General features: G+C 44.1%; 50 protein-coding genes (2 of these 50 cut by a window edge). 36 read left to right on the top strand and 14 right to left on the bottom strand.

Translation table 11 applies throughout. The features are described from left to right. The 3 genes in view from LX24_RS00545 to LX24_RS00535 are tightly spaced (at most 35 nt apart) and all read right to left on the bottom strand, a layout consistent with a single transcriptional unit that may run on beyond the window. A protein-coding gene (locus tag LX24_RS00545) for an acyl-CoA dehydratase activase (protein WP_166510189.1) crosses the window boundary here: on the bottom strand, nucleotides 1-604 show its 5' portion. 377 nt of this gene lie to the left of the window's left edge; the window shows 604 of its 981 coding nt (coding positions 1-604); it begins with the start codon at nucleotides 602-604; its stop codon lies beyond the left edge, outside the window. A gap of 35 nt (nucleotides 605-639) precedes the next feature. Continuing rightward, nucleotides 640-1,758, bottom strand: coding sequence for an acyl-CoA dehydratase activase-related protein (locus LX24_RS00540; RefSeq protein WP_166510188.1), 1,119 nt, complete (start codon nucleotides 1,756-1,758; stop codon nucleotides 640-642). Then, the gene (locus LX24_RS00535) at nucleotides 1,758-2,735 is read right to left on the bottom strand and encodes an acyl-CoA dehydratase activase-related protein (RefSeq protein ID WP_166510187.1); all 978 of its coding nucleotides are present in this window, start codon (nucleotides 2,733-2,735) and stop codon (nucleotides 1,758-1,760) included. The genes LX24_RS00540 and LX24_RS00535 overlap by 1 nt, the downstream gene beginning before the upstream one ends. Nucleotides 2,736-2,966: 231 nt before the next feature. Between LX24_RS00535 and LX24_RS00530 the strand changes: the two genes are divergently transcribed. Continuing rightward, entirely contained in the window at nucleotides 2,967-3,593 is a 627-nt protein-coding gene (locus tag LX24_RS00530) for a DUF3786 domain-containing protein (RefSeq protein WP_166510186.1), read from the top strand. Nucleotides 3,594-3,608: 15 nt separating this feature from the next. Beyond that, nucleotides 3,609-4,148, top strand: coding sequence for an NUDIX domain-containing protein (locus LX24_RS00525; RefSeq protein ID WP_166510185.1), 540 nt, complete (start codon nucleotides 3,609-3,611; stop codon nucleotides 4,146-4,148). A gap of 90 nt (nucleotides 4,149-4,238) precedes the next feature. On the opposite strand, the gene LX24_RS00520 is transcribed toward LX24_RS00525, so the two are convergent. Next, entirely contained in the window at nucleotides 4,239-4,862 is a 624-nt protein-coding gene (locus tag LX24_RS00520) for a septum site-determining protein MinC (protein ID WP_166510184.1), read from the bottom strand. Nucleotides 4,863-5,187: 325 nt separating this feature from the next. On the opposite strand from LX24_RS00520, the gene LX24_RS00515 reads away from it, so the two are divergent. The 23 genes from LX24_RS00515 (at nucleotide 5,188) to LX24_RS00405 (ending at nucleotide 35,861) form a co-directional block, all read left to right on the top strand. Then, on the top strand, nucleotides 5,188-6,618 hold the full coding sequence (locus LX24_RS00515) for a sigma-54 interaction domain-containing protein (RefSeq protein ID WP_166510183.1): 1,431 nt from the start codon (nucleotides 5,188-5,190) through the stop codon (nucleotides 6,616-6,618). 293 nt (nucleotides 6,619-6,911) lie between these two features. Further along, nucleotides 6,912-8,051 carry an acyl-CoA dehydrogenase gene (locus LX24_RS00510; RefSeq protein WP_166510182.1) on the top strand — a complete coding sequence of 380 codons (1,140 nt, stop codon included), beginning with the start codon at nucleotides 6,912-6,914 and terminating at the stop codon, nucleotides 8,049-8,051. 282 nt (nucleotides 8,052-8,333) lie between these two features. After that, nucleotides 8,334-10,013 (top strand): AMP-binding protein, encoded by a 1,680-nt coding sequence (locus LX24_RS00505; protein WP_166510181.1) that lies wholly within the window; start codon nucleotides 8,334-8,336, stop codon nucleotides 10,011-10,013. A gap of 325 nt (nucleotides 10,014-10,338) precedes the next feature. After that, nucleotides 10,339-11,976 (top strand): AMP-binding protein, encoded by a 1,638-nt coding sequence (locus LX24_RS00500; protein ID WP_166510180.1) that lies wholly within the window; start codon nucleotides 10,339-10,341, stop codon nucleotides 11,974-11,976. A gap of 440 nt (nucleotides 11,977-12,416) precedes the next feature. Next, entirely contained in the window at nucleotides 12,417-13,556 is a 1,140-nt protein-coding gene (locus LX24_RS00495) for an acyl-CoA dehydrogenase (protein WP_166510179.1), read from the top strand. A gap of 427 nt (nucleotides 13,557-13,983) precedes the next feature. Beyond that, nucleotides 13,984-14,754, top strand: coding sequence for an electron transfer flavoprotein subunit beta/FixA family protein (locus LX24_RS00490; RefSeq protein WP_166510178.1), 771 nt, complete (start codon nucleotides 13,984-13,986; stop codon nucleotides 14,752-14,754). Nucleotides 14,755-14,790: 36 nt separating this feature from the next. Next, complete coding sequence (locus LX24_RS00485) at nucleotides 14,791-15,765, top strand: electron transfer flavoprotein subunit alpha/FixB family protein (RefSeq protein ID WP_166510177.1); 975 nt, start codon at nucleotides 14,791-14,793, stop codon at nucleotides 15,763-15,765. A 155-nt stretch (nucleotides 15,766-15,920) separates the two neighbouring features. Then, the gene (locus LX24_RS00480) at nucleotides 15,921-17,936 is read left to right on the top strand and encodes a heterodisulfide reductase-related iron-sulfur binding cluster (RefSeq protein WP_166510176.1); all 2,016 of its coding nucleotides are present in this window, start codon (nucleotides 15,921-15,923) and stop codon (nucleotides 17,934-17,936) included. Between the two features lie 158 nt (nucleotides 17,937-18,094). Further along, complete coding sequence (locus tag LX24_RS00475; protein WP_166510175.1) at nucleotides 18,095-19,276, top strand: acetyl-CoA C-acetyltransferase; 1,182 nt, start codon at nucleotides 18,095-18,097, stop codon at nucleotides 19,274-19,276. A 49-nt stretch (nucleotides 19,277-19,325) separates the two neighbouring features. After that, entirely contained in the window at nucleotides 19,326-20,174 is an 849-nt protein-coding gene (locus LX24_RS00470) for a 3-hydroxybutyryl-CoA dehydrogenase (RefSeq protein WP_207706494.1), read from the top strand. Between the two features lie 23 nt (nucleotides 20,175-20,197). Beyond that, complete coding sequence (locus tag LX24_RS00465) at nucleotides 20,198-20,980, top strand: enoyl-CoA hydratase-related protein (RefSeq protein ID WP_166510173.1); 783 nt, start codon at nucleotides 20,198-20,200, stop codon at nucleotides 20,978-20,980. Between the two features lie 103 nt (nucleotides 20,981-21,083). Beyond that, nucleotides 21,084-22,409: a tRNA (N6-isopentenyl adenosine(37)-C2)-methylthiotransferase MiaB gene (gene miaB, locus LX24_RS00460; protein ID WP_243131541.1), complete on the top strand. Its 1,326-nt coding sequence runs from the start codon at nucleotides 21,084-21,086 to the stop codon at nucleotides 22,407-22,409. An 18-nt stretch (nucleotides 22,410-22,427) separates the two neighbouring features. Continuing rightward, on the top strand, nucleotides 22,428-22,808 hold the full coding sequence (locus tag LX24_RS00455) for a YlbF/YmcA family competence regulator (protein ID WP_166510172.1): 381 nt from the start codon (nucleotides 22,428-22,430) through the stop codon (nucleotides 22,806-22,808). Nucleotides 22,809-22,922: 114 nt separating this feature from the next. Further along, nucleotides 22,923-25,568 (top strand): DNA mismatch repair protein MutS, encoded by a 2,646-nt coding sequence (gene mutS, locus LX24_RS00450; protein WP_166510171.1) that lies wholly within the window; start codon nucleotides 22,923-22,925, stop codon nucleotides 25,566-25,568. Between the two features lie 39 nt (nucleotides 25,569-25,607). Further along, complete coding sequence (locus tag LX24_RS00445) at nucleotides 25,608-27,290, top strand: hydantoinase/oxoprolinase family protein (RefSeq protein WP_166510170.1); 1,683 nt, start codon at nucleotides 25,608-25,610, stop codon at nucleotides 27,288-27,290. Further along, nucleotides 27,290-28,645 (top strand): histone deacetylase family protein, encoded by a 1,356-nt coding sequence (locus tag LX24_RS00440; RefSeq protein WP_166510411.1) that lies wholly within the window; start codon nucleotides 27,290-27,292, stop codon nucleotides 28,643-28,645. The genes LX24_RS00445 and LX24_RS00440 overlap by 1 nt, the downstream gene beginning before the upstream one ends. Before the next feature lie 6 nt (nucleotides 28,646-28,651). Further along, a complete protein-coding gene (mutL, locus tag LX24_RS00435) occupies nucleotides 28,652-30,520 on the top strand; it encodes a DNA mismatch repair endonuclease MutL (RefSeq protein ID WP_166510169.1) in 1,869 nt (622 codons plus the stop codon). Between the two features lie 15 nt (nucleotides 30,521-30,535). After that, on the top strand, nucleotides 30,536-31,339 hold the full coding sequence (locus LX24_RS00430) for a class I SAM-dependent methyltransferase (RefSeq protein ID WP_243131539.1): 804 nt from the start codon (nucleotides 30,536-30,538) through the stop codon (nucleotides 31,337-31,339). Between the two features lie 12 nt (nucleotides 31,340-31,351). Further along, entirely contained in the window at nucleotides 31,352-32,308 is a 957-nt protein-coding gene (gene miaA / locus LX24_RS00425) for a tRNA (adenosine(37)-N6)-dimethylallyltransferase MiaA (protein WP_166510168.1), read from the top strand. Between the two features lie 37 nt (nucleotides 32,309-32,345). Continuing rightward, nucleotides 32,346-32,588 carry an RNA chaperone Hfq gene (gene hfq, locus LX24_RS00420; RefSeq protein ID WP_166510167.1) on the top strand — a complete coding sequence of 81 codons (243 nt, stop codon included), beginning with the start codon at nucleotides 32,346-32,348 and terminating at the stop codon, nucleotides 32,586-32,588. Nucleotides 32,589-32,749: 161 nt separating this feature from the next. Beyond that, nucleotides 32,750-33,700, top strand: a complete 951-nt coding sequence (locus LX24_RS00415; protein ID WP_166510166.1) for an AAA family ATPase — start codon at nucleotides 32,750-32,752, stop codon at nucleotides 33,698-33,700. 22 nt (nucleotides 33,701-33,722) lie between these two features. After that, nucleotides 33,723-34,961, top strand: coding sequence for a methionine gamma-lyase family protein (locus LX24_RS00410; RefSeq protein ID WP_166510165.1), 1,239 nt, complete (start codon nucleotides 33,723-33,725; stop codon nucleotides 34,959-34,961). Between the two features lie 6 nt (nucleotides 34,962-34,967). After that, a complete protein-coding gene (locus LX24_RS00405) occupies nucleotides 34,968-35,861 on the top strand; it encodes a selenium metabolism-associated LysR family transcriptional regulator (protein ID WP_166510164.1) in 894 nt (297 codons plus the stop codon). 65 nt (nucleotides 35,862-35,926) lie between these two features. Here LX24_RS00405 and lexA read toward each other — a convergent pair whose 3' ends face one another. Then, the gene (lexA, locus tag LX24_RS00400; protein WP_166510163.1) at nucleotides 35,927-36,535 is read right to left on the bottom strand and encodes a transcriptional repressor LexA; all 609 of its coding nucleotides are present in this window, start codon (nucleotides 36,533-36,535) and stop codon (nucleotides 35,927-35,929) included. A gap of 169 nt (nucleotides 36,536-36,704) precedes the next feature. Between lexA and LX24_RS00395 the strand changes: the two genes are divergently transcribed. The 11 genes from LX24_RS00395 (at nucleotide 36,705) to LX24_RS00345 (ending at nucleotide 48,744) form a co-directional block, all read left to right on the top strand. After that, nucleotides 36,705-38,399 carry a sigma-54 interaction domain-containing protein gene (locus LX24_RS00395; protein ID WP_166510162.1) on the top strand — a complete coding sequence of 565 codons (1,695 nt, stop codon included), beginning with the start codon at nucleotides 36,705-36,707 and terminating at the stop codon, nucleotides 38,397-38,399. A 248-nt stretch (nucleotides 38,400-38,647) separates the two neighbouring features. Continuing rightward, nucleotides 38,648-39,490 carry a fumarate hydratase gene (locus tag LX24_RS00390; RefSeq protein ID WP_207706493.1) on the top strand — a complete coding sequence of 281 codons (843 nt, stop codon included), beginning with the start codon at nucleotides 38,648-38,650 and terminating at the stop codon, nucleotides 39,488-39,490. Between the two features lie 26 nt (nucleotides 39,491-39,516). Further along, nucleotides 39,517-40,071 (top strand): Fe-S-containing hydro-lyase, encoded by a 555-nt coding sequence (locus tag LX24_RS00385; RefSeq protein WP_166510408.1) that lies wholly within the window; start codon nucleotides 39,517-39,519, stop codon nucleotides 40,069-40,071. Nucleotides 40,072-40,093: 22 nt separating this feature from the next. Continuing rightward, a complete protein-coding gene (gene sucC, locus LX24_RS00380) occupies nucleotides 40,094-41,206 on the top strand; it encodes an ADP-forming succinate--CoA ligase subunit beta (RefSeq protein WP_166510161.1) in 1,113 nt (370 codons plus the stop codon). 27 nt (nucleotides 41,207-41,233) lie between these two features. Then, complete coding sequence (gene sucD, locus LX24_RS00375; RefSeq protein WP_166510160.1) at nucleotides 41,234-42,100, top strand: succinate--CoA ligase subunit alpha; 867 nt, start codon at nucleotides 41,234-41,236, stop codon at nucleotides 42,098-42,100. Nucleotides 42,101-42,133: 33 nt separating this feature from the next. Continuing rightward, nucleotides 42,134-43,801, top strand: coding sequence for an acyl-CoA mutase large subunit family protein (locus LX24_RS00370; protein WP_166510159.1), 1,668 nt, complete (start codon nucleotides 42,134-42,136; stop codon nucleotides 43,799-43,801). Nucleotides 43,802-43,819: 18 nt separating this feature from the next. After that, a complete protein-coding gene (locus tag LX24_RS00365) occupies nucleotides 43,820-44,221 on the top strand; it encodes a cobalamin B12-binding domain-containing protein (RefSeq protein WP_166510158.1) in 402 nt (133 codons plus the stop codon). A gap of 81 nt (nucleotides 44,222-44,302) precedes the next feature. Then, nucleotides 44,303-44,704 (top strand): methylmalonyl-CoA epimerase, encoded by a 402-nt coding sequence (mce, locus tag LX24_RS00360; RefSeq protein WP_166510157.1) that lies wholly within the window; start codon nucleotides 44,303-44,305, stop codon nucleotides 44,702-44,704. Between the two features lie 18 nt (nucleotides 44,705-44,722). Next, entirely contained in the window at nucleotides 44,723-46,246 is a 1,524-nt protein-coding gene (locus LX24_RS00355) for an acyl-CoA carboxylase subunit beta (protein WP_166510156.1), read from the top strand. 167 nt (nucleotides 46,247-46,413) lie between these two features. Then, nucleotides 46,414-47,340 carry a malate dehydrogenase gene (gene mdh, locus LX24_RS00350; RefSeq protein WP_166510155.1) on the top strand — a complete coding sequence of 309 codons (927 nt, stop codon included), beginning with the start codon at nucleotides 46,414-46,416 and terminating at the stop codon, nucleotides 47,338-47,340. Nucleotides 47,341-47,382: 42 nt separating this feature from the next. Further along, complete coding sequence (locus LX24_RS00345; protein WP_166510154.1) at nucleotides 47,383-48,744, top strand: pyruvate/oxaloacetate carboxyltransferase; 1,362 nt, start codon at nucleotides 47,383-47,385, stop codon at nucleotides 48,742-48,744. A 341-nt stretch (nucleotides 48,745-49,085) separates the two neighbouring features. Here the strand turns inward: LX24_RS00345 and LX24_RS00340 are convergent, their stop codons facing one another. The 9 genes from LX24_RS00340 to LX24_RS00300 form a co-directional block, all read right to left on the bottom strand. Further along, nucleotides 49,086-49,625, bottom strand: coding sequence for a DUF2179 domain-containing protein (locus LX24_RS00340; RefSeq protein ID WP_166510153.1), 540 nt, complete (start codon nucleotides 49,623-49,625; stop codon nucleotides 49,086-49,088). Nucleotides 49,626-49,783: 158 nt separating this feature from the next. Beyond that, the gene (locus LX24_RS15340; RefSeq protein ID WP_341473550.1) at nucleotides 49,784-50,923 is read right to left on the bottom strand and encodes a glycosyltransferase; all 1,140 of its coding nucleotides are present in this window, start codon (nucleotides 50,921-50,923) and stop codon (nucleotides 49,784-49,786) included. Between the two features lie 50 nt (nucleotides 50,924-50,973). Continuing rightward, on the bottom strand, nucleotides 50,974-51,471 hold the full coding sequence (locus LX24_RS00330) for a hypothetical protein (RefSeq protein ID WP_166510152.1): 498 nt from the start codon (nucleotides 51,469-51,471) through the stop codon (nucleotides 50,974-50,976). A gap of 92 nt (nucleotides 51,472-51,563) precedes the next feature. Further along, nucleotides 51,564-52,439, bottom strand: coding sequence for a radical SAM protein (locus LX24_RS00325; RefSeq protein ID WP_166510151.1), 876 nt, complete (start codon nucleotides 52,437-52,439; stop codon nucleotides 51,564-51,566). Between the two features lie 26 nt (nucleotides 52,440-52,465). After that, nucleotides 52,466-52,738, bottom strand: a complete 273-nt coding sequence (locus tag LX24_RS00320) for a late competence development ComFB family protein (protein WP_166510150.1) — start codon at nucleotides 52,736-52,738, stop codon at nucleotides 52,466-52,468. A 30-nt stretch (nucleotides 52,739-52,768) separates the two neighbouring features. Next, nucleotides 52,769-53,869: a 6-phosphofructokinase gene (locus tag LX24_RS00315; protein WP_166510149.1), complete on the bottom strand. Its 1,101-nt coding sequence runs from the start codon at nucleotides 53,867-53,869 to the stop codon at nucleotides 52,769-52,771. Nucleotides 53,870-53,908: 39 nt separating this feature from the next. Then, the gene (locus LX24_RS00310; RefSeq protein ID WP_166510148.1) at nucleotides 53,909-54,688 is read right to left on the bottom strand and encodes an alpha/beta fold hydrolase; all 780 of its coding nucleotides are present in this window, start codon (nucleotides 54,686-54,688) and stop codon (nucleotides 53,909-53,911) included. Nucleotides 54,689-54,840: 152 nt separating this feature from the next. Then, nucleotides 54,841-54,990: a hypothetical protein gene (locus LX24_RS00305; RefSeq protein ID WP_166510147.1), complete on the bottom strand. Its 150-nt coding sequence runs from the start codon at nucleotides 54,988-54,990 to the stop codon at nucleotides 54,841-54,843. Between the two features lie 35 nt (nucleotides 54,991-55,025). Then, on the bottom strand, nucleotides 55,026-57,671 hold the 3' portion of the coding sequence (locus tag LX24_RS00300) for a UPF0182 family membrane protein (protein WP_166510146.1). Its footprint extends 114 nt past the window's final position; 2,646 of the gene's 2,760 nt are visible here — the last part of the coding sequence; its start codon lies off the right edge, out of view — the gene reads right to left on this strand; it ends in the stop codon at nucleotides 55,026-55,028.

The following is a 57,671-nucleotide window of genomic DNA, read 5'->3' as shown; positions in this document are numbered from 1 at the left end:
TCAGGTAATTACGCACCAGTGCTTCGCATAAACCATTAATAATGTCTTGTACGGGATGGCCCATTTGCTGTTTATGAATCATGTCCGATTCGGCGAACACCGTACAGCGCCCGGCTATACGTACCGGATTGCGGGATTGTAAGGCCAGATCGCCGAATTCAGTAATGGGTATGCCCAACCGGGCGGCTTGTTGATCCAAAAAGGAACCGGTACCGGCGGCACATACCGTATTCATTGCGAAGTCGGTGACAATGCCATCTTTTATTATTATTATCTTCGAATCCTGCCCGCCTATTTCAAGAACTGTATGCACCTGGGGAATAAAATGGGAGGCTGCTACAGCATGGGCGGTAATCTCATTTTTAATGACATCTGCGCCAACCATTACCCCGGCCAGGTAACGTCCGCTACCCGTTGTCCCTACACCACAAATCTGTGTTTGCTTGGGTATTGTTTTGGCTAATTGTTGTAAGCCGTTTTGTATAGTTTCCACCGGGCGTCCCCTGGTTCGTAAATAAAGGCCGGTAATTACATTTCCGGCCAAATCTTGTACTACAAGGTTTGTGCTGACAGAACCTACGTCTATCCCCAAATATGCTTGCATAAAGTCACTCCTTGCCAATTGAAAATGGCGCTAGATTAAATAGCTCCGGAAGTAAGCTGCAATTTGGCTTGGCTCATATTTTTTAATTTTTTGCGTTTCATCAAATCCACAAAAGCTTCCAGGCGGGTGTTCATCCCTGCCTTGCCGGTCTGCTCATCAAGGAAAAATGTAAGTACAGGTATGTTATAGTCCTTGCTAACGGCAGGTAATATGGTGCGGGCCACTATTTCAGGAATACAGGTGAAAGGGGCCAACTGGATCACACCGTCAAAGTTACGCTTGGCATATAATACCGTGTGCCCGATGGAGTCTCTGCCGTGCCCGCCAATTAATTCCGGCAGGTAATGCTGGGCAGCGTCTTTTACGGTCATGCCCTCGGTGGTTTCCTTCCAGGTATTGTCCCTGGTCCAGCCCGTTAAAAACATAGAACGCTCCACTTCAACCCCTAGATTGCCCAGTGTTTCTTCGATCTCCAGATTGGCGGCAGGTTCCAGCAGCACGTATATCTCACCCACAATGCCAACTTTCAGAATTAATCGCTGGTGATCTTGGGGTATCTTATGCAGTTCCTCAAGGGCTGTCGCTTCAGCCTCAATGATTTCTTTGGTGGTAGAAGCTTTATTTAACCATTCCAGTGCCTGTTTGTATTTTTGTGTCGTGGCACCTTTTTTTATCTCCCGTGGTCTTACCACATGTGTTGTCTTTTCCACATTATCCAAGGCTTGTAATAGACGCCAGCCTTTCTTGATTCGATCAATAATAGCTTTGATGGATAGCCTGGCGGGGTTTAATTTATATACATTACGGATGAAATTAATGGGATATAAACGGGGCGGTTCAAAAACAATCATCTCTACAGAGTGTCCCAGATCATGCAATATCTTCTTGTGTAAACTGGCATAAAGACCTGCCCGGCAGGGTCCAACCCCCCCGGAAGTGACTAAAACATTGGCTCCCTTTTCGATGGTTTCCAGGTATGTACCCGTTAATATTTTTAAGGGAAAACATGCGAATTCAGGGGTATATTGAACCCCCAGGTTTAATGTCTTACGGCTGGGTCTGGGGGGGAGTATCACTTCATTGCCCAAATCATTTAATAGCATTTTAAAAGCACGATAAGACTCACCCATATGGGGAAAGGTTACCTTACGCATTATGAATACGCTCCTTTTTTTCTTCTGACCATATCAACAAATGCTTCCAACCTGGTATTAACCCCGGCCTCACCGCTGTGCTCATCAATGGTCAAGCTCATAAACGGTATAGAGCTTGAGTAGTTATCCAACTGAATAAATCTGTCTACTATGGAGTCCGGCCCACACCCGAAAGCTGTCAAATGTATTATACCATCAATATCTTTTTGCCGGGCATAATAACGGGTTGCCCGCAAAGTACGCTCGCTGAATGTCCAAAACAATTGTTTGGCCGGTTCGTGTCGTTGCAAACGCAAAGTTAACGGCGATAGATTATCCGATGTGACTACATCAATGCCCATTTTTTGCAGTTTATTTGCTATACCTATGCTGATGTACTGGTCATGAATAATGTAAGGATAGCCTACAACAGCAAATTTTAACTGTTTTTTATTACCTGGCGTGTATCCTTTTTTACCGTTAAATATAGTATCCATTGCTTCAAGGGGTTGTAATCCTCTGTGTAGCAAACCATCAAACTTAAATTGCACCATGCGGGCTTTTAGTAAAGCTTTGGTAATGTGCATTGGTGTTTTACCAAGCATTTTTCCAACTTTATAATATGCTGAAAGTATACTGTCTTTCCGGTCCCGGGCGTCTATGCGTACATCTATGATGGGTGGCATATTGGCAATGCCATAACGGATCATATCAGGTAATCCCAAAAATTTGGGGCAGTAAACGGTTTTTTTATTTAAACAAACGATACGTGGGATAAACAGGTAATCCACACGGTTGGCTAAAGCCATTGCGTGGCCGAAATATACTTTCACGGGTACACAAGCATCGGCGAGCGCTTCGCGCACGCCGTTATCTAATAGCTGACGGGTAGTTTTGCCGGAGGTTACCACCTGAACACCCAGTTCTTCAAAGAATGTCTTCCACATGGGGTAGTATATATAGTAAAACATAGCGCTGGGTATGCCTATGCGAAGCACTGTTATTACACTCCTGACAGCGATATTATTGTAAATCCAGTATTATAATTCTCTGAATTTGAAAAAAATCCTTGCTCGTCAAAATAAAAACCAGTGTTCATATTTACTGAAACTCTACCGAAAAAAATAATAGCTGTTTTTTTTATGGTAAAATACTTATTGATGACATTGGATTCATTAAAGTGTCTAATTTTGAAATGAAAGATAGATGAAGGAGGTTATTGGTTTTTCATGGCATTGATAAATTTAAAGCCTGCCCATGCCAAGGCTGTGGAGGAGTTTGCCCGGGCTGTTCCCGAGGCAATGGCCAATAATGCAGCGGTTGACTTCGACCGGTCCGGCTCTTACTTTACGGTACCGTTTTTAGGTAATAATTATCGTGTATACTATCCCGGGGGTGACGTGGAATACTGTGTTGAGAAGGATGTAAAAGGGGAAGAAGTAAAAATTGATTATAAGGTGATACTATTACATTATCTCACCCACTGCAGTCCCCGGGCTGTGGAAAATGTCAAGGTTTCATTTAAAGAATTACCCAGCGGCTCAATTTATGTTGGCCCCTTTACTAACCGGGCCGTAAAACCATTGGTGGCTGTATTTGGCGATAAAAGCGAAAAACTGGTTGAGGCGGCGCTGTTGCTGGGCGGTTGGAAGGAAGACATTGGAGATGTAGCTGTTACAGTGCCCGTATTGCCTAAGATACCTGTTACCTTTGTATTATGGGAGGGAGATGATGAGTTTCCTCCTTCCGGTAATGTTTTGTTTGACGCATCGGCATCCAGCCACCTGCATACTGAAGATTACGCTTTACTACCGGGACTGGCTCTTTGGGAATTGAAAAGAATTGCCAGGATATAATTAGGGGGCGATAACATGTCCGAAATAATCATAGATTCAGAAACTGTTTTTACTGGTAAAATAATAACCGTTCGTAAAGACCGGGTGCGACTGCCTGATAACCGTCAGGGTACCCGGGAAGTGGTAAATTGTGCCGATGCAGTGGCCATTGTGGCGTTAACGGATGTCGATGAAGTGCTAATGGTTAAACAATATCGCCATCCTACAAGCCAGGAATTATGGGAAATACCCGCCGGTAAGATTGAAGCGGGTGAAGATCCCCTTAGTTGTGCGCAAAGGGAATTGGAAGAGGAAACGGGATACCGGGCCGGAGATTGGCACCAAATATGTTCCTTTTATACTTCACCGGGATTCTGCACGGAGCAGCTCCATTTGCTTTTAGCCCGTGACCTTACTAAATATAACCAAAAACCGGATCAAGATGAGTTTATTGAAGTGGAAAAAATACCGGTTTCTGTAGCTGTGCAAATGGTTACTGGTGGTGAGATTTTGGACGCCAAAACCATCATTGGCTTGCTGACTGCTGAAAAATATATAAGAAAAATATATAAATAGCATATAAAAACAATGCTGTAGATATAATTGCCTGGCCCGCGGGGTAACACTGTGGGCTTTTTACTTGCACATCCGGTTTACCAGGGAAATCTATTCATATTGTGCCAGTAAAATGATTTTGCCCTGTTCAATTTTAGCTAAAACCGGTCCAGTGAATGATTGCTCAGGTTCATAATAAAGTGTTTGATCAGCTATTCTCAAATGACTGTTGTTGAATTGAAAAGCCATGATAAAGGCTTCTTTATTGCCGGTTTGACCGGCATGGACGAAACCGGAACATGTGCCCATTACTATTATATTGCCCGTGGCCAGTACCTTCGCCCCGGGATGGATGTTACCCAAAACTGTTACATGTCCATGATAATTTACCATTTGCCCGGAACGCAGGGTGCGCTTAACCAATAACGCGGCTTCTCCGGGTATATCAACCGGTTCTTTGGGGATACCGGCGCTTTTTCGCGCATTTAGCGGCCACTTGGCCTCGGGGTTGGGGATTAAACCGTATGATTTACAAATAGACTCCAACTCAGTCTTTTCCGTTGGATAAAGTTGTTTTTCATGATATAGTGTGAATCTGGCGCCGGAAAAAAATCCGCTGGCAGACTCCATTTTATTTTTTAAACCGGTTTTTATGTCTTCAAAATCCCGGTTGGGGTCGAGCAAAATAATTAGACCGTTTTTAGTACCCTTTATATCAACCGCTTCCTTTGGCAAATTTCCCACTTCCTTTCCAGGATTTTCATTATAATATTCGATAAATATTTTTATATTCCTGCTTTTATTCCCATTTTTAGAGATTGAACGAAAAAATACGGGCACTGTCCTGGTGAAATTATTATTGACAGGTTTTTGTAACAGTGTTACCAATTGTAACAGGGTGCAATAATCTAAAGTATCAAGCTGTAAACAGATAATATTTTGCAATTAAGGCATCTTCCGGCTCTGTACAAAGACCATGGTTAATTGATAAAATATTTAATAAAGTCAAAATATTTAAACGAGGTGATTTTGGGTGCTTTATCCGGAGAGCACAAAGGATATGCTGGATAATAAAATCGGTGTCCGTGACGGGTATTCAGCCGAAATAATTCTCAATACAATTTTCGAAAATAGTAGCGAAGGACTATTGGTGATTAGTGAAAAAGGTGTGATTCAACAAGTTAACCGTGCGCTGGCTGATAGTTTAAAAACGTCTCCGGATAATTTAATTGGTCATAGGTTAGTTGATGTTTGCAGGCATAATGGACTGCGCAGGCTTTTAAAAATATTGAAAACAGGAGAACCAGAGATAGGTAAAATATCCAGTGTGGAAGGGCGCAGTTTTATTGCGGATTACCTGCCTATAATTATAAAACAGCGGGTTCGGGGTGCGCTGGCCAAGCTGACTTTTTTAAGTTCGGAGCAAGGCCTCCCGGGCAATGGGGAAGTAACCAGAAAAAAGCCTTCTTTTAAGCACAAGGGCTTTAATGTTATATATACTGTTGATAGCATTATCGGTAACAGTCCTCAAATGATGGATTTGAAAGAGACATTGTTAAAGGTGTCGCCCCGTAACTCAAACATATTAATCACCGGCGAAAGCGGTACCGGTAAAGAACTTTTTGCCCAAGCCGTCCATGCCGCCAGTTTGCGCAGGTCAGGCCCCTTCATAAAAATAAACTGTGCGGCTATTCCCGATACATTGTTGGAGTCGGAATTTTTCGGCTATGAAGATGGGGCTTTTACAGGCGGGAAAAAAGGTGGTCAGGTGGGAAAACTGGAACTGGCCAATGGTGGGACCGTTTTTCTTGATGAGATTGGGGATTTGTCCTTTGCTTTGCAGGCAAAGTTATTGCGGTTTATACAAGAAAAGGAAATACAAAAGCTCGGTGGCGGAGAGGTTAAAGTTTCAGACGTCAGGGTGGTTGTGGCTACCAATGTAAACTTACACCATATGGTAAAATACAAAAAGTTCCGTGAAGATTTGTTCTACAGGTTAAATGTAGTTAATCTTGCTATCCCACCGCTAAGGGAAAGAAAAGAAGATATCAAAGATTTGGTAAGTCATTTTATCGCAAAGTATAATAAATTATTTGGATTAACGGTGACAGGTGTATCGCCTCAAGTTGAAAATATTTTTTATAAGTACTCTTGGCCGGGGAATATACGGGAATTGGAGAATACTATTGAACGAGCTTTCAATGTTTTGGAAGGTAATACTATACGCAAGGAACATTTGCCCTATCATTTGATAAATTTGTTAAATGATGAACCGGCTAACCAGGATAAGCAGGAATACGAACAATTTAATGAGTTTTCCATTAAACTGTCCCATGGTCGGACTTTGGCTGACGTGATGAGTCAAGCTGAAAAATTGGTGATATTACAAACATTAATGGAGAGCAAGGGTAATAAAGCCAAAGCGGCACAAGTACTGGGTATATCTAGACCGGGTTTATACAAGAAGTTGCTAAAATATAATTTAACGTAAAAATTATTATTTAACTTAATTATAAAGATTCTTGTCTGTTAACTTTTTTTGTCAGCAAAGTGGCGCTTAAGCGTTACTTTGCTTTTGTTTTGTTAACTATTTGCTAACTAGAACGTAAAAGTTGGTTAACAATGCTGTTTTATTATACAGGGTATATAAATGATATTTTACCGTTTGGATGGTGAAATAGACCACTGGGGGCGGTTATTTAACCGTTAGGGGATAAACATTGTATAGTTGCCTAAATTTTGCGAATTTAAAAAATTCAAAAAATTGACCAGGGAGGTTTTATAATGGATTTTAGTTTAACCCGGGATCAAAAAATGATCAGGGATGTGGTATATGAATTTGCCCAGCAGGAGATAGCCCCCAAAGCGGCGTATATTGATAAAAGTGGTGAGTTTCCCGCTGAAATTATGAAAAAATTGGCCGACATGGATTTAATGGGTTTACCGTTTCCGGAACAGTACGGTGGGGCAGGGGCTGACTACATTAGTTACTGCTTGGCTTTGGAGGAAATCACCCGGGCCTGCGCATCAACAGGGATTACTTATGAAGCGCATATTTCCCTTGGCTGTGCTCCCATATACCTGTTTGGTAGTGAAGAGCAGAAGAAAAAATATTTAACCATGTTATGCAGCGGAGAAAGTATTGGCTCATTCGGACTTACCGAACCCGAAGCCGGAACGGATGCCGGTGGTACTAAAACAACCGCTGTACTGGATGGCGATACCTGGGTGATTAACGGTGGGAAATGCTTTATTACCAACGCCAGCTATGCTAAGTTTGTCACTATAACAGCCGTAACAGATAAGAGCAGGGGTAAACGCGGTATCAGTGCCATACTGGTACCCACCGACACCGCCGGTTTTACCATCAGAGCCAGTTATGAAAAAATGGGCCTTCACGGTTCCAATACCACCGAATTGTTTTTCGATGATGTGCGTGTGCCGAAGGAAAATCTGGTGGGCAAAGAAAACGAAGGTTTTAAGCAGTTCCTTCAGGTATTAGATGGTGGACGTATCGCCATAGGTGCTATGGCGGTGGGTATTGCCCAGGCATGTCTTGACGCTTCACTTAAGTATGCACAGGAAAGGGTGCAGTTTGGTCAGAGTATTTCTAAATTTCAGGCAATTCAGTTTAAATTAGCCGATATGGCCGCTAATGTTGAACTGGCGCGACTTATGTACCTAAAGGCGGCCTGGCTGAAGGACAACGACAAGCCTTGCACCAAAGAAGCTTCGATTGCTAAACTATTTGCCTCGGAGACGGCCACCAAGGCTGCTCTGGAAGCGATACAGATCCATGGTGGCTATGGTTATATGAAGGAATTCCCTGTGGAGCGATATTTAAGGGACGCCAAATTATTGGAAATAGGAGAAGGTACCTCGGAAGTGCAGCGGATGGTCATAGCCAGGTTGCTGGGTTGTTAACGTCTGCATGAGAAGATTAACCAGTGGTGTTGGCAACACAAAAGTTTTTCGACTTTTGTGTTGCCCCAGCGTTATATTAAACATTTCACCTGATTACTATTAATCATCGTCTCAAGCAAAAGGAGGGGTTGTATTGGTTAGATAATTCAGAATATTAAAAAGTAACAGAAAAATTTTAAAATGTTTAAGCTTTAATGATTTTGCCGGTAGATAGAATAATTCATTTTATTCTTTGTTGCTTAGTTTGTCGGTAATTTATTAATGAAATAAGGAGGCTCTCCAATGAAAGCACCTCAGTTGGAAATTGGTAAAATTACCATAGGTCAAATTGTTGATTTAATGGCTAAGGAGCTCGGTGACAATCTTGCTTTGGTTTATCAAAATCGAGGTATAAAATACAATTACCGTGAATTTAGAGATGTCTGCAACCAGGTGGCCAAAGGGCTCATGGCTATGGGCATAAAAAAAGGAGACCATATTGCGATATGGGCCAATAATGTGCCGGAATGGGTTCTGGCTCAGTTTGGCAGCGCCAAAATGGGTGCTGTTCTGGTTACTGTTAATACCAACTATCGCTCCTTTGAATTGGAATACTTATTAAAACAATCAGATTCCACTACTATTATACTTGTACACGGTGTTAAACGACAAAATGAGTATACGGACATTATGTACGAATTATGTCCCGAGCTAAGCAGTTGTGCCCCTGGACAATTAAACAGTGCTCGGTTGCCAAAATTAAAGAACGTTATTTATATCGGCGAGGAAAAAATGCCCGGCATGTATAATTGGAACGACCTGTATGAATTGGGTAAACAAATAACTGATGAAGAGTTAAAGGCTCGGGAAGATTCTTTGCAGCCCGATGAAGTAATTAACATGCAGTACACCTCCGGTACCACAGGCTTTCCCAAGGGAGTTATGCTTACTCACACAAATATTTCCGGTAATGCTGTTAGTATGGCGGAATGTATGATGCTCTCCCCGAAAGACTCTTTGTGTATTCCTGTTCCCTTGTTCCACTGCTTCGGTTGTGTAATAGGCACGATGTGTTGTGTGGTTACTGGTGCTACTATGGCTCCGGTGGAAACATTTAATGCTAAAAAAGTGCTGGAAACCATTGAAGCAAACAAATGTACTGCAGTACATGGCGTGCCCACCATGTTTATAGCCGAATTGGAAGAAATGGACAAAAATAAGTATGATACTTCCTCCCTGCGTACCGGTGTCATGGCTGGTGCGCCCTGTCCCATTGAAGTAATGAAATCGGTGGTTAATAAAATGGGGGCCAGAGAAATATGCATTACTTACGGGCAAACCGAAGCATCTCCCGGGATTACCATGACTAGAACCACTGACCCCATTGAACTGCGAGTTAGTACGGTGGGCAGGGCACTGCCTAATGTGGAAGTGAAAATTGTTAACCCGGAAACTGGCGAGGAAGTGCCGCCAGGAGTGCAGGGTGAACTATGTACCAGGGGATATCATGTCATGAAGGGATATTATAACATGCCTGATGCTACCGCCCAGGCAATAGACGGAGATTCATGGTTGCATACAGGTGATTTGGCGGTCATGGATGAAAACGGTTACTGTAAAATAACCGGTAGATTAAAAGACATGATTATCCGCGGAGGTGAGAATATATATCCCCGTGAGATAGAGGAGTTTCTATATACTCACCCCAAAATTAAAGATGTCCAGGTGGTTGGGGTGCCAAGTCGTAAATATGGTGAAGAAGTTGTGGCCTTTATACAGTTGAAAGCCGGCGAAACAGCCGATGAAACCGAGATTAAAGAGTATTGCAGAGACAAGATTGCCCGCCATAAAATACCGGCTTTTATTATGTTTGTTGACGAGTACCCAGCCACGGCCAGCGGAAAGATTCAAAAATATAAACTAAGGGAGACGGCCACCAAGGTATTGGGCAGGGAAGATGATGCTGGGATTGAAACAGCTTAAGTATCGCTGCAGTGTGTGTATTTAAAACATATCAACCCTTGTTTACACTGGTCAAAACACGCGCTGGTGATGTGGGTGCCATAGTGTGTTGAATGTTCGGGCACTGTCTTTATTTGTTGACGATGGCTTTACCCCATATGATATAGATAAAACCGGTTGGGCGTCATTGAGTGCCTTTAAGCAATAAATATAAGCCACTAAAAGTATTTGTCAGAAAAGTGGCTAATTTTTTGCAATAACAAATAATAAGAAAAATGCAGAATTATAAACAGCATTTTTTCTGGCATCGGAAAAATACATTAATATAGCAAAGAAGGGGGATTTTATGAGCCAGACGCATAATATGGTGGACTATGAAAAAACGTATGCGGAATTTAAATGGGAGGTTCCTGAATATTATAATTTTGCCAGAGATGTACTGGATAAGTGGGCTGAAGACAAGGATAAGCTGGCCATTTGGTGGGTGGACGATGATGATAATGAAGTAAAGAAAACCTTTGCCCAGTTGTGTCAAAGATCCAGGCAACTGTGTAATGTCCTTGCCAGCCAAGGGGTTAAAAAAGGCGATGTTGTTGTGGTAATAATGCCCAGACTGCTTGAATGGTGGGAGATAAACATTGCTTGTTTGCGCATGGGTGCCGTTATTAGTCCCGGTACCACTCAGTTAACGCCTAAGGATTTGAAATACCGGTTTGATTCCGCCGAAGCGGTTTGTATCATTACCGATGCTGATAACGCTCCAAAAGTAGATGAAGTGCGGGCAGATTGCCCCAGTGTCAAGAGTTTTATTTTAGTGGGTGATAAAAAAGAGGGCTGGACAAATTATGAAGAGGCTGTAAGCAGTGCTTCGGACCAGTTTGAAACAGTCAATACCAAAAGTGATGATAATGCCATTTTATACTTTACCTCCGGAACCACCGGGTATCCCAAGATGACTGTGCACACCCACGCCAGTTATCCGATTGGTCATATTGTGACAGGTAAGTACTGGCTTGATTTAACACCGAATGATTTGCACTGGAACCTGTCCGATACCGGTTGGGCCAAAGCAGCGTGGAGTAGCTTTTTTGGCCCCTGGTGTTGCGGTGCGGCATTATTCGTGCACCATACCCCGCGATTTGACGTTAAAAAGACATTGAGAAACTTGGAGAAATATCCCGTTACCACATTGTGTGGGCCACCTACCGCATATCGTATGTTTGTGTTGGAGGATCTGTCCCAGTATAGCTTTAAGTCATTACGCCATGTGGTTGCGGCCGGGGAGCCGTTGAACCCGGAAATAATCGATACCTGGGAAGAGCATACCGGTTTGAAGATCAGAGACGGTTACGGGCAAACTGAGAGCGTATGTTTAGCAGGATCCTTCCCTTGCCTGGAGGTGCGGGCCGGTTCCATGGGTAAACCCAGTCCGGGTTTTGTGGTGGAAGTTATTGATGATGAGGGGAACATAGTACCCCGTGGTAAAGAAGGCGACATTGCTGTTAAAGTTAAACCTGAAAGGCCAGTGGGATTATTTAAAGAATATTGGAAAAATCCGGATAAAACTGCGTCATCCTACCGGGGAGATTGGTATATAACCGGTGACCGCGCCATCAAAGATGAGGATGGTTACCTGTGGTTTGTTGGTCGGGCCGATGACGTAATACTGGCTTCCGGTTACCGGATTGGTCCTTTTGAAGTGGAAAGTGCGCTGCTTGAACACCCGGCTGTTGCCGAGTCGGCTGTGGTATCCAGTCCGGACGAGGTTCGCGGTGAAGTGGTTAAAGCTTTCGTAATTCTTGCCCCCGGTTATACAGCTTCAGATGAATTGGTCAAGGAATTGCAGGATCATGTTAAAAAAGTGACCGCCCCTTATAAGTATCCACGGAAAATTGAATTCGTTGAAAGCCTGCCCAAGACCATAAGTGGTAAAATCAGACGCATTGAATTGCGTGAAAAAGAATGGGCTGCTGTTAAAAAATAATAAAAATACTGGACGGGTGTTACTCCCGTCCAAATTTTTTACCGGGAAATAACTTAAAAACTATTGACGACTATGCGATTATGAAATAACTTATTAGTAACATACTGACTGAATGTTCAATCAGTATGTTGGGGTGTGGTATTAGATGAAAGAGGTGGTAGCCGTTTTTTTGTCCATGTGTGTAGACATATAAACGATCTTGGAATAGGATTGGTGTTGCAATAAACCGTTATGTGTTGGTTTGATAACCTTTCGAGTGGGATAACAGGTTTTGTAGAGCTAACTTTTCCGCACTATTCTGTTTATTAGGTTTGGCATGTTTCTTGCGTGATAATAGTTGAAAAGGGGACAACTTGGTGAAAACTTAGCAAGTATGCGCATAAGTAGTAGCTGGTTATGCCCATAAAGTTTTGTCTCCATACACAAAAGGAGGAATAGGTGTGGAATTTATATTAAGTGAAGAACAAGAAATGATCCGTAAGACGGTACGGGATTTTGCGGAAAAGGAAGTTGCCCCCAAGGCAGGCCCCATGGATGAAGCCGAAGAGTATGATTGGAAGCTATGGGATGACATGGCCGAGATGGGCCTCAGCGGTATACCTTTCCCTGAGGAATATGGCGGTGCGGGAATGGATAATGTCTGTTATGCCATCGCCGTTGAGGAGTTATCACGGGTATGTGCTTCCACGGGGGTGTTGGTTTCCGCCCACACATCGTTGTGTTCATGGCCAATATATGCATTTGGTACGGAGGAGCAGAAACAAAAGTATCTGGTGCCGCTGGCCAGCGGTGAAAAAATCGGAGCCTTGGGTTTAACTGAGCCCTCCGCTGGTTCTGATGCCGGTTCTGTAAAGACAACTGCTGTGCTTGATGGCGACGAGTATGTTTTAAACGGAACCAAGATATTTATTACCAACGGCGAAAAGGCTGATATTTATGTAGTTATCGCCAGTACCGATAAATCAAAAGGAAGTAGAGGAACAGCAGCTTTTATTGTGGAGAAGGGTACACCTGGCTTTACCTTTGGTAAAAAAGAACATAAAATGGGCATCAGGGCTTCTTCCACATATGAGCTGGTGTTTGAGAATTGCCGTATTCCCAAGGAAAATTTACTTGGCGAGGACGGCAAGGGCTTTAAAATAGCTTTAATGACTCTCGACGGCGGCCGGATAGGTATAGCCGCTCAGGCATTGGGTATTGCCCAGGGCGCTTTCGACGAAGCAGTTAAATACAGTAAAATACGCGAACAGTTTAATAAACCGCTAAGTTCTTTCCAGGGTTTACAATGGATGATGGCTGACATGGCTACCCGGATAGACGCGGCAAGGCTGTTGGTATACAGGGCCGCTTACCTAAAAGATAAAGGTCTTCCATATAGTAAAGAATCGGCCATGGCTAAATTATACGCATCGGAATGTGCCATGTGGGTGACTACCAAAGCGGTACAGATTTTCGGCGGTTATGGTTATACCAGGGAGTATCCGGTGGAGCGCATGATGCGGGATGCTAAAATTACAGAGATTTACGAGGGTACCAGTGAGGTGCAGCGCATAGTAATTGCGGCTAATATTTTAAAATAGGCGTTATTGGTTTGATATTAATAAATGTGCTGTATTGTAACCCTTAGGGCGGCAAAGTCGCCCATTCTTATTGCTATCATTTGGTGAAACAATTATTTTGCTATATTATGTATGTATTTGCTAAAAGGACACAATTAAGTGCCAACTATTAGTAATTGTGATGGCAATTATTCTTAAATATTATAACACGGTTAAGAAGAAAAAAAGGATTTTTATTTTTCATAACGAATGATAATTAATGATGGCATGTATCTTACAGTTTACACTTGTAATCTGTGTGCAACCGCTGTGATTGATTAGTGATATCAGACCACACCCTCACGAGCATTCCGAATAGTTGCACTATTGCCATCATCCCAAAACCCAGGTCAATCAAGTAATGGACCCGGTGTATTAAGTTACACTTAATCAGCAAAGGAGGAAGCGTATGAAAATCCTAGTTTGCCTGAAGCAAACCTTTGACACGGAGGCCAAAATCACTCTGGACAGTAACGGCAAAATAGAGCGTAAAGGGGTTAGTATGATTATGAACCCCTACGATGAGTTTGCTGTGGAAGAAGCCCTGCGAATAAAAGAAAAAGGTGAGGGTGAAGTTACCGTAATCAGTATTGGTGGCCAACAAGCTCAGGATGCACTGAGACAGGCTTTGGCAATGGGTGCAGATAATGCTGTGTTGGTTGATGTTGGTGACATGGAGATTGATGAATACTCCACCGCCACCATCCTGGCCAAAGTTATTGGCGACATGGAATATGATCTCATTCTCGGCGGTTTCAGGGCTATTGATGATGGTTCGGCACAGGTGGCCGGCAGAGTAGCGGAAATTTTAAATGTTCCAGTGGTCAATGTGGTTACCAAGTTGGAAATTGAGGGCGGCAAAGCTCTGGCCACCCGTGAAATTGAAGGCGGCAGTGAAGTTGTGGAAGTTTCCCTGCCGGCAGTGATTACTGCTCAGAAAGGCTTAAATGAACCTCGTTATCCTTCCATGAAGGGTATTATGAAAGCTAAGAAGAAGCCTATGAAAAAAATGACTTTGGCAGATACCGGTTTGGATGACAGCCAGGTCGCTCCTAAAGTAAAGGCAATCTCCTTCTCGCTGCCGGAAGCGCGTCAAGCTGGTAAAATAATTCCGGGTGAAGCAGCCCAAGCCGCCCAAGAACTTGCCAAGCTGTTGCGCGAAGAAGCAAAGGTTATCTAGTCAAATAGCATATTTTTTGAAGGAGGGAAATAGTTAATGGCGAAAGGAATTTGGGTTTTTGCCGAACAGCTTGGAGGACAGGTTAAAAAAGTTACTTTTGAATTGTTAACCGAAGGTCGTAAAGCAGCTGATCAGCTTGGAGAAGAGTTGTGTGCGGTTTTAGTTGGTAAAGATGTGGCTGGATTAGCTGAATCCCTTGGTGAATATGGTGCAGATAAAGTATATGTTGTAGATAATGCTGCTTTGGAAAATTACACCACCGATGGTTACACCAATGTAGTAGCTGATTTGATTAAACAGTATGAACCCAGTGCCTTTTTACTTGGTTGCACGGTAACCGGTCGCGATTTGGCTGCCCAGGTGGCCCAGCGTCTGCAAACCGGTTTGATGACCGACTGCACAGGTATGGAAATTGCCGATGGGCAGCTGATTTTTACTCGCCCGTTGTATGCCGGCAAAGTTTTCGTTAAGGCTGCCTGCCCCGAAGCAAGGCCCGTCATGGCAACAATTCGCCCCAATACGTTTGCTGCTGTGGCCAATCCCAAGGCGGCTGAAGTGGTTAAAGTTGATGCCAACGCCGGTGATATTCGCCAGGTTATTAAGGATATCGTGCGTCAGGTTTCAGAACGCCCGGAACTTACCGAAGCCGATATTATTGTCAGCGGTGGCCGGGGTATGAAGGGACCCGAAAACTTTAAAATTTTAGAAGAGTTAGCCGATGTACTGGGTGCCGCCGTAGGTGCTTCCAGGGCTGCGGTGGATGCAGGTTGGGTACCCCATAGCTTCCAGGTGGGACAAACCGGTAAAACTGTTTCACCTGTACTGTACATTGCCTGTGGTATTTCCGGGGCTATCCAGCATTTGGCCGGTATGAGCTCTGCCAAATGCATCGTGGCTATCAATAAAGATGAAGAGGCCAACATTTTTAAAGTGGCCGACTATGGTATCGTTGGAGACCTTTTCGAAGTTGTACCTATTTTAAAGGAAGAATTAAAGAAAGTGCTTGCTTAGATGAATAATTGCAGCAGAGTGTCTAAAGGGCTGCTCTGCTGCAAAAAAATTATCATTATTCAAAAATGGGGAAAACAGGGAAAAGAGGTTATGTGTTGGCCAAAAACGGGTATTAGCCCGGGAATGCCGAAATAATCGGCGAGGTGAAGGTCAACATGTTAACTTTAAAAATTTTACTTTTTATAGTGTTGTTGCTTTATAGCTTGTATTCTTTTGGTATGGGTATAAAAGAACGGTATGAAATTTTGGCTATGGCCAAGCCTGAAAATAGGTTTGACCAACCCGGGCAGAGGTTATTGGGAGCTCTTAGTATAGTACTGGGGCAAAAAAGATTAATGCGTGAGCCCGGGGCGGGTTTAATGCACCTTTGTATCTTTTGGGGTCTGGTGATTTTTTCACTTGGTATAATTGTAGTAATGTTGGAAGGATTGTTTCCCGGCTTAATGATTCCGGTTCTGGGGAGTAATCCATATTTTTACTTATTAGTCGATGTTTTTGGTTTAGTGGCTATCATTGGTATGCTGGTATCTGCCTATCGTAGATATATTGCCAAAGTGCCGCGCCTGGGAGTGGGCGACTGGTCTGAGGAAAGGGTTATTGTCGGCTTAATTTCCGGAATTGTTCTACTAGTTATAAGTTATTTCGTGTCCAGCGGGGCAAACGCCGTAACTGCCGGCGCAGACCGTTATGTGCTGGCCCCTGTAACCGGTATGCTGGTAGCGATGTGGAGCAGCATGTCACCATCAAGTAGTCAGGTTATATATGAAGTCTTTTGGTGGATGCATGTTATTCTGGCTTTTGGGCTGCTGGTCTTTTTCCGTTACTCCCATCTGGTGCACCCGCTGGCGGCACCCATAAATATATATCTGCGTAATTTACAGCCCCGGGGCGGATCCATTAAAAGTTTGGATTTGGAAAACGAAGAAGAAGAAAATTTCGGGGTAAGTAAAATTACCGACTATACCTGGAAACAGCTACTGGATTGTTTTGCTTGTGCCGAGTGCGGCCGCTGTCAGGATAACTGCCCGGCTTATCTAAGCGGTAAGCCATTATCCCCCAAAAAGTTGATAGCTGCTCTTAAAGATAATTTACCCCGTAAGACTAAAGCCGCGGGCAATTTGAAAGAAGCCTATGCAGCCGCTGAAACAAATGATGAAGCCAGTTTACCGGAACTGGCCGGTGAAGTGATCAGTGAAGATATCATTTGGTCCTGTACTACATGTTATGCTTGTCAGGAGCACTGCCCGCAATTAAACGAACATATTAATAAAATCATTGACTTGAGACGCAATTTGGTTCTGGACCGCAGTGAATTTCCCAGTGAAGCTCAATTGGCTTTTACCAATATGGAGCGAAACTACAACCCCTGGGGTGTTGGTTGGTCCAACCGTGGGGATTGGGCTGATGACCTTGATGTGCCTACCATGGAAGACAATAAAGATGCTGAGTATTTACTCTTCGTAGGCTGTGCAGGTTCATTTGATGACCGGATTAAAAATGTAACCACCGCGTTGGTTAAAATACTTAAAGCTGCGGGTATAAGTTTTGCCGTCTTAGGCAGTGAGGAAAAATGTTGTGGTGATTCGGCCCGCAGATTGGGTAACGAATACTTATATCAATCCCTGGTGGAAGAGAATATTGAAGTATTCAACGAATATGGAGTTAAGAAAATTATTACCGCCTGTCCGCACTGTTTCAATAGTTTAAAAAATGAATACCCCAACTTTGGCGGTAATTACGAAGTCATTCACCATACTCAGTTGATTAATAACTTAATTGCGAATAAAAAGTTGAACTTACAAGGTGCCGGTGACTCATTTAAACTGACCTATCACGATTCCTGCTACCTTGGACGTTATAACAGCGAATACGATGCACCTCGTAGCATTATAGGACAGTTGCCAGGTGCCTCTTTTGTAGAAATGTCTAGAAATAAAGACAGGGCATTTTGCTGTGGTGCAGGCGGCGGTAGAATGTGGCTGGAAGAGACGCTGGGTAACAGAATTAACGTAATGAGAACGGAGCAGGCTTTACAAACCCAGCCGGAAGTGATAGCTGTTAACTGCCCGTTCTGCCTAACTATGATTGAAGACGGTCTTAAAGAACATGATCAAGCAGAGAATGTAAAAACTAAGGATATTGCAGAACTAGTGGCACATTATTTGCAATAACCTGTAATAAATGTTTTGTTTTTAAGCCGGCGGAACATTTTCGCCGGCTTAAAATTAATTGAAGTGCATTAATATCATGCACAAACAATGTCGTTTATTGTTAAAAAATTATTGTCTTATTTGCGTAATTACGAAAGTTTAGAAAGGAGAGAATAATTATGCGTGAAGCTGTTATTGTCAGTTCGGTTCGTACAGCGGTAGGTAAGTACGGTGGTTCACTGGCCGGTATACCCGCTGCGGACATGGGTGCACTGGTAATAAATGAGGCACTGCGCAGAGCTGGTATAGAGCCCAACCAGGTGGATGAGGTAATCATGGGTAACGTTTTACAGGCTGGTTTAGGACAAAACCCGGCCCGTCAAGCAGCCGTGAAGGCCGGCATTCCCCATGAGATACCGGCTTGGACTTTAAACAAAGTATGCGGATCCGGGTTGAAAACGGTTGGCCTGGCTGCTCAACTGGTATCCGCCGGTGAAGCTGATGTTATAGTGGCCGGGGGAATTGAGAACATGTCTGCAGCTCCTTACCTGGTGGAAAAAGGACGCTGGGGTTATCGCATGGGTGATGCTAAGCTGGTGGATGCTATGATTAGAGACGGGTTATGGTGTGCATTTAATGATGTACATATGGGCATAACCGCAGAGAATATTGCTACTAAGTACGGTATTACCAGGGAAGAACAGGATGCTTTTGCGGTCAGGAGCCAGCAACGGGCCATTGCAGCCATTGATGAAGGACGTTTTAAAGAAGAGATTTTGCCGGTGCAGCTGCCATCTAAAAAAGGAGATCCTGTTTACTTTGATACCGATGAGTTCCCCCGCCGGGGTACGACCATTGAAGTACTGGCCAAGTTAAAACCTGCATTTAAAAAAGACGGTACTGTAACGGCCGGTAATGCTTCCGGAATTAACGATGCGGCAGCTGCTGTGGTGGTTATGTCCGCTGAAAAAGCTGTTGAACTGGGGGTAAAACCTTTATTCACTGTTAGATCAACGGCTTCCGCCGGGGTTGATCCTGCCTACATGGGACTGGGTCCGATTCCCGCCAGTAAAAAGGCTCTGGCCAAGGCAGGTCTCACCATAGCGGATATGGATCTTATCGAGGCCAACGAGGCATTTGCCGCCCAGGCACTGGCAGTGGTGCGGGAACTGGAAATGCCTGCGGATATAACCAACGTCAACGGCGGTGCCATTGCCATTGGACACCCCATTGGCTGCAGCGGCACCAGGATACTGGTTAGCCTTTTGCATGAAATGAAACGCCGGGGAAGCAAATATGGCCTGGCCACATTATGTATCGGTGGCGGGCAAGGTACCGCGTTGGTGGTGGAAAATATTTAGCTGGTTAATTAAAAAAACTTATAAATAATTGGGAGGGATAACTGTGGAAATTAAAAAAATTATGGTAATTGGCGCCGGGCAAATGGGTTCAGGTATAGCTCAAGTTTCAGCCATGGCAGGACTGGATGTTGTACTGAACGATATTAAAGATGAATTTGTCAGCAGAGGTTTGGGCGTAATTGAGAAAAATCTTAGCCGTGATGTGAGCAAAGGCCGGTTGGATGAGGCAGGTAAAGAGGCAATCCTCAAACGCTTTAAGCCGTCCACCAGCTTACAAGATGCTACGGATGTAGACATAGTAGTGGAAGCAGCCATTGAAAATATGGAGATAAAAGCAAAAATATTTCGCGAATTAGATGAAATCGCACCCGAGCATGCTATTCTGGCCAGCAACACATCGTCTTTACCGATTACTGAGATAGCCGCTGTAACCAAGCGCCCGGAAAAAGTCATCGGCATGCATTTCATGAATCCTGTGCCGGTAATGAAACTGGTGGAAATCATTCGCGGCTTGGCCACCAGTGATGATACATTTAACAAGGTAAAAGAATTGAGCGAGCGGATGAATAAAGTACCTGTGGAGGTAAATGACGCTCCCGGTTTTGTGAGTAACCGCGTATTGATACCCATGATTAACGAAGCTGTTTATTGCGTTTATGAAGGAATTGCCACGCCCGAGGCGGTTGACCAGGTTATGAAGTTGGGTATGAATCATCCCATGGGACCGTTGGCCTTGGCAGACTTGATTGGTCTTGATACTTGCCTTTATATTATGGAAGTATTACATGATGGTCTGGGTGACAGTAAATATCGTCCCTGCCCGCTGTTGCGCAAATATGTGGCGGCAGGCTGGCTAGGTAGAAAATCCGGTCGAGGTTTTTATGTATACGAAAAATAATTAACTTGCCAGGAGGGATTTTAATGGCTTGGAATAATATCTTGTTGGAAAAAGATAACGATATTGCTGTATTGACGATAAACAGGCCCAAGGTGCTTAATGCTTTAAACGCGGAAACATTGCAGGAAATAGATGCAGCTATGGATCAATTGGAAAAGGATGATGATGTGCGGGTGGTCATTATCACCGGCGCTGGAGATAAAGCCTTTGTGGCAGGTGCTGACATAGCTTTCATGCAAACTTTGAAGCCTTTGGAAGCCAGAAAGTTTGCCCGGTTGGGGCAGAACGTATTCAGTAAGATTGAAAACTTATCCAAGCCAGTAATTGCTGCCATTAACGGTTTTGCTCTGGGTGGAGGTTGTGAACTGTCCATGGCTTGCGACATTCGCATTGCTGCAGAAAACGCCAAACTTGGCCAACCGGAAGTTAATCTTGGATTAATTGCTGGTTTTGGTGGTACTCAACGGTTAACCAGGTTGGTTAATCCCGGTCTAGCCAAGGAAATATTGTTTACTGCCGATATGTATAACGCCGAAGCCGCACAACGCATGGGACTGGTAAACCATGTGGTGCCCACCGGGGAACTGATGGATTTTTGTAAAAACATGGCTAAACGTATTGCCTCCCGTGGTCCAGTGGCGGTACAGTTAACCAAAGAAGCGGTGAATGAAGGTTTGGAGATGGACCTGGAAAAAGCATTCAGGCACGAGGCTGACCTTTTTGGAGTGGTGTTTGCCACGGAAGACAGAGATGAAGGTATTTCATCTTTTCTAAATAAGAAAAAACCCGAATTTAAAGGTAGATAATAGCAATGAAGGGGGCGGTCCATTCGACCGTCCTTTTTTGTATTACCAATAAAAATATGTGTTATAATAGCAGATATTAATTGTACAAAAAGATGGTGAAAAATTGAAGAAGTATTATATTATTACCTTCGGTTGCCAAATGAATGAGCACGACTCCGAATTGATTGCCGGCATGCTGGAGAATAAAGGGTATTTATCCGCGGAAGACCAGTATGATGCCGATATCGTTGTTGTTAACACTTGCTGTGTTCGGGAAACGGCGGAAAACAAAGTATTCGGTCTTTTAGGCAGGCTAGGCCAGCTAAAAAAACAAAGGCCACATCTAATTATCGCCATGGGCGGGTGTATGAGCCAGCAAGTGCATATCGGTAAAAGAATAAAACAACGTTTCCAGTATGTAGATATTGTATTTGGCACCCATAATATACATATGTTGCCGGAATTGATAGACCGGGTAGAAGAGCAAAAAAAACAAATTATAGACATTTGGCCTGATAAAAAAGAAATAATCGAAGGATTATCCAAAAAGCGTTTCCATGGAGTACGGGCCTGGGTCAATATTATGTACGGGTGCAATAATTTTTGTACTTATTGTATAGTACCTTACGTGCGCGGGAGGGAAAAAAGCAGACAGCCCGAAGACATTATTAATGAAATTCAGGAACTTGTGCAGCGGGGCTATAAAGATATTACATTGCTTGGCCAAAATGTAAATTCTTATGGTAAAGACCTGAAAGACGGTGTTGATTTCGCTGATTTACTGGTCAAGATAAACGATATAAAAGATTTATGCAGGATACGATATATGACTTCTCATCCCAAGGACTTTTGTGATAAACTGGTGACAACAGTTTCTCGTTTAAATAAAGTATGTGAACATATCCACCTTCCCGTGCAGGCCGGTAGCAACCATATTCTAAAAAAGATGAACCGGGGATATACACGGGAATACTATCTGGAATTAGTTGAAAAAATACGTTCGGCCGTGCCTGGTGTTTCATTAACCACGGATATAATGGTTGGTTTTCCCGGCGAAACTGACGCGGATTTTACAGATACAATGGAGCTTGTAAGAAAAGTTGAATTTGACAGTGCCTTTACTTTCATATATAACAAAAGGCAGGGCACCCCTGCGGCAGGTATGGAAGACCAGATACCTGATGAGATAAAAGTGGAGCGTATTGAAAAACTCATTTCATTGCAAAATGAAATAAGTTTACGCAATAACAAAAAGGAAGTGGGAAAAACACTTGAGTGCTTGGTGGAAGGGCCAAGCAAAACAAATGCTAATTTGATGAGTGCTAGGACAAGAACCAATAAAATAGTGGTTTTTCGGGGTAAACAGGACATGGTTGGTAAGCTGGTGCCATTGCGCATTACCGGATCTGGCCTTACCCATCTAGAGGGAGAGTTTATCCCGGTGGAATAAATATATGGGGGTTATAAAATGTCTATATTGGAAAAAGCCTATGAGCTGGGGCAAGAGATTGCAGCTTCCGAGGAACTCAACAATATGAAAAACGCGGAACTAACAATGATGCAGGATCAAGAGGCCCAAAGCATTATCCAGGAATTCAACGCAAAACAAAGACAATACATGGAGATGCAAAGACAGGGGCAGCAATTAACAGAGACCCAAAAGAAAGAAGTTGCTGATTTGGAAAAGCGGATGCTTGATAATCCATTGATATACAGTTTCTTTCAAGCGCAGCAAAATTTTGAAAAAGTGTTGGAGGAAATCAATAATATTATCTCAAAAGCCATAACCGGTGAACAATCATCATGTAGTGACGAATGCTGCTCTTCCTGCAGTGGATGTGGCCACTAAGCTTTAAAAACCCGGCTTGTAAAATGCCGGGTTTTTTTGAGCAAATTGAATCCATATGCGCCACTTGAAATGAATGATTCCCTTTATGATATAATATTCCCGGGAGGGAACATCGTGGCTTATACTCCGATGATGCAACAATATTTACAAATAAAGAAAAGTTATCAAAACCACATCCTGATGTTTCGCATGGGCGATTTTTATGAAATGTTTTTTGATGACGCACTACTTGCTTCCAAAGAATTGGAGATTGCTTTAACCGCCCGTGACGGGGGCGGCGGGAAAAAGGTACCTATGTGTGGTGTGCCTCATCACGCGGCCCAAACCTATATAGCCCGGCTCATTGAAAGGGGTCATCGGGTGGCCATATGTGAACAAACGGAAGATCCCCGCCAGGCCAAAGGACTCGTCAAGAGGGAGGTAACACGGATTGTTACTCCAGGTACATTGATGGAGGGACAATATCTGGATGACAAAAAAAATAATTACCTAACTGCAGTTGTGGTGGAGGAAACGGGTTGCGGGCTGGCATACTCTGACATTTCAACCGGTTCGTTTTTTGTTACACAGTTTAATGGTCCCAACGCTTATAATGAACTCATTGATGAAATACATCGCTTGCAACCGGCTGAATTGCTATTAACTTCCGAAGCTAATGCTGATTTAAGTAAAAGACTGACAGGAGCAGTCAATATACTATTTACCGCCATTGATGATAGTTTGTTTACTCTGGAATCGGCTGAAAATATAATTAATCAACAGTTTGGCAGCGAATGGAGGGAAACCGGTATTGACCGGCTGGTTTTAGGTTTGCGTGCAGCTGGAGGAATTTTGTTATACTTAATGGAAACCCAAAAGAGGAACCTGCAGCAAATTAACCGGCCACAGATATATCATACCCACCAATATATGAAGATTGATGCCGTATCACGGCGTAATCTGGAATTAACCAGTTCTATTAGGGACGGACAGCGTTGGGGTACACTTATTTGGGTACTTGATTATACATGTACAGCCATGGGTAGCCGGTTATTAAAATTATGGATTGAACAACCTTTACTGGATTCATCCACAATAAAAAAGCGTTTAGATGCAGTGGAAGAATTATTAAATAATTTAATTATGCGTACTCAACTCAGGGAAAATCTAAAACAGGTTTATGACCTGGAACGATTGGCCGGGCGGGTAGCTTATGGAAGCGCCAATGCCAGAGATTTGCTGGCATTAAGGAAATCCTTTGATGTTTTACCTAAAATCAAGGCATTAATAAATAATGTAAACTCGGAATTACTGATTGATATTATCAACTCACTGGATGATATGAGTGATATTAATGAACTGCTGCACCGGGCGTTGGTGGATGACCCCCCGGTACAAGTCAGAGACGGTGGTATTTTAAAATCGGGCTTTCATCCGGAAGTGGATCGATTGCGAGCAGCCAGCCGCAATGGCAAGGATTGGTTAGCCCGGCTGGAGGCCGAGGAAAGACAAAGAACGGGTATAAAATCTTTAAAAGTGGGTTTTAATAAAGTATTTGGTTATTACCTTGAAGTGACCAAAGCTAATTTAAACCAAGTACCGAAACATTATATACGCAGGCAAACTTTGGTCAACGCAGAGCGTTTTATTACCAACCAGTTAAAAGAATACGAAGATATGATCCTTGGTGCCCAGGACCGGTTAGTTCAGTTGGAATACCAATTGTTTGGTGAAATCAGGCAAACCGTGGCCGGCGAATTACAGCGTATACAGGGTACTGCAGGCAGACTGGCTGTTCTTGATGTACTGTCATCTTTAGCTGAGTCGGCCCAGCGGTATAATTTCGTGCGCCCCATTGTTAATAGCAGCAGGAAGATTGTTATTTCAGATGGCCGGCATCCGGTGGTTGAGCGGGTATTAAAAGCAGGTAACTTTGTCCCCAACGATACATATATGGATGAGAACAATAAATTGATATTGCTTACTGGACCCAATATGGCCGGAAAAAGCACATATATGCGCCAGGTAGCTCTAATTACACTGATGGCGCAAATGGGAAGTTTTGTGCCGGCGGCCGCAGCTGAAATAGGTGTGGTTGATTATATCTTTACCCGTATTGGCGCGGCGGATGATCTGGCCGGTGGTCGCAGCACATTTATGGTTGAAATGAGCGAATGCAGGAATATTGTTAATAACGCCACTCCCAACAGTTTGATTATTATGGATGAGGTGGGCAGAGGCACAAGCACTTATGATGGTATAAGCATTGCCAGGGCTTTGGTAGAATACATCCATGATAAAATTGGTGCGAGAACCCTTTTTTCAACCCATTATCACGAGTTAACCGATTTAGAGGCTCTGCCAGGAGTAGTTAACTGCACAGTGAGTGTACACGAGGAAAATGACGAAATAATTTTTTTAAGAAAGGTATTGCCTGGTAAGGTTGATAAAAGTTACGGTATCCAGGTGGCCAGGTTGGCTGGTTTACCCGAAGAAATCCTAAACCGTGCCCATGATGTTTTGCACCGGATGGAGATAACCGTGATGAACCGTCAAGATACTGAAACTGGAACCGACCGGGCTGTGAAAATATCAGTTGCAGGCCGTTGCGATCAGTGTCCAGAGAGATTAATAATTAAAGAACTTGCTAAAGTTGATGTGATGCATATTACTCCAATGCAAGCGTTAACCTTATTGCATCAATGGACGGAAAAATTAAAAGATGATGTGGGGTTAGGTGAAAATTTATTGAAGGAGATTAATATAAGTTCAGAGAATTGATACTTTTATAGGTTTGATACGGGTCGGGGGTGTATAGATATGTATATCGGTATAGATGTGGGAGGTACCAGTACCAACGCGGTGCTCCTGAATGAGGGGTTGGTACGGGCTTCGGCTACAGTGCCCAGCAGTGAGGATATCATAACATCTTTATTGGATGCACTGGATAGGATCATGAAGGGTGTACCTGCAGAATTAATTGAGCGGGTTGTCTTCAGTACTACCTTGATTACAAATTTAATTGCGGAAAAAAAATATGACCCCGTGGGTTTGATACTAATACCCGGACCCGGTTTAAGCCACGTGCATTATAAGTATAACACAGATACTTTTATTATTTCGGGCGCCATGGATTACAGGGGGCGGGAAATCATACCCCTGAATGATAACGAAATTGAGAAAGCCATAAATAATTTAAACGCCAGAGGATATAAAAAGGTAGCCGTGGTTGGAAAGTTTTCCGTACGGAACAATAAGCATGAAAAAACGGTTGCTTCCAAGTTAGCAAGCTTACACCCGGACTGGCATGTGGAATTGGGACATCAGGTTGCCGGTCAACTAAATTTCCCACGACGGGTGGTTTCCACCATGTTGGCCTGTGCCACTAAGGATAAATATTCATTTTTTGTTGACTCGGTACAGGCGGCTCTATCCAGGCGAGGTATTGAGGGAGCGGTATATATACTTAAAGCTGATGGCGGTACCATGCCTCTCAACAAAGTATCCGGTGTGCCCATCGAGACTATCTTCAGCGGGCCGGCCGCCAGTACCCTGGGTGTGCAAGCACTGATACCGCCGGGGGAAACGGCGGTGGTGGTGGATATCGGTGGTACCACCACAGACCTGGCTTTAATACTAAGCGGCCAACCGTTGCTTTCCGCCAGGGGTGCCCCGGTTTATGACAACCTTACACAGGTCCGGGCCCTGGCCGTAAAATCTGTGGCTGTAGGCGGAGATAGTTTAGTGGAGCGGGTGGGTAAAGAAATTTTAGTTTATTCTGAAAGACTGGGGCCGGCGTTCTGCCTGGGTGGCCCAATGCCCACGCCAACAGATGCGTTAAGGGTGTTGGGATTGACCAGACTTGGCAGTCCTAAAAAAGCTACCGAAGCCATGGAGATGCTGGGCCAGCCACTGGGCATGAGTCCCAGTGAAGTGGCACAGAAGATAATTAATATGGTTATAGATGTAATTGTACAGGAAATTGAAGCTATGTTCATCCAATGGGAGCAGGAACCTGCTTACCGGGTCTGGGAAGTTTTGCAAAAGCGTAAGGAACGGCCGGATATGGTGGTAGGTGTGGGTGGCGGAGCTGCGGGCTTTATTACCCAAATAGCAGCCAGAATAGGGGCTAATCCGGTAATCCCACCTTACTCTCCGGTGGCTAATGCCATAGGGGCTGCTGTGGCGATACCTACAATCCAAATTAATTTGCGGGCGGATACGGAACAAGGCTACTACACTATTGAACAAGAAGGTTATCAGGGTAAAATAGAAAAGGATCCCTTTACAGAAGAAGATGCCCTGCTTTTAGCCGATGAATGGTTGAAAAAACGAGCGGAAAAGTATGGATTGGGTAATGCGGTGGAAAAAACTGAATATACCCGTCGGGATGTATTTACTATGGTACGCAACTGGATTACCACGGGGAGAATTTATGACATCAGCGTACAAACACCAAGGGGCATAATCGGTCATATCGGAGCGAGGGGTGGGTTTAAGTGATTAATAAAAAAACAGGCTTAATCTTCTTTCCTGCCTTTGACTGGGCTATTTCCCCCACTCACCCCGAAAGGGAAGAGAGGTTACTATACACCCGAGATCAAATTTTTGAAGAGGGTGTTATGGATTTACCCCAAATTCATGAATATGCACCCCGTCTAGCCTCTTTGCACGATATATCAAGAACGCATTTTTGTGTGCCTATGGTGCAAAGCCAGGTCACCGAGGCCCACCTGATTGCCGCCGGGTCTACGCTGCAGTTAGGGGATAGTATTGTAAACGGGGAAATCAGAAACGGATTTGCCATGGTTCGCCCGCCGGGTCATCATGCCATGCGTGTTGTGCACGGAAATCGAGGTTTCTGCAGCATTAACAACGAAGCAGTTCTGGTTGAATACTTGCGGCGCCGTCATGGTATAAAAAAAATAGCCATTGTTGATTCAGACGCCCATCATGGTGACGGTACCCAGGATATTTTTTATCATGATCCCGATGTTTTATTCATATCATTCCACCAGGATGGTCGTACCATTTTTCCGGGTACGGGTTTTACCCACGAACTGGGTGGCCCCGGGGCCTACGCTAAAACGCTTAATGTGCCCCTGCCTCCGGGCACCGGAGACGAGGCCTTTATGTATGTGGTAGATAACTTGGTATTGCCTGTGGTGAAGGATTTTCAGCCGGAGATTATCATTAATTCAGCGGGACAGGATAATCACTATACCGATCCTTTGGGTAGCATGAGGTTCACTGCCAGGGCCTATGCCGATTTTACTAAAAAATTGCAACCACATTTGGCTGTTTTGGAGGGTGGTTATGCTATTGAAACAGCTTTGCCCTATATTAATCTGGCCATAATCCTAGCCCTGGCCGATGTGGATTATTCCAATGTTATGGAACCCGATTACTGGCCGGGGAGATTTAAGGAGAGCCCGGAAAGGATAGCACAGGTACAGCGCATGGTGGAGCAGTTATTGGAATCCTGGGCTAATAAAGATAAAGTGGATTTACCCAATGTATTTGGTAATGATAAATATTACCAGCGCAAAAAGTTTATCTATTATGATACCGATTATATTGAAGAGGAGCAATTTGAAAAGGTACGTATGTGCCCCGATTGTCCGGGTTATATCATTATCAAGTCCCGGGGCGAAAGGGGTTACAGGGCGCCGATTAGAATTTATGCTGTTTCCATACCTTTTCAGGCTTGCCATGCTTGCCAAAGCGAGGCATATGATATTTACGAACAGGCTAAAAAACAAAAAGAATGCGAATATGTTTATATGCAAGATAAATCCACTGATACTTGCATGTATTATGATAAAGTAAAGGGACAGGAATGGGTAACGGAAGGGTAAGAAGAAATGCCAAGAATATATTTGTTAAGTGAACATACCGCTTGTCGTATCGCGGCGGGTGAAGTAATTGAGCGACCTGTTTCCATTGTCAAGGAATTGGTGGAGAATTCACTGGACGCCGGGGCTAATATAATTAATATTGCCATTACCGGTGGGGGCATTGAGGCCATTGAGGTTGTTGATAACGGTTGCGGTATAAGCCAGGAGGATACCCCCCTGGCTTTTCAGCGTCATGCTACCAGTAAAATTAAAAGTATTGCAGATCTGAACTGCATTAATACTCTGGGTTTCAGGGGAGAAGCGCTGCCCAGTATTGCCGCAGTGGCAAGACTATCCATCAAAACTCGGGTGCCGGAAAATAATATGGGATACCATATGGTTATTAAAGGCGGCCAAGTGCTGCGAAAGGAACCGGTCGGTTGTCCAGTGGGTACGCTCATCAATGTGCAGGACATATTCTACAATACTCCCGCACGCCGTAAACATTTGAAATCCAAGTCCACCGAAGGTGGACTAATTGCTGATATGGTGTATAAAATGGCCCTCATCAGGCCCCAGACCAGATTTATTTTTAGCCATAACGGTCGGGAAATTTTCCGTTCCCCGGGATCAGGTAATACATTGGATGTGTTGGCCTCGGTTTATGATGTCCGCACGGCCAACATGATGCTGGCAATTAACAACCAAGAGCAAGATATTAAAGTAGAAGGCTATATTAGTAAGCCGGAATTAAGCCGTAGTACACGGCAGCAAATTACCGTGGCAGTTAATGGCCGTGTTGTCCGGAGCAGGTCGATTAATAACGCCCTTATAGAAGCATACCGGGGGAAATTAACTGCCGCCCGCTATCCGGTGGCGGTTTTGTTAATCTGGCTCCCGCCTGATAAAATAGACGTAAATGTACATCCCGCCAAGATGGAAGTTAAACTATCCAATGAGGAGCACTTGCAATTATTGATTACGGATGCGGTGCGTAGAGCTTTAAGAGAAACCGGTCTTATTCCCCATCCTGTAAAAATGCCTGCCACCAGCGAGCCTTTTGTTCTAAATCTCCCTTCCCCTGCGAACCAGCATAAGGTATCTAATAAGGGACAGGCTGGAGCGGGGAATGGTAACAGTTTAAAGGAAAGGGTTGCCGCAAGTTATGTTCCGGCCTGTGATCAGCAGGCACCGGCGGGCTCAAGCTCAAGTGGAAATAAGGATGAACTTGGTGCCACAGTAACCTTGCCTTCAAAGGCTGATGATCATCATTCCGACCAGTTGGCTGAGGTTGCTGAAAGTTATAAGGAAAACCCTGCCTTCCCGGATCTACGAATTGTCGGGCAGTTATTGAATGCTTATATTCTAGCCCAGGCAGCCGATGGTTTATTTATTATTGATCAGCATGCCGCCCATGAACGCGTATTATTTGAAAAGTTTTTCAAACAATTGTCTGTACCCAATCCCCAGGTGCAGTATTTATTAAAGCCGGTTAATATCAATTTAAGGTTACATGAACAAGAACTGCTTAAGGAATATGCAGTTGAACTGCGGGCAGTGGGTTTTGTTTTTGAAGATTTCGGACAAGGGAGCCTGTTATTGCGTGGTATACCAGCGGAATTTCCCCCCGGACAGAGTGAACAATTGCTGGCGGATGTGGCAGAGTCTATCATGGAGCAAGGAAAGATAAGCAGTGCCAAAACCAAACATGCCCTGGCCTCACTGTTGGCTTGTAAAGCGGCAATTAAAGCCGGGGAAAGACTTTCCACGGAAGCGATGGAAGCACTTGTGGCACGGCTGGCCGGGGCCGGCGAGCCGTATACTTGTCCCCATGGCCGTCCCACCGTGGTTTCGTTCACCCGTCGAGAACTGGATGTTATGTTTAAACGTACTTAACCGGAGGGGTTATATTTGATAGCACAAAATGGCCGGTGCGGCATTGTAACCACATCCTTGAAACCCCGTGCAAAGCAATGGGATCGGGCAGAAATAATCAGCGCGGAAACAGGTTTTCCTTTAGTACCAAGGGGTAAGAAAACCATACAAGAATTGGCTGAAGAATGGCACGCAGAACATGTAATAGTGGTCAAAGACCAGCAAATAACTTGCATTACCGGTGATTCAGAACTTTTTTTCCACCCCAGTATGGCTATTCTGCGTATAAAAGAAATACGATCGGGTAAAAATGATACGATGATCAATGCCATGGGTTTAAAACCCGGTGAAAAGTTGTTGGATTGCACACTGGGTTTGGGTGTGGATGCTGTTGTGGCCAGTTTTGTGCTCGGAAAAGAGGGGTTGGTAGTAGGGTTGGAATCATCCCCAATTATAGCTTCCATTGTGCGGGCAGGTTTGCATAGTTATAAAAGGGCAGCTAAGGCTATACAAGAGGCCATGGAACGTATAGTGGTGGTCAATGCCGACCATCGTACTATCCTTGATACCATGCCCCCCAACAGCTTTGACGTGGTTTATTTTGACCCCATGTTTCGCCGCCCGGTGTTGAAATCAAGCGCTATAAATGCCCTCAGACCACTGGCTGATACACGTTTGTTAATTCCCGAGGTGATTGATGCGGCATTGCGGGTGGCGAGGCGACGAGTGGTGGTTAAAGATAACAAAGAGGCACATGAACTAATTAGGTTGGGTTTTAGTCGTATCGAAGGGGGAAAACACTCCCAGGTGAAATATGGTATTATGATTAAGAAAGAATGATTGGGGATGTGTATGAAAAATAATAATAAAATACCGCTTCTGGTTATTGCGGGTCCTACGGCCACCGGGAAAACTGAGGTTGCCGTAGAGGTGGCCGACAGGTTAAATGGTGAAGTAGTATCAGCAGATTCAATGCAGATATATCGTTTTATGGATATCGGCACTGCCAAACCTACTGTTGAGGAAACCAGAGGGGTGCCCCATCATTTAATAAATATTGTTGACCCCGATGTTAATTTTACCGCGGCGGTTTTTCAGAATTTAGCAAGGAAGGCCATAGCAAATATCCACAACCATGGCAGTGTGCCGCTTTTGGTGGGCGGTACCGGTTTTTACATAGATGCGGTAATTTATGATTATGATTTCAGCGGTGTAGGGGCGGATGAGGAACTTCGCAAGTCATTAAAACGGGAGGCTGAACAAAAGGGAAATGAAGCTGTGCATAAATTGCTTGAAACAGTTGATCCAGTAACGGCAGCCCGTATTCATGTGAATGATCTTAAAAGAATCATTCGGGCTTTGGAAATATACCACCAAACCGGTAATGCGGGTGCTATGTTTCGTAACAATAACAAGCTGCCCTATCCGGATTATGATATATTATTTATTGCACTTTATTACCAGCGGGATATACTATATAAACGAATAGAAACACGGGTCGATAAGATGATAGAAAGTGGTTTGGTGGACGAGGTACAAAGCTTATTAAACGCCGGGTACCATCGCAATCTAATCTCTATGCAGGGCCTGGGATACAAGGAAATTGCCGGCTATTTATACAATGAATATTCCTTGGATGAAGCGGTACAGCTATTGAAAAAAAATACCAGGCGATTTGCCAAGCGACAGTTGACTTGGTTTAGGCGATATAGTAGTATCAAATGGATAGATATGGAGAAGTATGATACAATAAAACGTGTTGCAGATGTAATTGAGCATCTAATGTCCGGAATTATTAAGAATCGTTAGAAAAAAAAGGTACAAAAATACCAACGGAGGGAATTATATGACAAAGGCTCAAATAAATTTACAGGACGCATTTTTAAACCAGGTAAGGAAAGATAATATACCGGTGACCATTTTTTTGATTAATGGTTTTCAATTAAAAGGTATGGTTAAAGGTTTTGATAATTTTACAGTTATTATGGAAAGCGACGGCAAACAAATGATGGTTTACAAACACGCCATTTCCACAGTTAGTCCCATGAAGCCTGTTAATACATCTTTTTCGGAGGTTAAACCCGTCTAAAGATATATACGGACAGTGTTTTAAACTTATACATTGCGTGTCCGTTGACAGGTTTTTTGTGTTTTAACCTTGTCTCTCTAATAAGAGAGACTTTTAATTTTTAGTCAGGTTAACCTGACCGGGCGCATAGAAATTAATATAACGCCCGGTGAGGTGATTGAATGGTTAAAATCAAAATGTGGCATACATCCGGGGGGAAAGGTCAGCTTACCCAACGCGATGCTTTAAACACTGATAAAAATATGTTAATATCTGAAAAGCATGGCACCAAGGCTGGCGATTTGGATAATAAAGTTAATGAAATTAGAAAAGAGCTTGATTCTCTGGTCGGCTTAAACAATGTGAAGAAGCATATTGGCGAAATATATGCATATATGGAAATACAAAAACGCCGTTCCAGGGAAAAATTACATACTGAGTCCCAGGTGCTGCATATGGTGTTCAAAGGAAATCCCGGCACTGGTAAAACCACCGTAGCCAGAATACTGGGCAAATTATTCCGAGAAGCGGGCATCTTACCCAAAGGGCACCTGGTGGAGGTGGAAAGGGCAGATTTGGTGGGGGAATACATTGGCCATACAGCTCAAAAATCCAGAGAACAGATTAAAAGATCCCTGGGGGGTATTTTATTTATAGATGAAGCCTATTCTCTGGCAAGAGGCGGTGAAAAGGACTTTGGCAAGGAGGCCATCGATACCATCGTCAAGGGCATGGAGGACAACAAAGATAATTTAATAATTATTTTAGCCGGTTACAGGGAGGAAATGAACAAGTTTATGCAAACCAACCCGGGTTTGCGTTCCCGGTTTCCTATACACATAAATTTTCCCGATTATAGCACGGATGAATTGCTGGCTATAGCTGATATGATGTTACAACAAAGGCAGTATAAATTATCAAGCGGGGCAAGGGAAGAGTTAAGGATGATTATTGAAGCCGTGCCCAGGTTGCATGAGCATAATGGCAATGCCAGATTGGTGCGTAACTTAATAGAAAGGGCTATGCGTGTACAGGCGGTGCGACTTATGGATCAAGAGCAGATAACCAGGGAAGATTTAATGGTTTTAACCAGGGAGGATATGGTTGGGGCACGCGATAGTGTGCGAAATTAAATACAAGCCAAGGAGTGGACATGTGCAATTGAAAGATTTAACAGCTATTGCTGCCGAAGTGGATAGAAAAGTTGAAGAAATATACGGTGCACTAAAGCCCGTGGAACATGCAAATCACGCCAAGGTACTGAATGCCTTTGTGGAAGCACGGGTCAGCACTTATCATCTTAAGGGCTCAACAGGATATGGTTATGATGACGATGGCCGTGAAACCCTGGAGGAAATGTTTGCCAGGATTTTTGGCACTGAGGCCGCCCTGGTAAGGGGGCAGATCGTCAGCGGCACCCATGCCATAGCCCTGTGCTTATATGGGGTGTTGAAGAACGGTGATACATTACTAACTGTACAGGGCAAGCCCTATGATACCTTAGAGCAAATAATTGGCGCGGGGGCTACCATCGAGGGTTCACTGTCTAGCATGGGGGTACGTTACCGGCAACTTGAATTGTTGTCTGATTATGGACTGGACTGGTCAAGTATAGACCAGGCATTGCGGCAGCCTGTAAAAATGGTGCTGTTGCAACGTTCCTGCGGTTACAGCACCAGGCCGTCCCTTAATATGAAACAGTTGGACAAGCTTTGCCGGTTTATAAAGGACAGGCAGCCGGATACCATTATCTTTGTAGATAATTGTTACGGTGAATTTGTCGAGGAGTCGGAACCAACTGAACATGGTGCTGATTTAATTGCCGGTTCGCTAATTAAGAACCCGGGGGGGGGATTGGCGCCTACCGGTGGTTATGTAGCTGGAAAACAATCACTGGTACGGTTGGCAGCCGGGCGTTTAACCGCCCCGGGTATCGGGTCTGATGTGGGGCCTACATTGGGCTGGCAGCGCCTTTTATACCAGGGATTATATATGGCCCCGCATGCTGTAATGGAAGCATTGCGCGGAGCTATCTGGGGGGCATGTTTTTTTCAGGAACTGGGGTTTGAGGTTTTTCCCACTCCAGAAATGTCCCGTACAGATATTATCCAAGCTGTGGTCTTGGGTTCTGCGGAACGATTGCAAGCATTTTGCCGGGGGGTCCAGGGTGCTTCGCCGGTGGACAGCCATGTTGCGCCGGTTCCAGCTCCCATGCCCGGCTATGCCCATTCGGTCATTATGGCCGCAGGTACCTTTGTGCAGGGCGCTTCGTTGGAATTTACCGCTGACGCGCCGGTGCGGGAACCATACGTGGCATATTTTCAGGGCGGCCTGTCGTTAAATTATACAAAAATAGGCTTGATACGAGCGGCCGCGGAAGTTTTACGGCGGTGATAATTGATGAATTTTAAGCAATTGGAAGCATTTGTGCGGGTAGCTGAACTGCAAAGTTTTACAAGAGCTGCCAGGCAGATGTTTATGAGCCAGCCCGCTGTTAGTTTTCAGATCAAAGCTTTGGAAGAGGACCTTAGCATCACTCTTTTTCAGCGCAGTGAAAGAAAGGTTACCCTGACAGAGGCCGGCAGGTTGCTTTATCCCGAGGCTAAACAGATGCTGGGCCATTATGATAAGATCAGGGCTGGATTGGATGCCTTGCGGGGCCTAAAGTCAGGGCACCTTCTGATAGGTGCCAGCACCATACCGGGGGAATACCTTCTGCCCGGTATAATCGGCTCTTTTAGGTCTAAATATCCCGGAGTGCGGGTGAGCCTGCGCATTGCAGGTAGTGGTGATGTGGTTAGGATGGTGCAAGAAAGGGATATCGACCTGGGTGTAGTGGGTGCCGCCGGGCAGCAGGATAATGTGCATTTTGAAAAATGGCTTGATGATGAACTGGTGTTGATCGTTCCCCCGCATCATCACTGGTCGGGGAAAAGTGTAGATATTTCCCGTTTAGCAGGTGAAAACCTGATATTACGGGAAGAAGGTTCAGGCACTAGAAAATCCATATTTGATATACTGGCTAAACAAGGCTTATGTTTAGATAAATTAAAAACAGAAATAGAACTGGGCAGTACCCGGTCAGTAATTAGTGCAGTGCAGGCAGGCATGGGTATAGCCTTTGTTTCCCGTTGGGCGGCCACTGATGTAATCGAGGCCGGTAAAGTGGGTGAAGCCAGGTTAAAGGGCGTTAACATGACCCGCAGTTTTTACCTGGCCCAGTTTCATCCTGGTATTACTAATTACGCAGCCGATACCTTTATTGCAATGTTGAAGGAATACAGCGGTACTTAACGTTTGAAGTATTATATAGAACTCCTTATTGACTGGTGTAATAAGGAGTTCTTGTTGCCACTTATCTAAAACTTTCTTACCAGGCCGACCACCTTGCCCAGTATTTGTACTTCCTTTACTAGTATAGGTGCTAATCGAGAGTTTTCTGGTTGCAACCTTATATGATCATTTTCCTTAAAAAACCTCTTGATAGTTGCTTCCTCTTCGATTAACGCAACGGCTATATCTCCGTTCTCTACACTGGGCTGGCGTCTGACCAGCACAAGGTCTCCCTCTAGAATACCAGCTTCAATCATACTGTCGCCCTTTACTTTGAGCATAAAAGATTCGCCATGCCCCACAAAATCCACTGGTAAAGGAAATACGTTCTCACAGTTTTCCAACGCTAGTAAAGGTATTCCGGCGGCAACCCGGCCCAGCACCGGTACGGGAATCATTTCCTTGTAGGGTTTGCCTTGAGCATATATTACTTCAATGGCCCTGGGTTTGGCAGGGTCTCTTCTAAGCATTCCCTTTTCCTCTAATCGTCGTAGATAGCCATGTACAGTGGAACTTGACTTTAAACCCACCGCTTGACCAATTTCCCTCACCGAAGGTGGATATCCCTTGCTTTCTATATTGTGTTGAATAACACTCAAAATATCTTCTTCGCGTTTACTCAGGTTATCTTTCAATATCAAACAACACCTTTCGAAATATATAACAATTATATCATATAAAAAAGATTAGTAAACGCTTGTTCGCAAAGTTGAATTTTATTATTTAGAAGGGTTTTTTGACTTAATCGTCGAACTTATCTGAACAATAGAAAATTATTTACTGATCTTGAGAAGGTGGTGAACTATGCAAAGGGTAGTTATTATCGGTATAGGGGATGATGGAGCGTCTGTTTATAGCTTATTGAAAAATATTGAGGATGTGAAGATAGTATGCTTGTTTAAAACAGGCGCGGAAAAGAAGACAGTGGATTTATGGACCAATGAGAATGTGAAAATTTTGGATATAGAAAAACTCCCCGAAATAAAAAATATAGATGTAATTATCAATACAGTTGGCAGCAAAGAAGTGAACAATTTTATCAAAGGAATCAGTGGTTCAGTATCAGTTGTTGAGACCAGCGCGGTAAATATAATGTTACGGCTTTTTAGGGAAAAAGAGGAACTTTTGCAAATCAAAAGAATCCAGGGGGAACTGTCCACTATATTAAACTCCGTGCAGGAAGCCGTTGAAGTGGCGGATAATAACGGAGTGGTTAAATACGTAAACCCGGCCTTTACTCGGATCACCGGGATTCCGGGGGAACAAAGAATTGGAAAAAACGTATTTGATATATCACCGGATGGCGCACTGGCTATGGCGCTAAAAACCGGAAAAAATATTTTCGGCCACCGTGTCCGGGTGGGAGGAAGTAATGCAGAGGTGGTAAGCAATGCTTCGCCTATTATCGTGGATGGTAACTTGGAAGGGGCGGTGGTGGTATTTCAACATTTTACTGATGTGATGAAGCTTATGGATGAACTGCGTCACCACACCACAATGATTGAAAATCTATATGATAAGTTAGGCCAGGTAACCACCTGCAAGTACAGTTTTGCAGATATTTTAGGTAACAGCCCGGATTTAAAGAAAAGTATTCAAGTAGCCGAAAGGGCGGCTCGTAGTAATTCAACGGTGCTTTTGTTGGGGGAAAGCGGTACTGGTAAAGAGCTTTTTGCCCATGCGATACATTATGCCAGCTCAAGGCGGGAGAAGCCTTTTATTAAAGTTAATTGTGCTGCTATCCCGGAGAATCTTTTGGAAAGTGAATTTTTTGGCTATGCTAAGGGCGCTTTTACAGGCGCAACCAAATCTAAAATTGGAAAATTTGAATTGGCCAACGGAGGAACAATTTTTCTTGATGAAATTGGTGATATGAATTTGATTCTACAAGGCAAGCTGCTGCGTGTTTTGCAAGAAATGGAGTTTGAAAGGGTGGGTGGCAACCAAACCATTCGTGTTGATGTTCGTGTAATTGCGGCCACCAACAGAAATCTACCTCAATTGATTAGGTCGGGAAAATTCAGGGAGGATTTGTACTATAGACTTAATGTTGTGGAAGTAACAATACCTCCTTTACGGGTTCGCAAAGAGGATTTACCTATATTAGTCAACCATTTAATCATTAAGTTAAATCGCAAGCTGGGTAAGAAAGTTAAGGGGTTAACCCCGGATGCCGAAGAAGTGTTATACAGTTATGATTGGCCGGGTAATGTACGGGAATTGGAGAACGTGGTGGAAAGGGTAATGGTTACCGTCGATGAAGATGTGCTGTCCAAGAAAAATTTTATTCAACATGTCAGCCAACTTAAAACAACGCCGGAGAGGGACATGGAACTAATACCTATCGACAGGATGGAACAAATATTAATAAGTAAAGCCCTCGCCAAGTATGGAAATACAGTTGAGGGTAAACGGAGGGCGGCACAGGCCTTAAATATATCTTTAGCCACTTTATACAATAAAATTAAAAGGGCGAAATTTGAAAATTCAAACGTTTAGAAAAAATTTAAAAAATTTAGATTTAAATTAATTCTTTATACTCCATTGGTTCAATGGATATGGTTCTAAAAATTAAAAAATTATTGCTTAATTTGCTCTAATTGTACTTTTTAAAAATAAAATATGTTAGAATTTTATTGGCAGGCTTTATGATGGTGGCATTGGTGATTATTGGAATTAATTATCTGATGGCACAAATATTGCTTGTTTAATGTCAATATACCGTCTTAACGAGGGAGGGGATTATCATTAAAACAATTAATGCTGCCAATATATCACAAGCGGTGGCCAAGCTTTGCATGGAAGCCAACTATTTTCTGGGGCGGGATATGATAGAAGCTCTGCAACAAGCTTATGAACAGGAAATTTCTTTGACCGGTAAAGAGATTATTCAGCAAATTATTGATAATGCTGGTATAGCCAAATCGGAAGAAGTTCCCATGTGTCAAGATACCGGCTTTGCAGTGGTTTTTGTAGAGTTAGGACAGGATGTACATATCGAAGGAGGTTCTCTGGAAGACGCTATCAACGAGGGTGTCCGCAGGGGATATACTGATGGTTTCCTGAGAAAATCCATAGTTGGACATCCGTTGGATCGAGTAAATACCGGTGACAATACACCCGCTGTGATACATTTAAAACTGGTATCGGGTGATAAATTGAAAATAACCGTGGCTCCCAAGGGGGGCGGCAGTGAAAATATGAGTGCCATAAAAATGCTCAAGCCCGCTGAAGGAGTAGAAGGGGTAAAGAAGTTTGTTATTGATACTGTAATGGCGGCAGGGCCCAACCCGTGCCCGCCCATTATTGTAGGTGTGGGAATAGGCGGGACATTTGAAAAAGCAGCCTTGCTGGCCAAGGAGTCGTTATTGAGGCCGGTGGGCAAGCCAAATGCTAGGCCGGAAATTGCTGAATTGGAAAAGGAACTTCTAGTTAGTATAAATAATCTCGGCATTGGACCCCAGGGCCTGGGTGGACGTATCACTGCCCTTGCCGTGCATGTGGATGTTTATCCCGCCCACATAGCCAGCCTGCCCGTGGCGGTCAATATTAATTGCCATGCCAGCAGGCATAAAGAAGTTATATTATAGGACAGTGGGGGGGAATAAGTATGGCTATGACTAAGATTAAATTGACCACACCTGTTTCCGATGACGTTCTGGAAAAGTTGCGTATTGGTCAAAAGGTGTTGTTAAACGGTGTCTTGTATACCGGAAGAGATGCCGCGCATAAAAAACTGGTGGAGTTGCTGGATAATGGCCAGGAATTGCCTATAGATCTGAAGGGACAGATTATATATTATGTAGGTCCGTCCCCCGCCAAGCCCGGGCAAATTATAGGTTCCGCCGGTCCTACCACCAGCGGCAGAATGGATTTATATGCTCCCAAGCTTATAGCGCTGGGCTTAAAAGGAATGGTGGGCAAGGGTAAACGTTCCCCAGAGGTAATAAAGGCGATAAAACAATATAAAGCAGTATATTTTGCAGCTGTTGGGGGTGCCGCCGCTCTTATCAGCAAAAGCATCAAGAAATGTGAAGTGGTGGCTTACCCGGAACTTGGCCCGGAAGCGATTCATCGTCTGGAAGTTGTGGATTTTCCGGTGATCGTAGTTAACGATACCCTGGGCGGGGATTTATACGAAGAAGGCTCTAAAATATACGCAATAAGATAAAAAATACAAGGGAGGATAAGTTGTGAAACTATTTGAGTACATGGGCAAAGATCTTTTTTCATCCTTTGGTATAACCGTGCCCCGTGGCAGGATGGTGTCCGACTCCGACGAGGCAGCCAAAGTGGCAGGAGAAATCGGCGGTACGGTGGTGGTAAAATCACAAATTCTGGCCGGTAAAAGGGGCAAAGGTGGTGGCATTAAATTTGCCGATAACCCTGATGAGGCCAGAGAAGCGGCAGACCAGGTGTTATCAATGGTTCTAAACGGCCATAAGGTTGAAAAGGTACTGGTGGAGGAAAAAATCCAAATCGATAAGGAGTTATATCTAGCCATTACCATCGATGGCTCCGCTAAAAAACCAGTTATTATAGCTTCCGCTCAGGGGGGCATGGATATAGAGGAAGTTCCCGATGAATACATTATTAAACAGCATATTGATATAACCATGGGAGTCTACCCGTTTATGGCCCGGGAAATAGGAAGACAGCTAGGGCTAACTGGTCAGGTCAGCAAAGAATTTAATCGTTTACTGCCTTTGCTATATAAGATGTTCAGGGAAAAGGATGCGGAACTGGTGGAAATTAACCCCTTGGTAATAAGTGGTGACAAGTTGATTGCTGCGGATTCCAAGGTTACCATCGATGATGATGCACTGTTCCGGCAAAAGGATATTCCTTATGTGGAAGATCGTACAAATATTGAAAAGCAAGCCCACGATTTGGGATTGGCATTCGTGGAACTGGACGGCAATATTGCCGTCATGGCTAATGGCGCCGGAATGTCCATGGGAAGTTTGGATACTCTGGCCTACTACGGTGGCAAACCGGCTAATTTTTTGGATGCCGGTGGCGGTACCGGTGTGGAGGGTACTGCGAAGGCTATAGAATTATTGCTGCAAACCAATCCCAAGGTAATCTTTATTAATATTTTTGGTGGCATAACCCGTTGTGACGATGTGGCCAATGCTCTTATTCAAGTGAAAAAGGCCAAGGAGATTCCTGTCCCTGTGGTAATCAGGTTAGTGGGTACCAACGAAGAAGAAGGGGTCAGAATCATTAAGGAAAACGGTATGGAAGCTTATAAAGTAATGCAGGAAGCCGCAGCCAAGGCCGTGGAAATAGCAAACGCTAATTAACGTGCATTAAAAAGGAGTGTTAATATAGTGGCCATTATAATCAACGAAAATACCAATGTTATTGTGCAAGGGATTACAGGTAACCAGGGCAGGTTTCACGCCCGCCAGATGATTGCTTACGGCACCAAAGTTGTAGGTGGGGTTTCCCCCGGTAAGGGTGGCCAAGAGGTGGAAGGCACCCCGGTGTATGATACTGTTTTTGCAGCTTGTGCGGAGCAAAAGGTGGATGCCTCGGTATTATTCATACCGGCTCCCTTTGCCAAGGATGCGGCTTTTGAGGCTATAACAGCGGGGGTTAAAGTTCTGGTTATTGTAACCGAACATATTCCCGTACATGATGAAATGGAGATAGTTGAATACGCTCGCCGTAAGGGAACAACTGTGATAGGTCCGAACACTTTTGGTATTGTATCCTCCGGAAAATGTAAAATCGGTATTCCACCTAACCAATTCTTCGTTGAGGGACCAATTGGCGTTGTAGCCCGTAGCGGGACGTTAACCTATGAAATTGTAGGTAATCTGACAGCCAATGGTTTCGGTCAATCAACGGTAGTTGGCCTGGGCGGTGATAGGGTTGTGGGACTGTCTTTTGTGGATGTTTTAGAAAAGTTTGAAAAGGACCCGGAAACCAAAGCTGTAGTTTTGGTCGGGGAAATCGGCGGTAATGCCGAGGAAGAAGCATCCTTGTATATCAAGGAAATGACCAAGCCGGTAGTGGCTTATATTGCCGGTAAAAGTGCACCGCCCGGGAAACGAATGGGGCATGCCGGTGCCATCATTGAAAGGGGCAAAGGAACTTTTAACGGCAAAGTGGAGGCACTGCAAGCGGCAGGTGCCAAAGTGGCCACCCTGCCCTTTGAAGTACCCGGTTTACTGCGCCAAGTATTAAAATAATCCCCTCGATTGTCTGTAAAAGGAGGAGATAGCTTGTTTGAGAAGGATGTGCTTGAAAGTATTAAGGAACAAAGGCAAAAATATAACATAAAACTGGAAAAACTAACTGCCAAAAGACCGGAGCGGCAGCCTGAATTCGTCACTGACTCGGGCATTGCTATCAACACAGTTTATACACCCGAAGATATAGCCGGTCAAAAACCAGATGACCTGGGTTTTCCCGGTGAATACCCGTACACCAGGGGTGTGCAGCCCAATATGTACCGGGGTCGTCTATGGACCATGAGGCAATATGCCGGGTTTGGCACCGCCGAGGAGACCAACAAGCGGTTCCGTTATCTGTTGGAACAGGGGCAAACCGGTCTCAGTGTGGCATTCGACTTACCCACTCAAATTGGTTATGATTCAGATGACCCGCTTTCTATGGGTGAGGTTGGCAAGGTGGGGGTTGCCATTGATTCACTGCTGGATATGGAAACTCTCTTTGATCAAATCCCCCTGGATAAAGTGAGCACTTCCATGACCATAAACTCCCCGGCCGCCATTTTGCTGGCTATGTACATTGCCGTGGCGGAAAAACAGGGGGTAAAGCAGGAACAGCTAAAAGGAACTATCCAGAACGATATATTAAAGGAATACGTGGCCCGGGGAACTTACATTTTCCCACCCGAGCATTCCATGCGTCTCATCACCGATATATTTGCCTATTGCGCTAAAAACGTCCCCAGTTGGAACACAATCAGCATCAGCGGTTATCACATCAGGGAGGCCGGGTCCACAGCCGTACAGGAAGTGGCCTTTACCCTGGCGGATGGTATAGCCTATGTACAGGCTGCTATCGATGCCGGTTTGAATGTGGACGATTTTGCACCGCGCTTGAGTTTCTTCTTTAACGCGCACCTGAATTTCTTTGAGGAGATTGCCAAGTTCCGGGCGGCTCGCCGGCTTTGGGCCAAAATTATGAAAGAGCGATTCGGTGCCCAAAATGCCAAGTCCCTGATGCTGCGTTTCCATACCCAAACCGCTGGCTGTACATTGACAGCTCAACAGCCCGATGTCAATATTATGCGCGTGGCTTACCAGGCTTTAAGCGCTGTGTTGGGCGGCACCCAGTCCTTGCACACCAACTCCCGGGATGAGGCTCTGGCCCTGCCCAGCGATAGTTCCGTACTAATTGCCTTGAGGACCCAGCAGGTCATTGGGTATGAAATAGGCGCGGCGGATACTGTGGATCCCCTTGGTGGTTCTTATTTTGTGGAGAATCTAACCAATGAAATAGAGCAAAAGGCTTATGAGTATATCAAGAAAATTGACGATTTGGGCGGGGCGCCCAAAGCCATTGAGTTTATGCAAAAAGAAATTCATACCAGCGCTTATAAGTATCAAAAAGATATTGAAAACGGTACCAAAGTTGTCATCGGCGTTAATAAGTTTCAAATGCAAGAAGACCGGCCTAAGGATTTGCTCAAGGTCGATCCCCTGGTTGGCCAGAGACAGGCGGATAAATTGGTAAAACTACGTGCAGAGCGCGATAACGAAAAAGTGCAAAAACTACTTAATGATATTAAAGGGGTAGCTGCAACCGGCGAGAACTTAATGCCCTATTTTATTGAAGCTGTCAAGAATTACGCAACATTAGGTGAGATTTGCGGTGTGCTGAGGGGTGTTTTTGGCGAATACCAGCAACAAATCGTTTTTTAGTCGAGGAGGAATGCGTGGATGAGCGGAAAACCAATCAGAGTGCTGGTGGCAAAACCTGGTTTGGATGGCCATGACAGAGGGGCCAAGGTGATTGCCCAGGCCCTGCGTGATGCCGGCATGGAGGTTATCTATACTGGATTGCGCCAGACACCGGATCAGATAGTTGGCGCAGCGCTGCAGGAAGACGTGGCGGTTGTAGCTCTTAGTTGCCTCTCCGGTGCTCATATGCACCTGTTCCCCGCCGTGGTGGAAGGGTTGCGCAAGCAAAACGCGGATGATATTCTGGTGCTGGGCGGTGGTATTATTCCTGATGAAGATATCCCCGAATTAAAGAGTAAAGGAATAGCCGAAATATTTACACCGGGGACCAGTACACAGACCATCATAGAGTACATTGAAGGCAAGGTTGGCAAAGCCTGAAAAAGGTTACAATGTAATGTAAAGAGAAATAAAAGCACAATGCTTTAGAAATGTATTTTATGATATGAGGAGGGTGCGCCGGTGGTTAAAAAAATAGACCATATTGGAATAGCTGTAAAAAACCTGGCAGCGGCCAAGGAATTCTATGAAAAAGTTCTGGGCCTTAAGGTTACCGAAGAAGAAGTGGTGGAGGATCAAAAGGTCAAGGTAGCTTTTATCCCCACCGGTGACAGTGAAGTGGAGTTATTGGAGAGTACTACGCCGGACGGTCCCATAGCCCGCTATATTGAGAAAAACGGTGAAGGTATTCAACACGTTGCCTTCCGGGTGGACAATTTGGAAGAGAAACTGGCCCAACTTAAATCACAGGGTATAAGATTAATCGATGAAAAACCCAGGCGGGGGGCCGGTGGCGCAAAAATAGCTTTTCTGCATCCCAAGGCAACCCATGGCACATTGGTTGAATTGTGTGAACGCGATTAGAGGGGAGTTGGCAAAGTAATGAGTATGCAGGAAAAGCTTAAACAGTTACAGGCGCTAAGGGAGAAGGTTCAGGCCGGCGGTGGTGAAAAAAGAATAACCAAACAGCACAGTGCGGGTAAAAAAACCGCCCGGGAGAGAATTGATTATATTTTTGATCCCGACACTTTTAAAGAAATAGATGTATTTGCCGGGGATCCTAACAAAAACCCCGGTGAAGGCGTGGTTACCGGGTATGGACTGGTAAATGGCCGGAAGGTGTATATTTATGCTCAAGATTTTACCGTAACGGGTGGTTCGCTAGGTAAAATTCATGCCCAAAAGATTTGCAAAGTGCTGGATTTAGCAATGCGCACCGGTGCCCCGGTAATAGGTTTAAACGATTCGGGCGGGGCGCGCATTCAGGAAGGTGTGGATGCTTTAAACGGCTATGGTGAAATCTTCTTCCGTAATACTATAGCTTCGGGAGTTATTCCCCAATTATCCGTTATCATGGGACCATGTGCAGGGGGTGCTGTTTACTCACCAGCTTTGATGGACTTTATATTTATGGTGGAAGGGACTTCCCAAATGTTTATTACCGGGCCGCAGGTGATAAAGGCTGTTACTGGTGAGGAAGTTTCCATGGAGCAACTGGGCGGAGCCTTGACTCACAACCAAACTAGCGGTGTCGCGCACTTTATGGGCGAGAATGAAGAGCATTGCTTGGATATGGTCAAAGAACTGTTGAGTTACCTGCCTTCCAATAACCGGGAGCAGGCACCATGTTACGAGGCCAATGAACCCTCAATCAAGCGCGATGAATTGCTCAATATTGTTCCGACCCAGCCCAATATGCCTTATGATGTGAAGAAAGTTATTTTAGCAGTTGTTGATGGTAGTGATTTCCTTGAAGTATTACCATTATACGCAAAAAACGCGGTTATCGGTTTTGCCAGAATTAACGGCCAATCAGTGGGTGTTGTGGCCAACCAACCGGACTTTTTAGCCGGGTGTCTTGATATCAATGCTTCGGATAAAATTAGCCGCTTTGTAAGGTTCTGTGATGCTTTTAACATACCACTGGTAACATTTATGGACGTACCCGGATTTCTGCCCGGGACAGCCCAGGAATTTGGTGGTATAATAAGACACGGTGCTAAAATGTTATATGCTTATTCAGAAGCTACGGTACCCAAAATAACCGTCATATTACGCAAAGCCTATGGGGGCGCTTACCTGGCTATGTGCAGCAGTTCGTTGCGGGCGGATATGGTTTATGCGTGGCCCACTGCAGAGATTGCGGTTATGGGGCCCGAAGGTGCGGTTAATATAATTAACCGTAATGAGATTGCCAACGCCGAAAATCCTGTGGAGGAAAGAAATCGTCTGGTGCAGGAATACCGCGATAATTTTGCTAACCCCTATGTGGCCAGTGCCAGGGGTTTTGTAGACGATGTTATTGACCCTCGGGATACCAGGGAAAAAATTATTGACGCTTTGGGTGCCCTGAATAGCAAACAGGAAAGCCGTCCCCGGAAAAAGCATGGTAATCTACCTGTATAGAGAAAATAGGACATACCTCCCCAACAAGGGGGTATGTCCACATTACAGTACTGCTTAAGGGAGGGGTTTGACAGACATTTTTTAATGGATACCCTAGCTGATTTCTTGAAAGTTTGGCAATAGTAAACGCCTAATAAGTAAACGCCTAATAACGGGAGGTTAAGAAATTGAAAAGAAACAAAATAACTATTATCGGAGCCGGTAATGTTGGTGCTACATGTGCTCACTGGGCGGCGACCAAAGAGTTAGGCGATATCGTTTTAATGGATGTCGTGGAAGGGATACCTCAAGGTAAAGGTCTTGATTTGCAGGAAGCTGCGCCCATTGAAGGTTATGACATAAATATCATGGGCACCAATAATTATGAGGATACAGCCGGTTCCGACGTGGTGGTTATCACAGCCGGTATCGCCCGCAAACCGGGTATGAGCCGGGATGATTTAGTAAATACCAATGTAAAAATCGTTAAATCATGTGCAGAACAGGCGGCCAAATACTCGCCCAATGCTTTTATCATTGTGGTAACTAATCCCCTTGACGTCATGGTGTATGCTGCATACAAGGCCAGCGGATTTCCTGCCAACCGCGTGTTTGGTATGGCGGGTGTTTTGGATTCAGCGCGCTTCCGCACCTTTATCGCACAGGAATTGGGTATATCTTATAAAGATGTCAGTGCCTTTGTTCTTGGTGGGCATGGTGACGATATGGTGCCCCTGGTGCGTTACAGTTATGCTGGAGGCATTCCCATTGAAAAATTAATCCCGAAGGAACGAATTGAGGCCATTGTTGAGAGGACCAGAAAGGGCGGTGCGGAAATAGTCAACTACTTAAAAACGGGCAGTGCCTTTTATGCACCCGGTGCTTCAGCAATAGAAATGGTAGAAGCCGTATTAAAGGATAAAAAGCGTATATTGCCCGTGGCTGCTTATTTAAACGGCGAATACGGTGAAAAGGAGATATATCTCGGTGTACCTGCCATTATTGGCGGATCCGGGGTCGAAAAAATCATTGAGGTGGACTTAACCGAAGAGGAAAAGGCTGCATTACAGAAGTCCATACAGTCGGTCAGGAAGGTAATGACCGTGGTGGATTAGATGCCCCTGTATAATTACAATATGACCGGGGAGGTTATAAAGATGGGAGAAACCAGGCGAGTAAAAATAATGGACACAACAATGCGGGACGGGCATCAATCTTTGTTGGCTACCCGTATGCGTACCGAACATATGCTGCCTATTGCGGAAAAAGTGGAGCAAGTTGGTTTCCATGCCGTTGAAATATGGGGCGGCGCTACTTTTGATTCCTGCATGCGTTTTCTCAACGAAGATCCATGGGAAAGACTGCGCACGGTTAGACGTCACTTTAAAAACAGTAAGCTACAAATGCTGCTGCGCGGCCAAAACGTGGTCGGCTATAAACACTATGCAGACGATGTGCTGGAAGAGTTTATTAAGAGAACGGTGGATAACGGCCTCGATATCTTTAGAATTTTTGACGCGCTAAATGATACCCGTAATATGGAAAAGGCCATTGAGTTTGTTAAAAGAGAAGGTGCTCATGCTCAGGGTACAGTTGTTTATACCATCAGCCCGGTGCATGACTATGATTTTTATATGCGCACAGGTGCTGAACTTAAGGAAATGGGTGTTGACTCGCTCTGCTTGAAAGATATGGCGGGTATATTAGCCCCCCAGCCCGCTTACGATATTATCAAGGGTTGGAAAGAAAAGCTTGGCATTATGGTGCAACTACATTGCCACTACACCAGTGGTATGGCCTCCATGACCTATCTGAAAGCTGTTGAAGCCGGTGTCGATGTTCTTGACTGTGCCATATCCACCATGGCTTTGCAGAGTTCACAGCCATCCATCGAGAGTATGGTAGCAGCCCTTAAGGATACTCCCTATGATACTGGATTGGATCTGGAATTACTCTCGGAAATTGCTGAATACTTTAAGGAAGTTCGCACCCATTACGCTGAATTTGATAACGCCAGCTGCAGCCCGGATACCAATGTGTTGACCTACCAAATCCCAGGTGGTATGATTTCCAACTTTATCAATCAGCTCAAAGAGCAAAATGCCCTGGATAAACTACCTCAAGTTTTGGCTGAAGTACCCCGAGTGAGGGAAGATTTTGGATACCCGCCGCTGGTTACCCCCTCCAGTCAGATTGTGGGTTCCCAGGCGGCGTTAAACGTGCTGCTTGGAGACCGTTACAGAATAGCCACCGATGAAGTCAAAAATTATATGCGCGGTTATTATGGACGCCCTCCCGCGCCGGTGAATGAAGAGGCCCGCAAGAAGATCATTGGCGATGAAGAACCCATCACTTGCCGTCCGGCGGACTTAATTGAACCGGAGTTGCCCAAGGCACGCGAAGAATGCAAAGATTATATGGAAAAAGAGGAGGACATTGTGTCGGTTGCTTTGTTCCCGCAAGTTGCTCCTAATTTTCTTAAGGAAAGAAAGAAGAAAAAGGAAGCCAACCAACAATAAAAAAGTAATATATAATACTATATACAAGAACAAACAAAAAACGATGAACAAAAAAGACCCTTTTGGGGTCTTTTTTGTTTTTTTTTCATTAAATCAAAATAAAATCAAAATAAGTTAAACATTTTAAGACAATAGGCTAAAGTAAAGTTTATTTTTATACTTTACATGACTATTTACTGTTAAACTATCATCTATATGAGTGATTTGCGTGGAGAAATTTTCATGAATTTCATAAATATATTACAGGAATATATTACAGGCAATGATGAGAAAGGAGCTCAGGGCGATAAAAAACGTTATTTTACTTCCGATAATAGATATTATGTAAACTACTTCTTGCTCTACTTACCTTTCTTGATTGGGAAAACACCTCCATGAATGCGTTTGGCGTCAGAAACGTTAAAGAACATATCCGGGCAGATTTGATCGATGATGTTCAACGCCTTATTAAAGTCTTTTCTTTTAATAAGTACGAATAAGATAATCCTTTCACCGTCTCTACCACAACCGGTAACACTGGTTACGCCGAATCCGGCTTGGCGCATTTGATTTACAACTTCATTTACCAGACTGTGGGGCGGATATAATTGAATTGATAAAAAGCCCATGGCTAACCGCTCTTCAATTAAGCTCCCTATGTAGTTACCGGTAGCGAAACCTCCAGCATAGGCTATTACTTTGCCCGGGTCATCCAGACCGCCTTTTAATACCTCATTTAATGCCAGCACAAATACCGATACTTCAAAAAAGCCTATCACAGCGGCTAAAACGCGGCGATCTCGCATTAACATCAAGATGCGTATGACGTCCAGGGACATATCAATCACCCTGGCGGTGAATATAAATAAGTATCCGTATATTATCGGCAACCATTGCTCCATAACTATCAACCATCCTTTCAAACTCCAAGTGCTTAAAGTTTGTGCTGTAATGCTAATATCTATGTCGTTATTACAAGGTTATCCGGATTATGGTTATTTAAAATGGGAACACGTAGGTGTTCCCACTAAATGCGGTTTTTAGCCTTATTGAATTCAATCTAACTTAGTTTTCCTATTTTATATTTTTTATTGTTATTACACTTTTCTATTACGTTATAATAATGGTTTAATAATTGCTGAGCACATCGTGTTGATGAGATATACTCGGCATTATTAAAGGCATTTTGACTCATTATACTCCATAAGTCCTCATCATGTAGAAGTAATTTCACCTTGCCGGCAAATTCACTTATATCCAGACCGGTTAAGAAACCATCGACATTGTCTACCACCATTTCAGATATACCAAAAGCCTTAACTGCTACCGTCGGTAACCCTGCTGCCTTGGCCTCACCCACCACTAACCCCTGGGTTTCAGTAACCGATGCAAAAACAAAGATGTGAGCACTGTTATATGCCTTGGCTATTTCCTCTTTGGATAAGGTACCGGTAAAGATAACTTTATTTAGGATGCCTAATTCCTTTGCTGAATTAACCAGCGCTTCCTTTTCAGGACCGCTACCAACCAACACCAATGTAGTTTGCGGGTATTCTAAGTTGATTTGACTAAAACTTTTTAATATAAATGAAAAATTTTTTTCTTTACCAAGTCTACCTACAGATATTAAAATTTTTTCGGTTGGTCCAATATTAAATTTTTTATACAACCAGCGTTTTTCTTTCGTTCTGAAACTATCGATATTAATGCCGGTAGGCAAAGCTTGTATTTCCGTTTTAACTCCCCACCTTTGTAAGTGGTCACCAATTATACCGGTGGGTACTATTACCAGGTCGCAATGGTTACAAAAATCAGCACAATACTTTCTTGTAATTCCTTTGGTTATGTTTTGACCGATGGGCACATAATGAACATACTGGTCATAAAGTGTATGAAAGGTGAAAACAAGCGGTATGTTTAATTTTTTGGCGCACCGTGCCCCCAGGCGTCCCAGCAAAAAAGGCGAATGAACGTGAATAACATCCAGGCCTAGTTTTTTTAAAGTGGGGCGTAAACGTATTGAAAACGGTACAGCCAGGGCATAATCATGATTTGTCGGTGCCGGTATGGACGAAAACCGGAAAACCTTTTTTTCATGCAAATGCTCTTGATGATGATTCGGATACTCAGGTGCAAAAATATATATTTCGTGACCAAGAGCCTGTAGTTCCTCGGAAAACGTTTCAATTGACCGGACCACGCCACTGGTGTACGGTCGGTAACTGTCAGTAAAAATACCAATTTTCAGGCTCAATAATTAGTCACCTCCTGGTCTAGTAACGGATTGTTATCGGGACACCAATAGAAATCCATATCTTTAATGCGCCAAAAACCGTCTTGTGATTTTTGTAAAGTAAACACTCCCCTACCCTTTTGTACATTTTTTGTTATAACGTCTATATCTTTCAAATATGCTGAGGCAACTGCTGTATTTCCATTTTTATAAACAATATGGCAATTCTCAAGAAAAGTCAAGCTGTACCAATCCGTGCTGGTTACTCTATATTTTTTAACCGAATCCAAAATATTATCTAGAGCGGGATCTGTATAAAACCTGCTTAATTCAACCTGGTAATTCGATTCGCTAGACCACCAATTATATTCCATCGCCTGTTTGATCAGTCGCATAATGTTATGTTCTTCATTATCAATAACGGTCGCTCGTGGGTCCACCGCGTATTGAGCACCGGCACAGTTTAGTGAAAACAGTAAACAGACGGCGAAAGTGATTAGGTATTTTACAAACAAAGCAATTGCCTCCTCCAATATGGTAATATAAGCATATATTACCATAAATAGTAAGCAATTGCTTTATTATTTTACTTTTATAAAAATCTTTTTTACAAGCCCCTTCTGTACTCCGGTCTTAACGGTATCGTTCCAGGTTGCGAAATGGCTTGCTCCAGTATAGTTATCAGACTATTCTTATCTTTATTTAATATCCCGCGTAAAGGCAAGTAATTGGAGGCGTGATTGGTTCTGAAAATACAATTGGTTAGGTCCATATTTTCCAGTAAACATTTCATTTCCCGTAGGATTTGCATGGCATCGGGCAGTATAAACTTACCTTGCTGTATCTGCCTGTATAAAACTGTGTTGGGAACAGGCATCAGGGTCAGCGCACCCAGGTATGTGGGGTTTATGGCAGTAATTACCTTGGCGGTTTCCAAAGCATGTTCCTTCCATAATGCAGTGCCTCCAAGTCCGTTGATGATAGTTACCGATAGTTCAAATCCAGTTTGTAGAGCTTTTCTCCCGGCCTGTATCATTTCTTTGGCAGATACCCCTTTACAGACAGTCTTTAATATGTTGTCACTACCGGTTTCTACGCCAAGATATAATAAACTAATCCCGGCGTTATGAATTTCCTTCAACTCATCCACAGATTTGGTCAAAATATCCTTGGGACCGGCGTACATGCTGATTCGCTTCAGACCAGGGAATTTTTTATAAAGATAAAAAGCTGTTTTTAAAATGAGAGGTGTATCCGCCGCCAGAGCGTCACCGTCTGCCAGGAAAACCTTTTTAATACCCTTCATTTGGGCTGAGCAAATATCTATATCCCCCTTGATTTCTTCCCATGTTTTTACGCGGTACGTCTTGCCTTTATACATGCCGCAAAAAGTACAGGCATTATGGCGGCACCCGATGGTGAGTTGGAAAATGAGGCTGAATGCTTCGCTGGGTGGCCTGAAGACCGGAGGTTCAAGATGCATGGAAGAATCACCTCCTACTAATTTTTTTAATGTCTGGGATGCTGCCGTACTCTTTGAATTGCCGAGGTCAGTGCAGCAATAACTTGGGCTTTGCCCCCTACTTGATCAAAAACCGCTTTTGTATAAACTCTACCAATATCAGTGACCACATACTTGGGGGGTAAATTATTTAGTGCCAGGGCCATAATATCATTTTTGCAGCGTTCGCATTTACAAGTGCCCGGGTTTTGGCTGGCGTATGCTTGTAAAACCTCATTAATCAATTCCTTTACAGCCAGTTCAGAATAATTAATTATCATAGCCGCCCGACACTCCTTTCAGACCACGGTTTAATAATCGCCCAGGCAAATGCCCAGTTGCCTGGCTACCCTGACCAGTTCTCCATCTACAGGCACTTTATTCAGTTCCCCTATGGCCTGCTCCAGTGGAACTGATTCGATATTTTGTCCCTTAAGACATACCATGCGTCCGAATTGACCTTCGGCAGCTAAATTTACCGCCCCTGTGCCGTAACGGGTGGCTAAAATACGATCATAGGCAGTGGGTGACCCGCCCCTTTGCAGGTGTCCCAGCACGGTTACCCGGGATTCCTTGCCTGTTGCGGATTCAATGGCCTGGGCCACCACATTGCCGATACCGCCCAAACGAATGGGATCAAAGCTATCCTCAACGCGTTTGCTAACCACCATTTCACCGCCCAGGGGTTTAGCACCTTCAGCCACTACTACAATGCTGAATTTTTTCTTCTCCCGGCTGCGGGCATTGATTTTCTCCACTACAACATCCATATTGTATGGTATTTCAGGTATTAAAATAACATCGGCTCCACCAGCCAAACCGGAAGCCAGCGCTATCCACCCGGCATATCGTCCCATTACTTCCAATACCATAACCCGGTGATGGGATTCAGCAGTGGTGTGAAGCTTATCAATGGCCTCGGATGCAGTGGTGAGGGCGGTATCAAAGCCGAATGTCTGGTCGGTGGCCGAAAGGTCATTGTCGATGGTTTTGGGAACACCCACGACCTTTAATCCCTGGTCATGCAATTCCTTGCCAATGGCCAGGCTGCCGTCGCCGCCGATAACGATAAGAGCTTCTATATTATGGATGCTAATGTTTTCAAAAACCCGGTCCGATACATCAGCAAAAACTTTTTCATTGCCTTTAACTACCGGATAATGAAAGGGGTTGTCGCGGTTAGTGGTGCCAAGAATGGTTCCGCCTCGAGGGAGTATTCCTACCACATCGGCTTCGGTTAACTCCCGGGCCTGGTTTTTAATTAGCCCGCCGAAGCCATTTTCAAAACCTACAACGCTCATTTGGTATTCTCGGATGGCTGTTTTGACAACAGCTCGAATGACAGCGTTCAGACCAGGTGCATCGCCACCTCCGGTAAGAACACCTATGCGTTTGACCATCGATTTAGCCATAGTTATACCTCCCTTAGATAATTACCCAGTTGAACATTTTTACCCTGATATCACCGATACCAGATCCGTGGCAAATTTTTCGATACTGGTGTTTATTTGATGGGGTTTTTCCAGCATCATCATGTGACCGGCCTGCGAGATTATTTGCAGTTGTGAGTTTGGAATATTATCGGCCAGGTATTGGCTGTATTTAGGTGGAGTTAAGCGGTCTGCGTCGGCTCCGATAACCAGCGTGGGTGTCATAATGTTTTTAATTTGTTCAATATAATTGAAACTGTCACAAGCCAAAAAATCGCTATAATAAATACTGGGCGCAGTATTTTCCATCTCTAATTCGGCCTGTCTCAATAACTCTGGATTGGTTGTATCACTGTAAGCAAAATTGATAAATTCGGGAAATAACTGGCCGGCCTTAAAGGTTTCCAGGATAGCAGGTGCTACCCGTAGCCTGGCACCGGTGCCGATAAGTATCAAGCCGCTTAATTTATTGGGAAAACGAAGGGCAAAATCCATGGCGATGGCTCCACCCATGGAATGTCCGGCTAAGATAAACCCTGTCCCCAGCGTCCGCTCGGTGAAATCATATAAAAAACTGCTATAATCTTTAATTTCCCGGCATGGCTCACCTTCAGAAATACCGTGCCCCGGCAAATCAACGGCTATAGTTAAAAACTTTTGCCCTAGTTCAGTAGTTTGATATGCCCAGTGTTTATGGTTGCCCCCGGCACCATGGACAAATATAATGGCGTGGTTACAATTCCCTTGGGGTACTCCGGCAGCATAATGAAATGTTTTGCTATCAATAACAACCTTAGGCACAAACTTGTCCCCCCTTGATAAAAAGGCCACCGGTTATTTATAACCGGCGGCTTCTTAGCTTGATTATGGAACCGGTTGCCAGCGTTCCGGCAAGGCCGTTTTAGCAAGTACACAGGATTGGGATTCTGTTAACTTATTATAACGTTAACGGATTAATGATGAGCATTACATGATTGTTTTTGTTTTTTATCTTCTCCGGTAAATTTGCTCCATTTAATGGCAAAGCCATAACAAATCGCCAGCAATGCTATTGAGGTTACCACCCCAAATACTAATCCCTGCCACCAACTTTCAAAAAACATATATACTCATCTCCTTCCCAATGAATATTATAACTCTATTCCGCTTGTGCGGACAAATCTTTTAAAGTCTTCTCCAATTTACCAATCGCCTCGCCATAACCCGCCCAATCACCGTTTTGCAGTTTGGTTTGGGCTTCGTTATATAAATTGTTCGCCGTATCTATTAATTCTTTTAACGTCGCTGGTGCTTTATCTACCGGTTCTTGGTCTGTAAGCGATGGCTGCTGGCCGTCGTTTGTGGTATCATTAATGGCGGTGCCGAAAATTTTGTTCAAAGCCGTGTCCAATGTGGGCTCCATGACGATCCGGTCATTGTGAGCCACGATTACCCGTCGCAACTCCGGCATCCTACTTTGTTCCGATTGCAGGTATAACGGTTCTACGTAAAGCAAAGAGTTTTCCACCGGTATGACCAGCAGGTTGCCCCTGATTACCGAGGATCCTCGCTGATTCCACAGGGTCAACTGTTGTGAAATCACAGTATCCTGATCGATACGGGCTTCTATTTGCATTGGTCCGTATACTAATTCCTGTTTTGGAAACTCATAAACCAGTAATTCACCATAGTTTGGATCGTCTGACCTGGCGGCCATCCAGCCAATCATATTGGTTTTGTTATTTGGCGTAAAGGGTAAAATCAACACGTATTCCGGCTTTTCGCTTTCCGGTAACTTGATGATGTTGTAATAAGGTTCCAGGGTTACTTCCTCGTTATAAAACTTTTCGGTGGGAATGTTCCACCTATCCTCTTGATTATACAATACTTCAGTATTGGTCATATGGAAAACCGTATATTTTTCCGCCTGGATATTAAACAGGTCGGCCGGGTAACGGATATGCTCCCTTAAATCTCCGGGCATTTCACTAAGCGGCTTAAAAACACCGGGAAAAATTTTAGCGTAAGTCTGGATAATTGGATCTTCATTATCAGACACATAAAAATCTACCTGTCCGGTATAGGCGTTGATTATCACCTTGACGGCATTGCGGATGTAATTGTTCCCGCCTCTGTAAGGCTCAGAATAAGGGTACATATTTGTTGTGGTATAGGCATCCCACATCCAGTGCAGGGCACCGGAATTATCTATCACGATATATGGATCACTGTCAAAACTAAGAAAGGGGGCCAGTTTGGTTACTCTATCCTTGATATTTCGATAATAGAGTATTTGGCTGCTGTTCTCCAAGTCGCTGGCCAGAAGTAGTTTATAATCGGCAAAGGCCAGAGCAAAAACTGCTTTACGCAAAAAATTATTTACTTTAACACCGTTTTTGCCTTCGTAGGTGGTATATGCGTTTTCAGTACCCACCGGATAGTCGAATTCCTGGGTTTTTGTGTTAACTATCACATAATTATCTGTTAGCTCACCAAAGTAAATCTCGGGTCGTGTTACCTTTACATCTATCTCACTGGATGGCGGAATATTTTTAATAAAAAGCTCAGGTAACCCTTCCGAGGTCATTTTGTTCACTGGATTCATGGTTACGCCATAACCGTGGGTATATTTGAGCCGTTCATTAATCCAGGTTTTAGCGGTGCTTGACAATTGAGCCTGATCAAGTTCCCTGGCCGCCAGCATTACCTGCCGGTACTCGCCATTAATTGTGTAGCGATCGATATCAATGTTTTCCAGCTCATAATATGGTCTTATTTCTTGTAATTGCTGGTATGTTTCCCGTAGCGGTCGCCAGTCCCAAAGCCGTATGTTATTAACCGTTTCCCGGTTGTTTTCTATGTCCGCAGCGCTGAGTACCTGTCCCGCCGGGAATTTTTTAATTTGTACCTGATTCAGGTTATATGCCATTCTGGTATATTTTATGGAATTGGCAATGTAAGGCGATTCCTTATTTAACTCATTTGGCTTTACTATCAAATTTTGTACTGCCGATGGGTAGATGCCGCCTAAAATTATTGAGGCTAATATCAACCCGCCGATACTATATAATATAAGCTTAAACCGGCGCAAAAAAATATTAATGATAATGACCAGGGCAATGAGCAAGGCGATAAAGAAAAGCGCTTTATAGGCCAGTAACCGGGCATGAATATCCGTGTAGCCAGGGCCGAAGGTGACACCGTTGCCTGAGTATAAAAGCATATATTGTTCCAATCTATAGCCCCAGGCCCGGACAAGGAAAAAAAGCGCCGCCAAAAATGAAAGATGCAGCCGGGCAGCCATGGAGTTAAAAACTTTACCAACCCCGTCTTTGCCGGTTTCAGATAAAAAGTATACCAAAGCCACGGTGAAGGCAGACAGAATAATAAACCAGGTAATGAGTTGGTATAAAAACAGGTAAAAGGGCAAATTAAATACGTATTTACCTATGTCATTGTTGAAGATGGGGTCGGTAACGCCAAAGGTAGTGCTATGCAAGTATTTCTGCACTATAACCCAATCACCGGTTACCGCGGAACTTACAAAAAAGGCTAAGGCGGTACTGATGGCCAAGTAGGTCAGCGTAAGCAGGCGAGGTGTCAAATATTTATTCAATGGTGATTGGTAAATAGTGATGATATCATCATCAGTTCTATTAATCTGGCGGGCATTAATGCTCTGCAGTACAGATTTTCTGGTTAGTATTAAGTTTACAAAGATGAATATTAAAGCCGACAGCCCTACCAGTAATCGCAGGCCTATCTCGGACAGCAGTATCGTTTTAAATATATTGATATAACCAAG

This window comes from Desulfallas thermosapovorans DSM 6562 (genome assembly GCF_008124625.1).
Lineage (GTDB): Bacteria > Bacillota > Desulfotomaculia > Desulfotomaculales > Desulfallaceae > Sporotomaculum > Sporotomaculum thermosapovorans.
This window is presented reverse-complemented; position numbering and strand designations above follow the sequence as displayed.

Bases quoted from the DNA above. Each gene is read 5' to 3' on its own strand.
- LX24_RS00540 (WP_166510188.1), bottom strand. From the start codon at position 1,758: ATGCGTAAGGTAACCTTTCCCCATATGGGTGAGTCTTATCGTGCTTTT.
- LX24_RS00530 (WP_166510186.1), top strand. From the start codon at position 2,967: ATGGCATTGATAAATTTAAAGCCTGCCCATGCCAAGGCTGTGGAGGAG.
- LX24_RS00525 (WP_166510185.1), top strand. From the start codon at position 3,609: ATGTCCGAAATAATCATAGATTCAGAAACTGTTTTTACTGGTAAAATA.
- LX24_RS00515 (WP_166510183.1), top strand. From the start codon at position 5,188: ATGCTGGATAATAAAATCGGTGTCCGTGACGGGTATTCAGCCGAAATA.
- LX24_RS00510 (WP_166510182.1), top strand. From the start codon at position 6,912: ATGGATTTTAGTTTAACCCGGGATCAAAAAATGATCAGGGATGTGGTA.
- LX24_RS00505 (WP_166510181.1), top strand. From the start codon at position 8,334: ATGAAAGCACCTCAGTTGGAAATTGGTAAAATTACCATAGGTCAAATT.
- LX24_RS00500 (WP_166510180.1), top strand. From the start codon at position 10,339: ATGAGCCAGACGCATAATATGGTGGACTATGAAAAAACGTATGCGGAA.
- LX24_RS00490 (WP_166510178.1), top strand. From the start codon at position 13,984: ATGAAAATCCTAGTTTGCCTGAAGCAAACCTTTGACACGGAGGCCAAA.
- LX24_RS00485 (WP_166510177.1), top strand. From the start codon at position 14,791: ATGGCGAAAGGAATTTGGGTTTTTGCCGAACAGCTTGGAGGACAGGTT.
- LX24_RS00480 (WP_166510176.1), top strand. From the start codon at position 15,921: ATGTTAACTTTAAAAATTTTACTTTTTATAGTGTTGTTGCTTTATAGC.
- LX24_RS00475 (WP_166510175.1), top strand. From the start codon at position 18,095: ATGCGTGAAGCTGTTATTGTCAGTTCGGTTCGTACAGCGGTAGGTAAG.
- LX24_RS00465 (WP_166510173.1), top strand. From the start codon at position 20,198: ATGGCTTGGAATAATATCTTGTTGGAAAAAGATAACGATATTGCTGTA.
- LX24_RS00455 (WP_166510172.1), top strand. From the start codon at position 22,428: ATGTCTATATTGGAAAAAGCCTATGAGCTGGGGCAAGAGATTGCAGCT.
- LX24_RS00445 (WP_166510170.1), top strand. From the start codon at position 25,608: ATGTATATCGGTATAGATGTGGGAGGTACCAGTACCAACGCGGTGCTC.
- mutL (WP_166510169.1), top strand. From the start codon at position 28,652: ATGCCAAGAATATATTTGTTAAGTGAACATACCGCTTGTCGTATCGCG.
- miaA (WP_166510168.1), top strand. From the start codon at position 31,352: ATGAAAAATAATAATAAAATACCGCTTCTGGTTATTGCGGGTCCTACG.
- hfq (WP_166510167.1), top strand. From the start codon at position 32,346: ATGACAAAGGCTCAAATAAATTTACAGGACGCATTTTTAAACCAGGTA.
- LX24_RS00415 (WP_166510166.1), top strand. From the start codon at position 32,750: ATGGTTAAAATCAAAATGTGGCATACATCCGGGGGGAAAGGTCAGCTT.
- LX24_RS00405 (WP_166510164.1), top strand. From the start codon at position 34,968: ATGAATTTTAAGCAATTGGAAGCATTTGTGCGGGTAGCTGAACTGCAA.
- LX24_RS00395 (WP_166510162.1), top strand. From the start codon at position 36,705: ATGCAAAGGGTAGTTATTATCGGTATAGGGGATGATGGAGCGTCTGTT.
- LX24_RS00385 (WP_166510408.1), top strand. From the start codon at position 39,517: ATGACTAAGATTAAATTGACCACACCTGTTTCCGATGACGTTCTGGAA.
- LX24_RS00365 (WP_166510158.1), top strand. From the start codon at position 43,820: ATGAGCGGAAAACCAATCAGAGTGCTGGTGGCAAAACCTGGTTTGGAT.
- LX24_RS00355 (WP_166510156.1), top strand. From the start codon at position 44,723: ATGAGTATGCAGGAAAAGCTTAAACAGTTACAGGCGCTAAGGGAGAAG.
- LX24_RS00345 (WP_166510154.1), top strand. From the start codon at position 47,383: ATGGGAGAAACCAGGCGAGTAAAAATAATGGACACAACAATGCGGGAC.
- LX24_RS00340 (WP_166510153.1), bottom strand. From the start codon at position 49,625: ATGGAGCAATGGTTGCCGATAATATACGGATACTTATTTATATTCACC.
- LX24_RS00325 (WP_166510151.1), bottom strand. From the start codon at position 52,439: ATGCATCTTGAACCTCCGGTCTTCAGGCCACCCAGCGAAGCATTCAGC.
- LX24_RS00320 (WP_166510150.1), bottom strand. From the start codon at position 52,738: ATGATAATTAATTATTCTGAACTGGCTGTAAAGGAATTGATTAATGAG.
- LX24_RS00315 (WP_166510149.1), bottom strand. From the start codon at position 53,869: ATGGCTAAATCGATGGTCAAACGCATAGGTGTTCTTACCGGAGGTGGC.
- LX24_RS00305 (WP_166510147.1), bottom strand. From the start codon at position 54,990: ATGTTTTTTGAAAGTTGGTGGCAGGGATTAGTATTTGGGGTGGTAACC.